This window comes from Curtobacterium sp. MCLR17_044 (genome assembly GCF_003234435.1).
Taxonomy (GTDB): domain Bacteria; phylum Actinomycetota; class Actinomycetes; order Actinomycetales; family Microbacteriaceae; genus Curtobacterium; species Curtobacterium flaccumfaciens.
Map to the genome: position 1 here is coordinate 56,960 of NZ_QKTC01000017.1, position 50,613 is coordinate 107,572.

52 protein-coding genes and 1 riboswitch (1 of these 53 running past the window's edge) are annotated in these 50,613 nt (G+C 71.9%); of the genes, 24 read left to right on the forward strand and 28 right to left on the reverse strand.

Going from position 1 to position 50,613, the window contains the following annotated elements; all coding sequences use genetic code 11:
- A protein-coding gene (locus tag DEJ04_RS13255) for an HNH endonuclease family protein (protein WP_309148019.1) crosses the window boundary here: on the reverse strand, positions 1–513 show its 5' portion. It extends 279 nt beyond the left edge of the window; the window shows 513 of its 792 coding nt (coding positions 1–513); its start codon is at positions 511–513; its stop codon lies off the left edge, out of view.
- A gap of 289 nt (positions 514–802) precedes the next feature.
- A complete protein-coding gene (locus tag DEJ04_RS13260; RefSeq protein WP_146248711.1) occupies positions 803–4,207 on the reverse strand; it encodes a DEAD/DEAH box helicase in 3,405 nt (1,134 codons plus the stop codon).
- Between the two features lie 122 nt (positions 4,208–4,329).
- Between DEJ04_RS13260 and DEJ04_RS13265 the strand changes: the two genes are divergently transcribed.
- Both DEJ04_RS13265 and DEJ04_RS13270 read left to right on the forward strand, forming a co-directional pair.
- A complete protein-coding gene (locus tag DEJ04_RS13265) occupies positions 4,330–4,527 on the forward strand; it encodes a hypothetical protein (protein WP_027465181.1) in 198 nt (65 codons plus the stop codon).
- 116 nt (positions 4,528–4,643) lie between these two features.
- On the forward strand, positions 4,644–5,645 hold the full coding sequence (locus tag DEJ04_RS13270; RefSeq protein ID WP_111047378.1) for an AraC family transcriptional regulator: 1,002 nt from the start codon (positions 4,644–4,646) through the stop codon (positions 5,643–5,645).
- A 43-nt stretch (positions 5,646–5,688) separates the two neighbouring features.
- Here the strand turns inward: DEJ04_RS13270 and DEJ04_RS13275 are convergent, their stop codons facing one another.
- On the reverse strand, positions 5,689–7,101 hold the full coding sequence (locus DEJ04_RS13275; RefSeq protein ID WP_110865115.1) for an amino acid permease: 1,413 nt from the start codon (positions 7,099–7,101) through the stop codon (positions 5,689–5,691).
- A 76-nt stretch (positions 7,102–7,177) separates the two neighbouring features.
- Between DEJ04_RS13275 and DEJ04_RS13280 the strand changes: the two genes are divergently transcribed.
- The gene (locus tag DEJ04_RS13280; RefSeq protein ID WP_111047379.1) at positions 7,178–7,678 is read left to right on the forward strand and encodes a DUF427 domain-containing protein; all 501 of its coding nucleotides are present in this window, start codon (positions 7,178–7,180) and stop codon (positions 7,676–7,678) included.
- A 122-nt stretch (positions 7,679–7,800) separates the two neighbouring features.
- Here the strand turns inward: DEJ04_RS13280 and DEJ04_RS13285 are convergent, their stop codons facing one another.
- Positions 7,801–8,133, reverse strand: coding sequence for a hypothetical protein (locus DEJ04_RS13285; RefSeq protein ID WP_146245731.1), 333 nt, complete (start codon positions 8,131–8,133; stop codon positions 7,801–7,803).
- 90 nt (positions 8,134–8,223) lie between these two features.
- On the opposite strand from DEJ04_RS13285, the gene DEJ04_RS13290 reads away from it, so the two are divergent.
- The 3 genes from DEJ04_RS13290 to DEJ04_RS13300 all read left to right on the forward strand — a co-directional run bounded on the left by DEJ04_RS13290 (position 8,224) and on the right by DEJ04_RS13300 (position 9,605).
- Positions 8,224–8,604 carry a hypothetical protein gene (locus tag DEJ04_RS13290; RefSeq protein ID WP_111047380.1) on the forward strand — a complete coding sequence of 127 codons (381 nt, stop codon included), beginning with the start codon at positions 8,224–8,226 and terminating at the stop codon, positions 8,602–8,604.
- Positions 8,604–9,074 (forward strand): DUF6264 family protein, encoded by a 471-nt coding sequence (locus tag DEJ04_RS13295; RefSeq protein WP_220035568.1) that lies wholly within the window; start codon positions 8,604–8,606, stop codon positions 9,072–9,074. Before DEJ04_RS13290 ends, DEJ04_RS13295 begins: the two co-directional genes overlap by 1 nt.
- 96 nt (positions 9,075–9,170) lie before the next feature.
- The gene (locus tag DEJ04_RS13300) at positions 9,171–9,605 is read left to right on the forward strand and encodes a hypothetical protein (protein ID WP_111047381.1); all 435 of its coding nucleotides are present in this window, start codon (positions 9,171–9,173) and stop codon (positions 9,603–9,605) included.
- A 4-nt stretch (positions 9,606–9,609) separates the two neighbouring features.
- Here DEJ04_RS13300 and DEJ04_RS13305 read toward each other — a convergent pair whose 3' ends face one another.
- Together DEJ04_RS13305 and DEJ04_RS13310 are read right to left on the reverse strand one after the other, a co-directional pair.
- Positions 9,610–10,230, reverse strand: a complete 621-nt coding sequence (locus DEJ04_RS13305) for a hypothetical protein (RefSeq protein ID WP_071404197.1) — start codon at positions 10,228–10,230, stop codon at positions 9,610–9,612.
- Positions 10,231–10,602: 372 nt separating this feature from the next.
- Positions 10,603–12,057, reverse strand: coding sequence for an APC family permease (locus DEJ04_RS13310; protein WP_071404196.1), 1,455 nt, complete (start codon positions 12,055–12,057; stop codon positions 10,603–10,605).
- 97 nt (positions 12,058–12,154) lie between these two features.
- Here DEJ04_RS13310 and DEJ04_RS13315 point away from each other — a divergent pair, with 97 nt between their 5' ends.
- On the forward strand, positions 12,155–12,583 hold the full coding sequence (locus DEJ04_RS13315; RefSeq protein ID WP_111023826.1) for a DUF6892 domain-containing protein: 429 nt from the start codon (positions 12,155–12,157) through the stop codon (positions 12,581–12,583).
- Positions 12,584–12,632: 49 nt separating this feature from the next.
- On the opposite strand, the gene DEJ04_RS13320 is transcribed toward DEJ04_RS13315, so the two are convergent.
- Positions 12,633–13,244, reverse strand: a complete 612-nt coding sequence (locus DEJ04_RS13320) for a uracil-DNA glycosylase (protein WP_111047382.1) — start codon at positions 13,242–13,244, stop codon at positions 12,633–12,635.
- Positions 13,241–14,443, reverse strand: a complete 1,203-nt coding sequence (locus DEJ04_RS13325; protein WP_111047383.1) for a glycosyltransferase — start codon at positions 14,441–14,443, stop codon at positions 13,241–13,243. The genes DEJ04_RS13320 and DEJ04_RS13325 overlap by 4 nt, the downstream gene beginning before the upstream one ends.
- Before the next feature lie 110 nt (positions 14,444–14,553).
- Here DEJ04_RS13325 and DEJ04_RS18455 point away from each other — a divergent pair, with 110 nt between their 5' ends.
- Both DEJ04_RS18455 and DEJ04_RS13330 read left to right on the forward strand, forming a co-directional pair.
- Positions 14,554–14,745 carry an antitoxin VbhA family protein gene (locus DEJ04_RS18455; protein ID WP_146245006.1) on the forward strand — a complete coding sequence of 64 codons (192 nt, stop codon included), beginning with the start codon at positions 14,554–14,556 and terminating at the stop codon, positions 14,743–14,745.
- Positions 14,742–15,341, forward strand: a complete 600-nt coding sequence (locus tag DEJ04_RS13330; protein WP_181437819.1) for a Fic family protein — start codon at positions 14,742–14,744, stop codon at positions 15,339–15,341. The genes DEJ04_RS18455 and DEJ04_RS13330 overlap by 4 nt, the downstream gene beginning before the upstream one ends.
- A gap of 14 nt (positions 15,342–15,355) precedes the next feature.
- Here the strand turns inward: DEJ04_RS13330 and DEJ04_RS13335 are convergent, their stop codons facing one another.
- On the reverse strand, positions 15,356–16,180 hold the full coding sequence (locus tag DEJ04_RS13335) for a DUF429 domain-containing protein (protein ID WP_111047385.1): 825 nt from the start codon (positions 16,178–16,180) through the stop codon (positions 15,356–15,358).
- A gap of 124 nt (positions 16,181–16,304) precedes the next feature.
- Between DEJ04_RS13335 and DEJ04_RS13340 the strand changes: the two genes are divergently transcribed.
- Both DEJ04_RS13340 and ligD read left to right on the forward strand, forming a co-directional pair.
- On the forward strand, positions 16,305–16,985 hold the full coding sequence (locus DEJ04_RS13340; protein ID WP_181437820.1) for a G5 domain-containing protein: 681 nt from the start codon (positions 16,305–16,307) through the stop codon (positions 16,983–16,985).
- A gap of 138 nt (positions 16,986–17,123) precedes the next feature.
- Positions 17,124–18,146 carry a non-homologous end-joining DNA ligase gene (ligD, locus tag DEJ04_RS13345; protein WP_111047386.1) on the forward strand — a complete coding sequence of 341 codons (1,023 nt, stop codon included), beginning with the start codon at positions 17,124–17,126 and terminating at the stop codon, positions 18,144–18,146.
- Positions 18,147–18,204: 58 nt separating this feature from the next.
- Here ligD and DEJ04_RS18460 read toward each other — a convergent pair whose 3' ends face one another.
- From DEJ04_RS18460 to DEJ04_RS13350, 3 genes are all read right to left on the reverse strand, one after another.
- Positions 18,205–18,348: a hypothetical protein gene (locus DEJ04_RS18460; RefSeq protein WP_155896788.1), complete on the reverse strand. Its 144-nt coding sequence runs from the start codon at positions 18,346–18,348 to the stop codon at positions 18,205–18,207.
- Positions 18,345–18,506 carry a hypothetical protein gene (locus DEJ04_RS18465; RefSeq protein WP_163343780.1) on the reverse strand — a complete coding sequence of 54 codons (162 nt, stop codon included), beginning with the start codon at positions 18,504–18,506 and terminating at the stop codon, positions 18,345–18,347. The genes DEJ04_RS18460 and DEJ04_RS18465 overlap by 4 nt, the downstream gene beginning before the upstream one ends.
- Positions 18,507–18,648: 142 nt before the next feature.
- Positions 18,649–19,692, reverse strand: a complete 1,044-nt coding sequence (locus DEJ04_RS13350) for an ATP-dependent DNA ligase (protein ID WP_111047387.1) — start codon at positions 19,690–19,692, stop codon at positions 18,649–18,651.
- Positions 19,693–19,849: 157 nt separating this feature from the next.
- Here DEJ04_RS13350 and DEJ04_RS13355 point away from each other — a divergent pair, with 157 nt between their 5' ends.
- Positions 19,850–20,893, forward strand: coding sequence for an MBL fold metallo-hydrolase (locus tag DEJ04_RS13355; RefSeq protein WP_181437821.1), 1,044 nt, complete (start codon positions 19,850–19,852; stop codon positions 20,891–20,893).
- 21 nt (positions 20,894–20,914) lie between these two features.
- Here DEJ04_RS13355 and DEJ04_RS13360 read toward each other — a convergent pair whose 3' ends face one another.
- The 4 genes from DEJ04_RS13360 to DEJ04_RS13375 form a co-directional block, all read right to left on the reverse strand.
- A complete protein-coding gene (locus tag DEJ04_RS13360) occupies positions 20,915–21,547 on the reverse strand; it encodes an FMN-dependent NADH-azoreductase (RefSeq protein WP_111047389.1) in 633 nt (210 codons plus the stop codon).
- Positions 21,548–21,688: 141 nt separating this feature from the next.
- On the reverse strand, positions 21,689–23,293 hold the full coding sequence (locus DEJ04_RS13365; RefSeq protein ID WP_111047390.1) for a putative Ig domain-containing protein: 1,605 nt from the start codon (positions 23,291–23,293) through the stop codon (positions 21,689–21,691).
- 253 nt (positions 23,294–23,546) lie between these two features.
- Positions 23,547–25,388 carry a hypothetical protein gene (locus tag DEJ04_RS13370; protein ID WP_111047391.1) on the reverse strand — a complete coding sequence of 614 codons (1,842 nt, stop codon included), beginning with the start codon at positions 25,386–25,388 and terminating at the stop codon, positions 23,547–23,549.
- A 178-nt stretch (positions 25,389–25,566) separates the two neighbouring features.
- On the reverse strand, positions 25,567–26,469 hold the full coding sequence (locus DEJ04_RS13375) for a LysR substrate-binding domain-containing protein (RefSeq protein WP_111047392.1): 903 nt from the start codon (positions 26,467–26,469) through the stop codon (positions 25,567–25,569).
- 105 nt (positions 26,470–26,574) lie between these two features.
- On the opposite strand from DEJ04_RS13375, the gene DEJ04_RS13380 reads away from it, so the two are divergent.
- Both DEJ04_RS13380 and DEJ04_RS13385 read left to right on the forward strand, forming a co-directional pair.
- Positions 26,575–30,057 carry a bifunctional proline dehydrogenase/L-glutamate gamma-semialdehyde dehydrogenase gene (locus DEJ04_RS13380; RefSeq protein WP_111047393.1) on the forward strand — a complete coding sequence of 1,161 codons (3,483 nt, stop codon included), beginning with the start codon at positions 26,575–26,577 and terminating at the stop codon, positions 30,055–30,057.
- Positions 30,058–30,280: 223 nt separating this feature from the next.
- The gene (locus tag DEJ04_RS13385) at positions 30,281–30,721 is read left to right on the forward strand and encodes a VOC family protein (protein WP_071405380.1); all 441 of its coding nucleotides are present in this window, start codon (positions 30,281–30,283) and stop codon (positions 30,719–30,721) included.
- A 5-nt stretch (positions 30,722–30,726) separates the two neighbouring features.
- Here the strand turns inward: DEJ04_RS13385 and DEJ04_RS13390 are convergent, their stop codons facing one another.
- Entirely contained in the window at positions 30,727–31,170 is a 444-nt protein-coding gene (locus DEJ04_RS13390) for a thioesterase family protein (protein WP_111039501.1), read from the reverse strand.
- Positions 31,167–31,775, reverse strand: a complete 609-nt coding sequence (locus DEJ04_RS13395) for a QsdR family transcriptional regulator (RefSeq protein ID WP_111047394.1) — start codon at positions 31,773–31,775, stop codon at positions 31,167–31,169. Before DEJ04_RS13395 ends, DEJ04_RS13390 begins: the two co-directional genes overlap by 4 nt.
- A 59-nt stretch (positions 31,776–31,834) precedes the next feature.
- Here DEJ04_RS13395 and DEJ04_RS13400 point away from each other — a divergent pair, with 59 nt between their 5' ends.
- Positions 31,835–33,016 carry an acyl-CoA dehydrogenase family protein gene (locus DEJ04_RS13400; RefSeq protein ID WP_111047395.1) on the forward strand — a complete coding sequence of 394 codons (1,182 nt, stop codon included), beginning with the start codon at positions 31,835–31,837 and terminating at the stop codon, positions 33,014–33,016.
- Between the two features lie 48 nt (positions 33,017–33,064).
- Here DEJ04_RS13400 and DEJ04_RS13405 read toward each other — a convergent pair whose 3' ends face one another.
- Both DEJ04_RS13405 and DEJ04_RS13410 read right to left on the reverse strand, forming a co-directional pair.
- Entirely contained in the window at positions 33,065–35,143 is a 2,079-nt protein-coding gene (locus DEJ04_RS13405) for an alpha/beta fold hydrolase (RefSeq protein WP_111047396.1), read from the reverse strand.
- The gene (locus DEJ04_RS13410) at positions 35,140–36,036 is read right to left on the reverse strand and encodes a patatin-like phospholipase family protein (protein ID WP_111047397.1); all 897 of its coding nucleotides are present in this window, start codon (positions 36,034–36,036) and stop codon (positions 35,140–35,142) included. Before DEJ04_RS13410 ends, DEJ04_RS13405 begins: the two co-directional genes overlap by 4 nt.
- A 113-nt stretch (positions 36,037–36,149) precedes the next feature.
- Here DEJ04_RS13410 and DEJ04_RS13415 point away from each other — a divergent pair, with 113 nt between their 5' ends.
- Positions 36,150–36,959 carry a GAF domain-containing protein gene (locus DEJ04_RS13415; RefSeq protein ID WP_071247251.1) on the forward strand — a complete coding sequence of 270 codons (810 nt, stop codon included), beginning with the start codon at positions 36,150–36,152 and terminating at the stop codon, positions 36,957–36,959.
- A gap of 41 nt (positions 36,960–37,000) precedes the next feature.
- Complete coding sequence (locus DEJ04_RS13420; protein ID WP_027465208.1) at positions 37,001–37,186, forward strand: hypothetical protein; 186 nt, start codon at positions 37,001–37,003, stop codon at positions 37,184–37,186.
- A gap of 109 nt (positions 37,187–37,295) precedes the next feature.
- Here DEJ04_RS13420 and DEJ04_RS13425 read toward each other — a convergent pair whose 3' ends face one another.
- Together DEJ04_RS13425 and DEJ04_RS13430 are read right to left on the reverse strand one after the other, a co-directional pair.
- Positions 37,296–38,327 carry an NADPH:quinone reductase gene (locus DEJ04_RS13425; protein ID WP_111047398.1) on the reverse strand — a complete coding sequence of 344 codons (1,032 nt, stop codon included), beginning with the start codon at positions 38,325–38,327 and terminating at the stop codon, positions 37,296–37,298.
- Between the two features lie 50 nt (positions 38,328–38,377).
- Positions 38,378–38,740: a helix-turn-helix domain-containing protein gene (locus DEJ04_RS13430; RefSeq protein ID WP_111047399.1), complete on the reverse strand. Its 363-nt coding sequence runs from the start codon at positions 38,738–38,740 to the stop codon at positions 38,378–38,380.
- A 108-nt stretch (positions 38,741–38,848) separates the two neighbouring features.
- Here DEJ04_RS13430 and DEJ04_RS13435 point away from each other — a divergent pair, with 108 nt between their 5' ends.
- A complete protein-coding gene (locus DEJ04_RS13435; protein WP_111047413.1) occupies positions 38,849–39,496 on the forward strand; it encodes an NAD(P)-dependent oxidoreductase in 648 nt (215 codons plus the stop codon).
- Positions 39,497–39,673: 177 nt separating this feature from the next.
- On the opposite strand, the gene DEJ04_RS13440 is transcribed toward DEJ04_RS13435, so the two are convergent.
- Entirely contained in the window at positions 39,674–40,996 is a 1,323-nt protein-coding gene (locus tag DEJ04_RS13440) for an MFS transporter (RefSeq protein WP_111047400.1), read from the reverse strand.
- 136 nt (positions 40,997–41,132) lie between these two features.
- Here DEJ04_RS13440 and DEJ04_RS13445 point away from each other — a divergent pair, with 136 nt between their 5' ends.
- Positions 41,133–41,990 (forward strand): LysR substrate-binding domain-containing protein, encoded by an 858-nt coding sequence (locus DEJ04_RS13445; RefSeq protein ID WP_111047401.1) that lies wholly within the window; start codon positions 41,133–41,135, stop codon positions 41,988–41,990.
- Between the two features lie 177 nt (positions 41,991–42,167).
- Here the strand turns inward: DEJ04_RS13445 and DEJ04_RS13450 are convergent, their stop codons facing one another.
- Positions 42,168–43,406 carry a hypothetical protein gene (locus DEJ04_RS13450; protein WP_146248712.1) on the reverse strand — a complete coding sequence of 413 codons (1,239 nt, stop codon included), beginning with the start codon at positions 43,404–43,406 and terminating at the stop codon, positions 42,168–42,170.
- Between the two features lie 97 nt (positions 43,407–43,503).
- Here DEJ04_RS13450 and DEJ04_RS13455 point away from each other — a divergent pair, with 97 nt between their 5' ends.
- Positions 43,504–44,472 carry an aldo/keto reductase gene (locus tag DEJ04_RS13455; protein ID WP_111047403.1) on the forward strand — a complete coding sequence of 323 codons (969 nt, stop codon included), beginning with the start codon at positions 43,504–43,506 and terminating at the stop codon, positions 44,470–44,472.
- Between the two features lie 127 nt (positions 44,473–44,599).
- Here DEJ04_RS13455 and DEJ04_RS13460 read toward each other — a convergent pair whose 3' ends face one another.
- Positions 44,600–45,235 (reverse strand): NADPH-dependent F420 reductase, encoded by a 636-nt coding sequence (locus DEJ04_RS13460; RefSeq protein ID WP_111047404.1) that lies wholly within the window; start codon positions 45,233–45,235, stop codon positions 44,600–44,602.
- Positions 45,236–45,310: 75 nt separating this feature from the next.
- Between DEJ04_RS13460 and DEJ04_RS13465 the strand changes: the two genes are divergently transcribed.
- The 4 genes from DEJ04_RS13465 to DEJ04_RS13480 all read left to right on the forward strand — a co-directional run bounded on the left by DEJ04_RS13465 (position 45,311) and on the right by DEJ04_RS13480 (position 47,150).
- Entirely contained in the window at positions 45,311–45,607 is a 297-nt protein-coding gene (locus DEJ04_RS13465; protein WP_111047405.1) for a GNAT family N-acetyltransferase, read from the forward strand.
- A gap of 21 nt (positions 45,608–45,628) precedes the next feature.
- Complete coding sequence (locus tag DEJ04_RS13470) at positions 45,629–46,090, forward strand: VOC family protein (protein WP_111047406.1); 462 nt, start codon at positions 45,629–45,631, stop codon at positions 46,088–46,090.
- A gap of 83 nt (positions 46,091–46,173) precedes the next feature.
- Positions 46,174–46,644: a MarR family winged helix-turn-helix transcriptional regulator gene (locus DEJ04_RS13475; protein WP_111047407.1), complete on the forward strand. Its 471-nt coding sequence runs from the start codon at positions 46,174–46,176 to the stop codon at positions 46,642–46,644.
- A complete protein-coding gene (locus DEJ04_RS13480) occupies positions 46,641–47,150 on the forward strand; it encodes a metallophosphoesterase (RefSeq protein ID WP_111047408.1) in 510 nt (169 codons plus the stop codon). The genes DEJ04_RS13475 and DEJ04_RS13480 overlap by 4 nt, the downstream gene beginning before the upstream one ends.
- A 103-nt stretch (positions 47,151–47,253) precedes the next feature.
- On the opposite strand, the gene thiD is transcribed toward DEJ04_RS13480, so the two are convergent.
- The 3 genes from thiD to thiM form a co-directional block, all read right to left on the reverse strand.
- The gene (gene thiD / locus DEJ04_RS13485) at positions 47,254–48,822 is read right to left on the reverse strand and encodes a bifunctional hydroxymethylpyrimidine kinase/phosphomethylpyrimidine kinase (protein WP_111047409.1); all 1,569 of its coding nucleotides are present in this window, start codon (positions 48,820–48,822) and stop codon (positions 47,254–47,256) included.
- A complete protein-coding gene (gene thiE / locus DEJ04_RS13490) occupies positions 48,819–49,568 on the reverse strand; it encodes a thiamine phosphate synthase (protein ID WP_111047410.1) in 750 nt (249 codons plus the stop codon). The genes thiD and thiE overlap by 4 nt, the downstream gene beginning before the upstream one ends.
- Positions 49,565–50,428: a hydroxyethylthiazole kinase gene (gene thiM, locus DEJ04_RS13495; RefSeq protein WP_181437822.1), complete on the reverse strand. Its 864-nt coding sequence runs from the start codon at positions 50,426–50,428 to the stop codon at positions 49,565–49,567. The genes thiE and thiM overlap by 4 nt, the downstream gene beginning before the upstream one ends.
- Positions 50,417–50,512: riboswitch (TPP riboswitch) on the reverse strand. It overlaps the preceding gene by 12 nt.
- Positions 50,513–50,613 lie beyond the last annotated feature (101 nt).

Consider the following 50,613-nt stretch of genomic DNA (forward strand, 5'->3'; position numbering starts at 1 on the left):
GATCTGCACGAGCGTCGAGGTCGTGTTGCCGCGCACGAAGTCCACCGTCGCACCGGTGTACGGCGAGACGAGGGTGCCCGTGAGGACCTTGCAGCGGCCCTCGCGGGTGATGTCGGCGAGGTCGCGGGCGAGGACGTCGTTCCGGGTGTCGCACCCGTTGCGGTCGACGTCGAGCCAAGCGCTGCCGAAGTCACCGGTGCGGTCGTAGCCGGTGCCGGCTGCCTTGCCCTTGACGGGTAGGTCGGCGAGCTGGGTGCGCGCGCGGACCGCGTCGGCGTCGGTCCCGCGACTGACGGTCGGACTGGAGGCGGGGGTCGCCCCCGACGACGCCTGCTGCGGTCCGATCGTGGTCGTCTCCCCGGCCGTGGGACCGCCCGCAGCGGTCGTGCCCGCCGCGTCGGCGTCCGGCCCGAGGACGCCGGACGCGTCGAGCGCGTAGCCACCGACAGCGAGGGCCAGGACGACGAGGACGGAGGTCAGGGTGATGCGGCTGCGGCGTCGGCGGGACGTCATGCGGTGGGACTCCAGGTGGTGCGGGGCGGAACGTGGTGCGGGTCCCGCGGTGCGGTGGGACGGGTCTGGCGAGACAGGGACGATCATCTCGTGCGTGACCGACATACCGGGACGGCGCGCGCGGCACGGTGCGGGGTTGGTCGGTGTGTGCGGTCGGGGTTGTTCGGTGCGGGGTTGTGGCGTGGCACGGGGCGGGCAATCTCGCACGGGTTGGCGGATTTCGCACGGTGCGGATCTGGCGCGGCAGCGCAGCGGCGGGCGAACAGCGGGGGAGCCGGCGGGCGGCGGGTCAGGTCAGCAGCGAGCGGATGTCGTCGGCGGTCAGGTCGTCGGCGAACAGGGCGTCGTCGTCGATCATCGTGGCGAACAGCTCGGCCTTGCGCGCGGCGAGGGCGAGGACCTTCTCCTCGATGGTGTCCTCGGCGATGAACCGTTGGACGCTGACCGACCGGGTCTGCCCGATGCGGTGCGTGCGGTCGACGGCCTGGGACTCGGCGGCGGGGTTCCACCACGGGTCGAGCACGAATACGGTGTCCGCCTCGGTCAGGGTGAGCCCGAACCCGCCGGCCTTCAACGAGATGAGGAACGCCGGAGCGGTGCCCTGCCGGAAGCGCTCGATGACCTCCGGGCGCTTGCGGGTGGAGCCGTCGAGGTACTCGTAGCCGATGCCCCGGGCGTCGAGGGCGTCCGAGACCATCCGCAGGAACGAGGTGAACTGGCTGAACACCAGGGCGCGACGGCCCTCTGCCGCGAGCTGTTCGAGTTCGTCGAGCAGCAGGTCGAGCTTGGCGGAGGGGATCGGCGTCGCCGGTGACACAGGCGAGTCCGACCCCGCCGACACCAACGCCGGCGACAGCGCGAGCATCCGCAGCAGCGTCAGCGACCGGAACACGATCATCCGGTTCTTCGACAGGTCGTCGATCAGGTCGAGGACCTTCAGACGCTCCCGGTTCAGCGTGCGCTCGTACAGCTCCCGGTGCGCCGGGTCGAGCGTGACCCGGACGACCTGTTCTTGCTTCGGCGGCAGGTCGGCCGCGACGGCTTCCTTGGTGCGGCGGAGCATGAGCGGCCGGATCCGTCGACGCAGCCGCCCGGTGAGCTCTTGCCGGGCCTCACCGCGGAGCTCGGGCGAGGCGAGGGGCTTCACGTAGTCGTCGCCGAACCGGGTCCAGGTGGACAGCAGCCCCGGCGCGACGATGTGGAACAGTGCCCACAGGTCGGTCAGGCCGTTCTCGAGCGGCGTGCCGGTGATCGCGAACTTCACCGGTGCCTGCAGCTCCGAGGCGACGCGGTGGGTCTGGGACTGCGGGTTCTTCACGAACTGGGCCTCGTCGAGCACCAGCGCCGACCACGGCAGGTCGGTCCAAGCGCGGGCGTCGAGCCGGAGCAGCGCGTACGAGGTGACGACGATGTCCGACGCAGCGGCGGTCCGGGCGACGAGCCCCGGGTCCTTCAACGACGTCGAGGTCACCGTCGCGACCCGCAACGACGGCACGAACTTGGCCGCTTCGGCCGCCCAGTTGCCGACGACCGACGTCGGTGCGACGACCAGGAACGGGGGCGCGTCGGGCTCCGCGGCACGACGGGCGGCGACCATCGCGAGCACCTGCAGCGTCTTGCCGAGCCCCATGTCGTCGGCGAGCACCCCGCCGATGCCGTGCGTCATCAGGAACGACAGCCACGCGTACCCGGCGTGCTGGTACGGCCGCAGGTCGGCGTGCACGGTGTCCGGCACGGGGACGTCACCCGGGGGAGTCGCCCCGAGCAGCCCCGAGGCGATCGCCTGCCACCGCTCGTCGTGCGAGGTCTCGTCGGCCAGCAGGTCGAACTCGGTCCACAGCCCGGCGTGCAGCGGCGTGACGGCGATCGGCTGGTCGGGTTCCCACTCGTCCAGGTCGCGGGCCTCGTCGATGAGCTCCTTGAGCCGGTCGAACGCGGGGTCGGCCAGCGACAGGTACGAGTTGTCGACGAGCTTGAGCCGTCGCTGCCGCCCCGCGAGCGCGGTGAGCAGCGGCGTGAAGGGGATCTGCTTGCCGTTGACGCTGACGATGATGCCGAGGTCGAACCAGTCGTGCTTGTCCGACGGCATCGTCGTGACGCGGATGTGCGGCCGCCCGCTCAACCGCTCGTAGTCGAGCCGCTCACCCTGCACGACCGTGCGGACGCCGAGCGACGGCAGCTCGGGCAGGAACTCGTTCGCGAACACCGCGACGTCGGCCCCGTCGATGGTGCCGTCCTGGAACCAGTCCAGTCCGCCACCGGGTCCGGCAGGGCGGACGGGAGGCCCGGCCTGCGTCGCGTCGTCGGCCGGCGTCGTCGACGTGGTCGGCTCCGCGGCCGGGTCTGCGACGGGAGTGTCGTCGGTGTCCGTCGGATCGTCGGCGGCACGGAGCCCGGACAGGTCGGGGAGCGGGCCGTGCAGGGACACCGGGTCCTTCCGGCCGTCGACGTGCCAGCGCCAGTGCAGGTGCACGCGGTCGTCGGTGCGCGGCGCTCGGGCCGGCTCGAAGGTCGCGGTGAGCACGAGCTCGGGCGGGGTGCGCTCGGGCAGCTCCACCGAGCCGTCGGAGCTGACCAGCCCGAGGGCACCGCGCAACCGGGGCGACCAGTCGGCCAGGAACTCGTCGACCTCGGCGGTCGGCACGGTGATCCGGGTGCCCTCTACGAGCATGCGGCGCTGGTCCTCGGGCACCGGCGCCGGGGTCGGGGCGACGGCCACCGTGAACTCGGGGCTCTCGCGGAACACGTAGACGCCGTGGTCGCCGATCATCCGCGCGGCTCCGGGCACCACGGGGCGGCCGTCGAGCACAGCACTCGCACCGATCACCACGGCGTCGTCGTGCCGGGCGACGTCGAGCAGCACCTGGGCCTGCGTGCCGAGCACAGCACCGCCTTCGCGCTTGCCGGTGACGAACGCGATGTCGAGCGCCCCGGCCTGCTGCAGGAGCGGCCAGAGCAGGGGGCTCCGGAAGTCGTCGAGGTGCAGCCAGTCGCTCTCACCCGGCAGGCCCGCGAGCTGCCCTGCGCGGTGCAGGGCGGCGAGCTGCAGGAACCAGGCGTGCTGCTCGGCACCGACGCCGAGCCGGTTCTGCGAGTAGGGGAGCGTGCCCCAGGTCAGCTGCCCGCGCACCCAGTTGCCGGCGTCGCTGCGGGTCACCGGCCGGACCCCGAGCCGCACGCTGCGGGACGGCGCCGGCAGGGCGCGGCCGGCGGCGCGGGCGCGCGAGGCGAGCTTGGCGGGGACCGCGTCACGCAACTCGAACTGCAGCCCCATCCGGGTGCCCTGCGGGGTGGGCGCCCGATCGTCGTCACCGGCGAGGCGGGCGAGGTCGTGCCTCCAGTCCGAAGGCGGCGGAGCCGGCGTCTCCGGGCGTGGGCCGGCGTTCGCGGCGAGGGCGCGGGCGTTGATGGTGAGGAGCGCGGCCGCGACGTGCTTGCAGTCACCGCCGAGCGGGCAGCTGCAGGTGCTGCGGACCGGGCGGACGAAGTCGCCGCGCGCCGGGGTGGTGTCGACGCGGAGTTCGTACGGGTCGTCGGCGGTGCCGGACACGACCGCGGTGACCGTGCCGTCGTCGTCGTGCCAGGTGGCGTCGTCGACCAGGCCGGCGCGGACGACGTCGCGTGCGCGGCCGAAGGTCTGCGGCCCGACGAAGCGGATGACGTCGACGGCGTCGATCATCGGGGCAGCAGGCACGAGACCATCGTGCCAGTCGCCACCGACGATCCGGGCCGCCACCCTGTGCGACGAACATCTGACAGGACTACCGTCCAACTCGGAGCGCGACGACTGCGGTCCACGGAACCGATTGGAAACGCATGCCGGACCGACTGCGGTGGGTACGCGATTCAGCCGACCACTGGAACGGGTGGATCGACGCCGAGGTCGTGTGCGACATCACCCGGACCGACACGTACACCGTCGATTCCCCGGACCACTCGTTGACCGGCGGGCACTCGTCCTTCGAGAGCGCGGCGGCTCAGGTGCACGGCTGGGTGCGCTGGACCGGCCGTTAGGCCGCGGAACGCAACCCGGTTGTACGTCCACCCGCTGCTCCCTAGCGTGAGAGGGCAGGCCGGGGACCACCCGGAGGTGACCACACCGCTCTGCTCCAGGAGAGAGAGGTGTTCCCATGACCGACACGACCGAGTCGCAGGCGCCCGCTCCGGGTTCCGATCCTGCTGCGCGCCCCGCTTCGCCGCGTTCGCTCGTCGCCGTGGCCGGTCAGGACACCGACGAGGCCATCAGCTCGCTCGCCGGCATGTACGCCGGCAAGGCCTGGTACTCCCGGGCCCTCGACCAGGAGTACTGGTTCAAGTACGTCGGTGTCGGTGACGAACGACTGAGTGTCCGCCGTTCCCAGATGCACGGCTACCTGCGCGGTGACGTCGCCACCGAGGGCGAGGTCGTCGTCCAGTGGCTCGAACGCGGCGAAGCACGCGTCGACGTCGGCCGCGACGAGGTGCGCATGCAGCCCGGCGTCCCGACGCTGTTCCCCGTCGAGCGCCGGTTCGAGATGGAGTACCAGGACTGGGACCAGCGCCTGGTGCACCTGCGCCGTGACCTGGTGCTCGACGTCGCCGCCGAGGACCACCTGGTCGACGGCACCATGGCGTTCGACACCACGACGACGCCTGACTCCGCAGCGCTGGGCCAGTGGCGGACCGCCGTGTCCGGCGCGCTCCGTGCGCTGCGCGAGGAGGGCGACGAGTCCCTCGCCTGGCACGAGGCGCAGCGTGACGTCGCCCGGGCCCTGTTCCGCATGTACCCGCTGCAGGCCGAGCGGTTCCCCGCGGGCTACGGCACCCGCAGCGACGGACGGCTCCGGGCCGCGGTCGAGTTCATCCAGGCGCACGCCCACCAACCGCTCACCGTCGCCGACATCGCGCAGGCCGCGGGACTCAGCATCCGCGGGATCCAGGAGTCGTTCCAGCGGGCGTTCGAGCGCTCGCCGATGACGTACCTGCGCGAAGTGCGGCTCGGACGGGTGCACGAGGAACTGCGGATCCTCGACCCGCAGGCGACCTCGGTGGCGGACGTCGCGCGGCGGTGGGGCTTCGCGCACATGGGGCGGTTCGCCTCGGTGTACGCGAACCGGTTCGGGGAGTACCCGCGGGAGACGTTGCGGCGCTGAGGGGCGTGGGCGTCGGCTGTGCTCGGCGCTTTGTGGCCTGTGCTCAGCGCTTCGCCGGCTCGGCGAGCTTGCTGTGCTTCCGCGAGTACCCGAAGTAGACGCCGAGCCCGATCGCGAACCAGATCGCGAACCGCACCCACGTCTCCCACTGCAGGAACGTGACGAGCCACAGCGACGCGATGACGCCGATGATCGGGATGACGGGCATGAACGGCAACCGGAACTGGCGGTCCAGGTCGGGCTGCCGGTAGCGCAGCACCACCACGGCCGAGCACACCACCACGAACGCGAGCAGGATGCCGATGTTCGTGAGCTCCGCGACGACACCGATCGGCAGCACCCCGGCCAGGATCGCCGACGCGATGCCGAGGATCCAGGTCACCCGGGTCGGCACGTGCCGCTTCGGGTCGGTCTTCGCGAACCACTTCGGCATCAGGCCGTCGCGGCTCATCGAGAACCAGACGCGCGAGGCACCGAGCATGAACGTCACGAGCACCGTGACGATGCCGACGATGGCACCGATCGCGATGACGTTGGCGACACCACCGAGTCCGACCGACGCGAACGCCGACGAGAAGCCCGAGGCGGGGTCGATGTCGGTGTACTTCTGCATCCCGGTGAGCACGAGGGTCGCCAGGACGTACAACACCATCGAGATGCCGAGGGACAGCAGGATCGCCTTCGGCATGTGCTTGCGGGCGTCGGTGGACTCCTCGGCCGCGGTGGACATGGCGTCGTAGCCGAACACGGCGAAGAACACGGTGGCGGCACCGGTCATCACGCCGCCGAAGCCGAACGGGAAGTACGGGGAGTAGTTGGCGCTGTTGATGTGGAACACGCCGAGCACGACGATGAGCACGACGAGCGCCACCTTGATGCCGACGGCGACGAACTCGAACCGGGCGGCGCTCCGGATGCCGCGCGTGAGCACGAACGCGGTGAGCAGGCACAGCGCGATCGCGAAGACGTCGATCACGTGGCCGTCACCGGTGCCCGGGGCGCCGAGCATCCACGCGGGCAGGTCGATGCCGAACTGGCCGACCAGGAACCCCACGTAGCCGGAGATGCCGATCGCGACCACCGCCACGATCGCCGTGTACTCGAGCAGCAGGTCCCAGCCGATGAACCACCCGACGATCTCGCCGAGCACCGCGTAGCCGTACGTGTACGCGCTGCCCGCCTTCGGGATGAGCCCCGCGAACTCGGCGTACGACAACGCGGCGGCTGCGCTCGCGACCCCGGCGACCAGGAAGCTGATCAGCACCGCGGGTCCGGCGACGCCGTTCGCGACGGTGCCGGCGAGGGTGAAGATGCCGGCGCCGATGATGCCGCCGATGCCGATCGCGGTGAGCTGCCACAGGCCGAGGTGCCGTTTCAGGCCGCCCTCGCCCCCGGCCTCGTCATCGATCGTGTCGATGGGCTTCCGTCGGAACAGGGTGCGTGTCGTCGTCGTCACCCGCCCATGGTGCACCCGGAGGCGATTCCGCGCACGCACGCGGCTGCACCGCAGGCACCGGGCGTACACCTGGAGCATGCGCCATCCGAAGAGGGCCGAGCCCGGCCCCGGCCAGGAGTCCGTCTGGGACTACCCCCGCCCTCCCGCCGTCGAGCGGGTCACCGCACGCGTCGTCGTCCGTCTCGGCGGTACGGTCGTCGCCGACACGACCGATGCCGTCCGCGTGCTCGAGACCTCGCACCCGCCGGTCTACTACCTGCCGATGGCCGACCTGGCCGAGGGGGCGCTGGTCAAGGCGCCGGGTTCGAGCATGTGCGAGTTCAAGGGCCTGGCGCGCTACTTCGACGTCGTGGGCGGTGACGGGACGGTCGCGAGCCGTGCCGCCTGGAACTACCCGACACCGGTCCCGGGCTACGAGTCGCTGCGGGAACGCGTCGCGATCTACCCGTCGGCGATGGACTCGTGCGAGGTCGGCGGCGAACGGGTCCAGGCGCAGGACGGCGACTTCTACGGCGGCTGGATCACGGCGGACATCGTCGGGCCGTTCAAGGGCGCGCCCGGCACGCTCGGCTGGTGACCCGGCGTCGTCAGGCGGGGCGGCCCTGACCCGGCGTCGTCAGGCGGGGCGGCCCTGACCCGGGCCGACCCGTTTCGCAAGCGACGGGGCGGACCCGACCCGGGCCTCCCGGCCGGACCGCGTCAGCGGTTGGCGTACGGCGACCAGAACGGCGGCGGGAACGCGCCCCCGGTCACGATCACGAGCACCTGCCAGACGAGCATGACGAGCCCGGCGGTGCCGATCACGATGCCGATCCACGACCACACCTGCACGGCCCGGCGACGACCGGCGATCCGGATCGCCCGCCAGCCACTGAGCACGCACACCAGCCCGAACACCGCACCGAGCAACACGTGCTGCACGGTCGACTGTGCGGGCACGATGATGCCGAGGTAGAACGCGACCGGTCCGAGCACCACCGCGAAGGTCGCCGGAGCTGCCGGCGGTTCGTGGTCTCGAGCGACTGCTCCCATGGACCGCATGTTAGCGAGTGAACCTCGCTTCGAACACGTCCGAGTCGCGCAGCGCGGGCACCCGGTCGCGGGAACGGGCACCATGGAGGCATGCGTTCCTTCTTCCGCGTCCTGCTCGGCCTGGCCCTCGTCGTCGCGGGCACGAGTCACCTCACCTTCGCGCGCAAGGAGTTCACGGCGCAGGTCCCCGAGTTCGTCCCGCTGGACGACGACACGACGGTGCTCGCATCGGGGGTCGCGGAGATCACGCTCGGCTCGGCACTCGTGCTCGCTTCGAAGCCGGCTCGCCGATTCGTCGGCTCGGTCGCGGCGCTGTTCTTCACGGTGATCTTCCCCGGCAACCTGTCGCAGTGGGTCAACCGGCGCGACGCCTTCGGTCTGGACAGCGACGAGAAGCGCTTCGTCCGCCTGTTCGGTCAGCCCGTCCTCATCGCGCTCGCCCTCTGGTCGACGCGCGGCCGGCGCTCCTGATGGGCGCGCCCGCGCGGCAGTCCGGCCCGGCCCCCGGGACGGGTCCTGGGGCGGGTCCTGCGTCGGGTCCCGATCCGCTCGGGTCCGGTCCGGCGCGCTTCGGTCGGGAGGCTCGGCACCCCCTGGCAGGACGCGCTCGCGTCGCGGACGTGGTCGCCTCCACCGCGCTGCTCGTCGTGCTCACGGTCGGTGCGTTGGCAGCGGGGTGGGGGATCAGGCTCATGTCGCTGGCGTTCGTGTCGTGCGCGGCGCCGGGGAACACCTGCAACGAGACGCTGGGGGACTCGGTCGTCGTCGTCGGACCGATCATCGTGGCGGCGGTGCTGGTCGCGACCATCGCCGTCTGCGTCCTGCGGCTCGTGCGGCGTCGGCTGACCTGGCCGGTGGTGCTCGTCGGCATGGCGGCCATCGTCGCGGTGTTCTTCGCCTCGCTGCTGCTCGTCGACAGCTCGGTCACGCACGGCATCTGAGGGACTCTTCCCTCACAGGCTGAGTTCGTGGAGCGGCTCTCCACAGAACCCGGACCGCGCCTCGGGTGGGGGCTTCTGGTTCGCCACGCTGGAGTCATGCCTGACACCGAGATGCTCGATCGCCTGATCCGTGAACCCGTCCGCACCGACGACGACGTCGTCCGACTCGTCGAAGCCGTCGTCGAACGACCGCTGCGCCGGCAGTGCTGGGTGCTGTTCCTCGACGACCGCGGGATGTCGATCCCGTTCCTGTTGCCGATCGCCGACCTGCCGTACTCCCCGGACGAACACGTCGACGACTTCGCGGCCTTGACCGCCGACATCGTGGCGCAGCTCGGGGCCGTCGACGTCGTGCTCGTGTGGGAACGCCCCGACGCCGACCGGCTCTACCCGGTGGACTGGGAGTGGGTCGACGCCTGCGCCTGTGCCCTCGACGAGCAGTCGGTCCGGCTCCGCGCCCAGGTCGTCGTGCACTCCGGGGGAGCCGCGATCGTCGAGTTCGACGAGGAGACGCAGGCGGTGGCCTCGTGAGCGATCAGCCCTGGGGAGCGGCGTCCGGCACGTCCTGGCCGGTGAGCTCCTCGACGATCGCCTTCGCCTGCGGCCACGACTTCGCGTAGTGGTCCGGGTCGGAGTTGATCTGCACCGCGTGCGCCATCTGCGTCGGGCTCATCGTCTTCCAGCCGGGGACCTTCACGAGCTTCGTGTAGAACATCGTCGCGGCCGTGTACGGGTCCATCCGCTGCTCGTACGTGCCCCACGCGCCGTTGTCGCGCTGCTGGAACAGGCCGCGGCTGTCCGGGCCCGCGGCGTCGCCGTGGTCCAGGTTCACCAGGCTCGACTCGCCGATCGCGGTCATCACCCCGACGGCCTGCGTGTGGGGGCCGATGCCGAGCGCCTGGGCGGCTTCGATCACGTGTGCGGCGTTCACCAGGCGGTCCTGGCAGAAGCCACCGACGGGGCCGGCCGGCACGACCATCCCGCCGATCGTCTTCGAGGCGACGGCCGGGCACGCGGGCGTCGGGGTGGCGGCGCTGGACTTCGCGATGCCGGCGAGCGAGTTGACCGCGATCACCACGAGGACGACCACGCCGATGCCGACCGCCACGATCCCCGCGCCGAACACCGAGGCGAGGGTGATGCCGACACGGCGCATGACGGGACCTCTCGAGGGGCTGGGCGGGTGCTGGGCGGGCGGAGCAGGAAGAGCAGCACGAGCGTACGGGCGCCTCCTGGGAAGCCTGCGGCGGCCCGCCGTGGTCGCCCGTTCGCGGTTCGCGGTTCGCGGTTCATGGTTCGCCGCCGGTTGCTCGCCGCGGGGCGGGCGCGTCCCTGACAACGAGTGACGGTTCTGGTGCACGAAGCGGGGGCTTCGCGAACCAGAACCGTCACGGGTCGTTCGTGCACCGCAGTCAGCGCTCGCGTCGACCGTCCTGTCGACCCCGACGCAGGCGCCAGCCGCCGGCGGACAGCGACAGCGCGGCGATCACCGCGATGACGACGGTCCAGATGACACTGGTCGCGTCCATCAGACGTCGCGGTGGTCGTGCGGCGGGCGCTGCACCTTCGTCGGCTCCGTCACGAGTCCGGTCGGGGCCTTCTCGGCCTGCTTCCGTCCGTGGGTGAACCAGGTCAGGATCCAGAGCAGCACGCCCAGGGCCAGCAGCGCGCCGGCGATCTGGTACTGCTGCGGGTCACGACCGGACGAGAACGGCAGGACGAGCCAGAGGCACGTGATGATGCCGATGACCGGGATGATGACGCCCGCGCGGAAGTGCTTGTGGTCGACCTTGTCGCGGCGCAGCACGAGCACGGTCACGTTCACGACGGCGAACACCGTCAGCAGCAACAGCGAGGTGGTGCCACCGAGGACGACGACGATGGGGGAGTCGGGGTCGAGCGAGACCCACCCGATGAGCAGCAGCGAGATGAGCGTGGTGAAGACGATCGCGGTCGACGGGGTGCGACGGGCGGGGGAGATGCGGGACAGGAAGCCCGGCAGCACGCCCTGCTTGCTCATCCCGTAGAGCAGACGCGACGCCATCATCATGTTGATCAGGGCGGTGTTGGCGACGGCGAACATCGAGATGAAGGGCAGCAGGTCGGCGATCGGGAAGTCCGGCGCGGCGGTCTGCACGACGGTGACGAGGGGGGTCTCGTTGCCGGCCAGTTCACCGATCGGTACGACGGCCACGGCGCAGATCGACACGAGGACGTAGATCACGGCGGTGATGCCGAGACCGGTGAGCATGATCTTCGGGAAGATGCGCGAGGGGTCCTTGGTCTCCTCGGCCATGTTGACCGAGTCCTCGAACCCGACCATCGCGAAGAACGCCAGCGACGTCGCGGTGCTGATCGACAGCAGCAGGGACTTGTCCTCCGGTGTCTCGAACATCACGACCCGCGAGAAGTCCGCGTTGCCGCCCGCGATCGCCCAGAACCCGATCAGGATCACCATGACGAGACCGGACAGCTCGACGAGCGTCAGCACGACGTTCGTCTTGACGCTCTCGCTCACCCCGCGGAAGTTGATGAACATCACCGCGAGCATGAAGCCCATCGCGATGAGCATCACCACGCCGTTCGGCAGCTCGATGCCGAACCCGGCGCCGAGGTTCGCCGCGAACGCCCGCGATGCCGTCGACGCCGACGTGATCCCGGAACACATCACGATGAACGTCACGATGAAGGTGACGAAGTGGATGCCGAACGCCTTGTGCACGTAGAGCGCGGCACCGGCGGTCTGGGGGTACTTCGTCACGAGTTCGAGGTACGAGAACGCCGTCAGCAGCGCGACCGCGAACGCGATGAGGAAGGGGAGCCACGCTGCCCCGCCGACCTCGGCCGCGACCTGGCCGGTGAGCGCGTAGACACCCGTACCGAGGATGTCGCCGACGATGAAGAGCAGCAGGAGCTTGGGACCGATGACCCGGCGGAGCTCGTGCTGCTCCTGCTGTGGGCGGTCCGTCTTGGTGGTGGCCATGCGTCACCCTTGCGCGCGGAATGCCTTCCTGTCCAGTCCCACAGGAAGGTTTCTCGCGATCGCAACACGGTCGCTCGGCGACGGATACGCTCCGGCCATGGACCAGCAGTCGAACACCACCGAGGAGCCCATCGAGTTCGCGGACTTCAACGCAAAGCTCCTGGTGCTCGACGTCCTCTGCTACGACCTCGACGTCCTGGACCCCTACGACCCGGACGCCGAGGACGAGACCGACGAGGACCTCGACGTCGACGGGCAGGACGACCGGGCGCGCGAGTACTACGACGACCTCGACCTGCTGCCGTCGCACCTGTCGCTCGTCACCGAGATCACCGTGGACTCGGACCTCGAGGTCCTGCAGGACGTCCACCCCGGCTGGGACGGCTCGGACGACCGCTTCGACCCGCAGAACTGGGACGACCTGCTCGACCTGCCGGAGCTCCGCACCGTGTACGCCGCCGCACCACTGCCCGCCCACGTCGCCGAGCGGCTCGCGACCAAGGGCATCGAGGTCCGCTCCGCCTGAGCGGGACGCGACCGGGACGCGACCTGGACGCACCGGGGCGGACGGACGGCTAGCGGTCCAGCGCCCGTAGCTGTTCGGTGAACTGCTTCGCGCCGCCCTGCGCCGGGTGCCGCACTGCGGTCGCCTCGATGCCGGCCAGGGCGAGTGCTCCCTGCGCCTTCCGACCGACGGCGACCACCCGGACCCGGTCCACGCCGCCGAGGGCCTCCAGCAGCGCGAGGGCGACGGGCGCTCCCGAGCGGACCTCGGCGGGCCGCGGCGTCCGGTTCGTCAGCCGGTCCGGTGCCACGAAGGGGTGGTGCGGGAAGATCGCCCATTCCACCGGGAGCGCACCGCGCCAGCCCTCCAGCGCGGCGTGCACGACGCGCGACGAGGCCTCCCACGGTGCCGTCGGCTCCGGCGGGACGCCGTACTCGGGTCCGAGCTCGCGCATGCTTGTGAACGGCACACCCGTGTTCGTCATGCCGCGCCACCCCGGTGCCTCGGCCACGAGCAACGTGTCGGCCCCCGGCCCGGACTGCTCCAGGTACCGCGTCAGGTTCGCCCGCCGCAGTCGTCCCTCGGGCGTTCCGACGTCGTAGAGCGCCTCGGCGTCCGACTCGACGGGCACGGCGTCGAGCGCGGCCCAGAACGCGGCGAACCGGCCACCCGTCCCGCTCACGAGCGCCCGAGCACCCGGCGGTAGACGTCCTCGAGCCCCGCGGCCGACCGCTCCCAGCTCAGGCGCTCCGCGTGCTCCCGCCCCGCAGCGGCGAGCCCGGCAGCGTACGGCGCATCCGTCAGGATCCGCTCGATCTCGTCCGCCCACTCCTGCGGGTCACGGGACTCGAGCACGACGCCCGTTTCCCCGTCGACCACGGCCTCACGCAGGCCCCCGGCAGCGGCGGCCACGACCGGCACCCCGGAAGCGGAGCCCTCGAGCGCGACGAGCCCGTACGTCTCGGAGTGGGACGGCACGAGCACGGCTGCCGCGCCGCGGAACAGGAACGCCAGGTCGGCACGCGACTGCGGCCCGATGAAGGTGACGTGGTCGGCGATGCCCCGCTCGTCGGCGAGCCGACGCAGTTCGTCCACGTAGTCGCCCGCCTCACTCGAGACGTCGCCCGCGATGACCAGGGTGGGGCGGGCCTCCAGGCTGATGTCCGCGATCGCCTCGATCGCCAGGTCCAGGCCCTTGAGCGGCTGCACGCGGGCCGCCGCGACGACGTAGGGGGTGGCGGCGCGGCGCGCACCGACCGCCGCGGGCCGGAAGACGGACCCGTCGACCCCCGGCGGCACGATCCAGATGCGGGCGTCGTCGCCGCCGAGCCGGGTGCGCACGGTCGACGCTTCGGCCTCGGAGACCACGACGACGGCGTCCGACTCGCGCGCGAGCAGTTCCTCGCCGGCGATGCGGCCAGCCGACTCGGGACGTTCGCCCTCGGACAGCGGCGTGGCCGGGTCGGCGGCGATGGAGTGGAACGACTGCACGTGGGGGATGCCGCGCTCACGGGCGACTGGCAGCGCGGCCGCGCCGGAGAACCAGTGGTGCGAGTGCAGGACGTCGAACGGCCCGAGCTGCTCCAGCTCGTGGCGGAACGGTTCGATGAACGCGTCGTGCTCGCCCTTCGGCACCGGCTCGGCCGGCCCCGCGGACAGGAACCGCAGGCACACGCCCGGCACGAGCGACACCGAGTCCGGCTGCGTCGGGGCGGACCGGCGCGTGATGATGTCCACGTGGTGGCCCAGGTCGGCCAGTGCCTCGGCCTGGTGCCGGACGACGACGTTCATGCCGCCGACCTCGCCCGAACCGGGTTCGTCTCCGGGGGAGGTGTGCAGCGACACCAGCCCGATGTGCAGGGGTTCGGTCGTCGCGCTCACCGCTCAACCCTAGCCGCGCGGCCTCCGCTGCGACGGGCGTCCGGGCGCCACCACGACGGTCCGTCCTGGCGGGTCTGGAACACGTGCGCGCCCCGGCGTAGCATTGGTGCATGCCCAAGCGAATGGTTCGGACCGTCTCCGGCTCGGAGCGCGTCAAGCGGACGCGCGCCGTCGCTGCGGTGATCCACTCCGGGCGACTCGAAGGCTTCAAGGACAACCCCGAGTGGATCCGGTACATGGACCGCTTCGCGAAGGGCGAGATCAGTCGCGAGGAGCTCCGGGCTTTCGCGCACCGTCGGTGAGTCCTCGACCCGACGGCGGGTACTACGACGACCAGTACGTCCTCCGCAACAAGTTCGGGGCCACGAGCCGTGATCAACTCGCGGAACTCGAGGTCCCCGAGGTGCAGGACCGAGAGTTGGACCTTCTGCTCGGTGAGGTTCCCGGACTCGCGGGGCTCCTGCCATCGGAACGGGTGCGCCGTATCCACGCCCATCTCTTCCAGGACGTCTACGTCTGGGCAGGTGAGTACCGGCTCGACGGCATCGCGAAGAACCCTGACGAACCGTTTCTGGTGCCTGAACTGATCCCCGCACGGATGGCCCGACTGGACGATGAGCTCGCTTCGCCCCGGATGCCGGAGCGTCCTCTGGACTTCTTGACCGAACAGTTCGCGACGCTCAACTACATCCATCCCTTCATGGAGGGCAACGGGCGAACCCAGCGGGAGTTCTGGCGCGAGTACGCGGCCGAGCGCGGTGTCGTGCTCGACTGGCGGAGGGTCACGACGAATGAGAACCATCACGCCGCCCGCCGGTCGATGCTCGGTGACTTGCAACCCCTTCGCGAACTCCTCACGAAGGTGATCTGCACGGCGGCAGCAACGGGCGAGATCTGATCCTTCTCGCGCCGTCAGCGCTGCGACGGGCGTGCGGGCGCCACCACGACGGGCCGGCGGCCCGCCTCGTCCGGCGTGTCGGTGGGGAGGGCCGGATCACCTCCCAGGATCTGCACGCGGTCGTCGCCGTGTCGCTCCCAGAACGCCGCCGTCCACGCGCACAGCGCCCCGTCGAGCAGGTCCTCGCGGTGCTTGTGCGTCGGACCGTGCAGCACCGACGGGTCGGCGAGCCGCTGCGTCAGCGGGTGTGAGTCCAGCAGCAGCGGCGGATCGAGCGGCGTCTCGCGCAGCCGCCGGACCAGCTCGTCGAACGCCTCGGCGCGACGGGCACGCGCCTCGGCGGCGGGGATCCGGAGGTCGAGTCGCTTGTACCGGGGTCGTTCGACGTCGTAGCCGAGTTCCTCCACCCCCACCAGCGTCGTGTACGGGTAGCACTCGAACATCGCCGGACCGGTCCGTGCCCGCATGGCGTCCGTGTCGGAGACGTACCCGACGCCCAGTGCGGTCAGCCGGTCGAGCAGTGCTGAGCCGGCGCTCGCCGCCGACGCCTGGTTGGTCGGGTTTGCCGCGACCTTCCACCGGCCGTAGCGCTGCCCGACCTGCCGCTCGGACTCGCGGATGCCCGTCGGGTTCGTCACGACGAGTGAGGCGTCCACGGCGATCAGGGACCGTGGCCCGAGGTGCTCGGCGATCCAGTCCGTGACGGCGTCGACCCCGCGGGCCCACCCGGCGTCGGTGATCGTGCCGTCGCGGTCCATCGCCACCAGCCCGGTCTCGTTCGCGGCCTTCCGCTCGGAGCCGAGTCCCCACGCCAGGTCGATGCCGAGGTACGCGTTCACCCGCCCATCCTGCCCGGCGGGCGGTTCATCCTCACAGCGCGGCTGCCCCGGAGTGGGGGTGCAGCGGTCGACGGAGCACGGGGCACCCTGGATCGTCGTACCGAACACGAGGGGATGTCGCAGGATGCGCTGGTCAGCACTACCGACGAAGGCGAAGGCTTCGGTCGTCGTCGCGATCGCAGCAGTGATCTGGGTCGGGGGCGTGGGCACCGCTGGTGCTGTGGTGGGCGCCGCCGTGACGAGTGCGAGCCAGGACTCTGCTTCTCCGCGAGCCGTCGCCGACGTCGCCACGACCCCCACACCCAGCGCGACGCCGACCCCGACCCCGACCCCGACGCCGACCCCGGTCGTCGAGGTGTCGGAGGTCTCGAAGGACTTCCCGATCCACTTCCGGAAGACCACCATCGACGATCCGACCCTGGCGAAGGGCCAGACGCGGCTGCAGACGGCGGGTGTCGACGGCGTGCTCACCCGCACGTACCGAGTGACCACCACCGACGGCGTCGAGACGGACCGAGTCCAGGTGTCCAGGACCGTGTCGACGGCACCGGTGCCCGAGGTGACCGCGGTCGGGTCGTACGTCGAGCCTGCTCCGGCCCCCGCGGCTCCCGCGCCTGCGCCAGCTGCTCCTGCTCCCGCGCCCGTCGAGCAGGCGCCCGCGCCGTCGCAGGACTTCATCACGCCCGGGGCGTTCTGCGCCGATGCGCAGGCCGGAGTGGTCGCCCAGGCCGCGAACGGCAACTCGTACACCTGCGGCGGCAAGGGCCCTGACGCGAACGGCCACCTGCACTGGAACGTGATGTGAAGTCTGGCCGCAAGACACCGGTGTCCGCGCGCTGAACACCGGCGTGCGCGTGTTCGACCAGGGAACACCGGTGTCTTGCGGGAACAAGAGCGGTCCCGGCTGCGGGCGGGCGGCCGGCACGCGTGTACGGTCCGCTGCATGGCGAGCGAAGCGACGACGGTGCGGGTGCCCGGGCCCGACGGTGACCGCGAGGTCCGGATCAGCAGCCCCTCGCGGGTGCTCTGGCCCGAGGCGGGCATCACGAAGCTCGACCTGGCGGAGTACCTCGTCACGGTGGGCGACGCCTTCGTCCGGGCGAACGGCGACCGGCCGATCTCGCTGCAGCGGTTCCCCGGCGGCGTCGACGGCGAGCAGTTCTTCTCGAAGAACCCGCCGAAGGGTGCCCCCGACTACGTCCGCTCGGTGACGGTGACCTACCCGAGTGCCCGGTCGCACCCGCAGCTCGTGATCGACGAGCCGGCCGTGGCGGTCTGGGCCGCACAGATGAACACGGTGGTGTTCCACCCGTGGGCTTCTCGTGCCGAGGACAGCGACCACCCGGACCAGCTCCGCATCGACCTCGACCCGCAGCCCGGCACCGACTTCGGCGACACGGTGCCGGTGGCCGAGGAGCTCCGGAAGGTCCTCGACGAGGTCGGTCTGACCACCTGGATCAAGACGAGCGGCAACCGTGGCCTGCACGTGTTCGCGCCGATCCGCCCCGAGCACGAGTTCCTCGAGGTCCGGCACGCGGTGATCGCTGCGGCGCGCGAACTCGAACGACGGATGCCCGACCGGGTCACGACGGCGTGGTGGAAGGAGGAGCGGGGGCAGCGGATCTTCGTCGACTTCAACCAGGCGAACCGCGACCGCACGATGGCCGGTGCTTACAGCCCCCGGGCCCTGGCGCACGCCTCGGTGTCGACGCCGATCGGGTGGGACGAACTGCGCGCCGCGGACCCGACAACGTTCACGATCCGCACGGTACCGGAGCGGCTGCGGACCACGGGCGACCCGTGGGAGTCGATGGGGGAGCAGCCGGGCAGCATCGCGCCGCTGCTCGAGTGGTGGGAGCGGGACCTGGCGAACGGCGAGGGTGAGCTGCCGTTCCCGCCGGACTTCCCGAAGATGCCGGGGGAGCCGCCGCGCGTGCAGCCCTCACGAGCGAAGAAGCCGAACTGAGCCCGAGCGGCCCAACGGCCGAGCAACCGGACCCAGCCGAGCCGAACCGAACCGAGCCTCAGGCTGCGGAGGAGACGTCCCGCTGACGGTCCGGGTCCTCGACGCGCGTGGTGTGCGTCGGCAGCCCGATGCTGGCGGTGTGCAGGCGGGTCAGCCGCGACCAGGTGCCGCGGTGCACGTCGGTGATGCCGTCGACGATCACGAGCCGAGTCCGACCGTGACGAGAGCGAGCGCCGTGGCGGTCACGCCGGCGATGGCGCTGATGACCGCGCTGAGCTGCAGGACGCGCTGGCGCCGTGCCTCTCGGACTTCTGTGAAGGGGCTCCGCCGAGGGTGGCGGACAAGCGTGCTGGTGCTCATGTCGACCGCTTTCGATCCGGGCGTCCGAACTGGACGCCTCGTGCTGCTGAGATCATCCTGGCACGGCTTCGCTAGTTCGGCTAACTACTTTTCCTCGAACGTGACAGAACAGCGACAAATGGACACCGCAGTGCGTTCCGCGTCAGGACAGCACGTCGTTCAGGTCGTACGCACTCGGCACCTCGAGCTGCTCGAACCCGCACGACGTCGCCTCGCGGTCGGGCCGCCACCGCTCGAACTGCACGGTGTGCCGGAACCGGTCGCCCTCCATCTGGTCGTACCGGACCTCGAGCACCAGCTCCGGCGCCAGCCGGACGAACGACGTGTCGCGACCCGACGAGAACCGCGACCGTTCCCCGTCACCGGTGACGGGCCTCCCGTCCGCATCGCGGAGCACGACGGGCTCGAGCTCGTCGATCAACGCGGCCCGGCGCTTGTCGGAGAAGGCGGAGACGCCGCCGACCTGGCGGAGCTCGCCGTCAGCGTCGTACAGCCCGACGAGCAGCGACCCGACGCCGGAGCCGCTCTTGTGCACGCGGTAGCCGATGGCGACGACGTCGGCGGTGCGGTGGTGCTTGATCTTGAGCATCGAGCGCTTGTTCGGTTCGTACGGCCGCGCTCGCGGCTTCGCGACGACGCCGTCGAGCCCGGCGCCCTCGAACGTGGTGAGCCACTCGCGCGCCTGCTCGACGTCGAGCGTGGTGCGGGTGACGAAGAGCGGGTCGGTCATCGCGTCGCCGAGCTGCTCCAGGCGCTCGCGGCGCTCGTCGAAGGGGCGGTCCACCAGCTCCTCGCCGTCCACCGCCAGCAGGTCGAAGGCCACGAACTGCGCCGGCGTCTCGACGCTGAGCTTGGCGATCCGTGAGGCCGCCGGGTGGATGCGCTGTGACAGGGCCTCCCAGTCGAGGCGCTCGGCACCGGGCTCACCGGAACGCAGGATCACCTCGCCGTCCAGGACGACCGGGTGGTCGCGGCCGCCGAACTGCGCGCGGAACGCCTCGACGAGCTCGGGGAAGTACCGGGTGAGCGGCTTGGCGCCGCGGCTCCCGATCTCGACGTCGTCACCGTCGATGGTCACGATGCCGCGGAAGCCGTCCCACTTCGGCTCGTACCGCAGCCCGCCCTTCGTGCTGTCCGGGTCGGGGACGGTGGCGACGGCCTTGGCGAGCATCGGTGCGATCTCCATGGGTCCTGTCTACTCGCGCGCGGTGGCGGGGCTGCGCACTTCGTGAGCAGGAATGGTCGGGTCCGGCTCGACGACCCGACATCTTCTGCTCACGATGCGCGGCCGGGAGGCCCGGATCACCCCGGGCAGGTCGGCCAGCGTCGGTAGGGTGGCCGGCGTGACGACCGTGCCCCCACCGGCAGCGCCGGCCCCGGAACCGATCAGCCCCGTGCAGGCCGCCGCGCTCCGCGACGGCGTCCTGCCACCCGTCGAGCAGGTCCGGCCGGGCATCTGGACCCTCGCGGTGCCGTTCCGGTTCGGGGTGCCCGACGCGACCCTCGTGTACGTCGTCGAGGGGTCGGACGGCTCGCTCGCGGTGATCGACCCCGGGTGGTCGGCCGACGGCGGCCTCGCCGAGCTACGGCACGGGCTCGCCGCGATCGGACGGGCCCTGGACGACGTGTCGCTCGTGGCCGTGACGCACCTGCACGCGGACCACCTGGGTGCCGCGGCGGCCATCCGCCGGGCGACGGGTGCCCGCGTGGCGATGCACGGCCTCGAGGTCCGTGCGCTCGAACGGGAACGCGCCGACGCCGAGCGGAACGACGCGGACATCGCGACGTGGGGGCTGCCGGAGCACCTGCGGGCCGGGGTCGTCGAGGCCTGGGGCAGCGGACGCCGGATCGGGATGGGCCGGATCGAGTCGCCGTACGCCGACGTGCTGCTCGAGGACGGCGACCTGCTGCCGATCTCCGGTCGGACGATCCGCACGCTGTGGACCCCGGGGCACACGAGCGGGCACGTGTGCTTCCTCGACGAGGCCGACGGCCTGCTGTTCTCCGGCGACCACGTGCTGCCGCGGATCAACTCCGGCATCGGACTCGGCGGCCGGACCAGGACGAACCCGCTCGGCGACTACCTGGCGTCGCTCGCGCGGCTCGACCCGTACGCCGACCTCGAGGTCTGCCCGGGGCACGAGTACCGGTTCCGGGACGTCGTCACCCGCGCGCAGACCCTGGCTCGGCACCGGGAGGAACGCTCACGCCACGTCGCCGCGGCCCTCGACGTACTGGACCGTCCGACGCTGTTCGAGGTCGCCGCCCGGGTGCCCTTCAGTGGCGGGATCGAGTCGATGACCGGGTTCCTGCTCGCGAGCGCCCTGACGCAGACGGCCTTCCACGCGGAGCTGCTCGGGCGGGCCGACGAGGTGCGGCCCGCCTGACGAACGCCGCGGCCGCAGGGGTCAGCCGAGCGTCGTCGCCAGGCGCTCGATCGTCGTCTTCGCGTCGGCGAACTCCGCGGCGGCGTGGTCGGCCAGCGGTGCGAGGTCCGGCAGTCGGTCGGCCAGGGTCGCGCTGACGGTGATCGGGTACAGCTTCATGCCGAGCGCGGTGCCGAGCACGATGTGCAGGACGGGGGAGCCGTGGTCCCAACCCTCGGTCGGGGTGCCGGCGTCGTAGGTCGCGCCGCGGCTCACCACGGTCACGACGGGGCGTCCGGCCAGGGGCTGCACGCCGCCGGTCAGGATGCCGGGCACGTGGATGCGGTCGATCCAGGCCTTCAGGGTCGACGGCACCGTGTAGTTGTACAGCGGCGCACCCACCACGACGACGTCGGCGGCCAGGAGCTCGTCGATGACCTCCTGGCGCAGGGCCTCGGCCTCGGGTGCGACGGTCTCCTCGGCGGTGCGGTCGGCGGCCGCCCAGTGCAGCGCCGAGCTCTCCAGGTGGGGGAGCTGGTCGACGTGCAGGTCCCTTCGGACGACCGTGTACTCCGGGCCGCGGGCGCGCCAAGCGTCCGCGAAGGCCGCGGTCAGTGCGCGCGAGCGGGAGTGGGACAGGTCGGCCGAGGAGTCGATGTGCAGCAGCGTGGGCATGTCGCCAACGCTACCGGCGCGGACCCGGCGGGGCGCGGATGCGAAACGGCCCCGCCTGCTCCGGTGGAGGAGCAGGCGGGGCCGTCACGGGCCTCCCGTCCACCGCGCGGGCACGCGACGGACGGGAGACGTCTCAGGGTGTCAGCGCTGGGCGCGACGACGACGCGCGAAGCGGGCGCCGATGAGGCCGGCACCGGCGACGAGCAGGCCCAGGGCCCACGGCAGTGCGTCGGTGGTGTCCGACCCGGTGTAGGCGAGCTGGCCACCGGTGTTGACCGGGGCGACCGGGGCCGCTGCCGGCGCGACCGGGGTCGGGTCGGCGATACCGGCGACCGCGGTCGGCTGGACGTCCACGGCGAACGAGGTGGCGAAGTCGCCGGCGGCGACCGTGAGGTTGTGGATCGAGGCGTGCGGGAACGTGACGCCGATGAAGCCGAACTCACCGATCTCGGGGTCTGCGGCGATGACGTCGGTCGAGACGTCCGACGTCACGGTGGGCGTGATCGACTCGTCGTCCTCGCCCAGGACCTCGTTGCCGAACCGATCGACGACCGTGCCGGTCACGATGAGCGTCCCACCCTGCTTGATCGTGGGGCGACCGCCGTCGACCTCGGTGCCGACCTGGCCACCGTCGCCGTCACCCTGCGTGATGACGGTGTAGACCTTGCCGTCCGGGTCGATGATCCACGTGGTGCGCTTCTTGGTGTCGTTCTCGTCGAAGTCGAAGGCTCCGGCGCGATCGGTCGTGTAGACGAACAGGCCGAGCGGCGCACCGGCCTCGACGTTGAGCGAAACGTACTGCGTGGTCGTCTCGGTGCCGCTGGTCGCCGTGACGGCGAAGGTCCAGTCCCACGCCTCGGTCGTGATCCCACTGAGCTCACCGGTCGACGCGTCGAAGGTCAGACCGTAGGGGAGCTGGTCCGCGGGGGACATCTCGTCCTCCGGGAACTCCTCGGCGTACTCGGCGTCGTCCTCGTCGAACCAGGCGAGGCTGTACTTCGGCTCCGGGAAGCCCTGCGCGCGGAAGGTGTGTGAGAAGGCGTCACCGGCGGCGGTGCTCAGCTCGAGCGGGCTGTCCTGCGTGGCACCGGCCTTGGTGGGCTGGCCGTCCTCACCGAGGAACGCCGGGGTCTGCGTCACGGCGGCGGTGGCCTCGGACTCGACCGTGGAGGTCTCGGTCGCGCCGGGCAGCGTGCCCGTCACGGCGACCGTGATGGTCTTGCGGACGTCGGTCGGGTCGACGACGTAGCTCGCGGCCTTCGACAGGACGTTGCCGTCCTGGTCGGTCCAGGAGTACTTGTACCCCGCCTCGTCGTCGAAGCCGGTGACGACGGCGACGAGTCGGGTGCCGACCTTGGCCGTGCCCTCGATGGTGACGGTGGCGTCGGCGGCCTTGGCCGTGACGTCCGGCTTCGGGGTCTCGGTCGGCTTCGGAGCCTCGGTGGCGGCCGGCGCGGTGGTCTCCGGCGCGGCGGGCTCGGTGGCCTCGGGGGTGGGTGCCGGGGCTTCCTCGACCGGAGCCGGGGTCTCGGGCGCGGTCTCGACGGGCGGGTCCGTCGGCGTGGGCGTCTCGTCGGAGACGACCGGAGCGGGCGTCTCGGCGGCCACGATCGGCTGCGTCGTGTCGAGCGTCTCGGCGTTGGCGGCCGTCGCGGTCATGATGCCGAGGCCGGTGGTCAGGCCGACCAGGGCGACGGTGGTGCCGACGGCGCAGGCGCGACGGACAGTGGAGGTGCTGCGGTGCACGGGATCCCCCAGGGATTCGGTCCGGGCTCATCGCCCAGATCATGTGAATTTGCCGAGAATGTCGGCGTTCTCGGATCGTAGCGGGATGACGTTGCCGGGCTGTGACGATTCACCGGAATGTGACCCGGGTTGGGGGTGCGTGCGGGAAACCGCCGGACCCCCGCACGCGCGGCGCGCCCTGTGGGCTCGGAACGACGGACGGGAGGCGCGGTGCGGGCCCGCACCGCGCCTCCCGTCCGTCGGGGGTCGCGTCTCAGGCGCGACGGCGACGCAGACGGTGGACCAGCAGACCGCCGCCGGCGGCGAGCAGGCCCAGCGCCCACGCGAGCGGCCCGGAGGCGTCGGCACCCGTGTAGGCGAGGTGCCCACCGCCGCCGGGCGTCGGGGTCGTGTCGCCGACGGTCGCGACCGACGGCCGCACGTCCACGTCGAACGTGGTCGAGACGTCACCGAGGGCGACCGTGACGGTGTGCGGCGAGGCGTGCGGGAACCCGACGCGGGGCTCCCACTCGCCGTACGGCATCGTCACTTCGTCGCTGGCCACGCTGCTCGTCACGACGGGCTGCGCGCCGTCGGACTCCTTCGTGCTGTTCCCGAACGCGTCGAGGGCCGTCACCCGGACGACCATCGTCGCCCCCTGGGCCACCGGGACGGCGTCGACCGGGATCGACTTCGGGCTCTCCGCGAAGATCTCGCGCAGGCCCTCGGCGTCGCGGAGCCACCCCTTCGGGGACCCGATCGTGCCGACGAGCAGGCTGAGTTCCTTCGTCGCGGCGGGACGGATGGACAGGTGGACGTACTGGGTGGCAGCGCGGGACCCGTTCATGGCCATGACCTGGAAGTCGTACTCGCCGGCCACCGTCGGGGCGCCGCTCAGGACCCCGCTCGTGTCACCGACGGCGAGGCCGAGCGGTGCGATCGGGTGTTCGTTGCCCGGGACGGGGAACGCCGTCGGGCCGGTCAGCAGGACGTAGTGCAGCTCCGTCGACGACCCTGTCGCGGTGAAGGTGCGCTCGAGCTGCTCGCCCGCGGTGGTCTCGATGCGGATGGGGGACTCGGGCGTCGAGGGCTCGGTGAACGTGATGGTGTCCGGGGCGGCGGGCTCGTCGGTGTCCTCGGCGCCGACCACGACCTCGAACGACGTGGAGACGCCCCCTTCGGAGACCGTCACGGTCCGGGTGCCGGTGCCGCCGAAGGTCACGGTGTTCGAGGAGTCCCCGTCGTTCCACACCGCCGAGTCGGAGTCGTCCGTGCTCGTGACCGTCGACCGGGGGTAGTCCGGGCCCGGCGTGGTCCGGTTGCCGTACGCGTCGACCGCGAGGCCGGCGAGCGTGAGCGGGGTGTCCTCGGCGACCGGGATGCTCGGCACGATGCGGACCCGGCCCTGACCGGCGGCCTGTTCCCAGATCGTGCCGTCGGTCTCGACCTGCCACAGCCCGTTGTAGTCGGGGGTGGCGACGCCGAACGTCACGCCCACGGGGTCGCCGGGTGCGACCGTCAGCTCGACGTACTGCGTGATCTCGGTCGAGCCGCTCAGGGCGACGACCTGGAACCGGAAGGTCCCGGCCTCCTTCGGGTCGCCGCTCAGGACGCCGGTGTCGACGTTGACCCAGTAGTCGGAGGACGGGGCGTCCTGGATGGCGTAGCCGACGGTGCCGTCGCCGCCGGTGGTCTCGAAGGTGCGAGTGAAGGGCGTGCCGCTGGTGGCGGTGAGCTCGATCGGGTCCTCGGCGGTCGACGGTTCCGTGAAGGCGAGGTCGCTGCCGTCGTCTGCCGCGGGTGCCGCAGGTGTCGCCGGTGCGGTGGGTGCCGTGGGCTCTGGTGCCGGCGTTTCCGGGACCGCAGTCGGCGTCGGGTCGGTGGACGGGCCTCCCGGCTGCTCGTCGGTGTCGACCGTCGTGACGGGCGCGGCGGGCGTGATTGGCGCGGCGGGCTCGGCCGGCGTACCGGGTGTCGCCGTGCTCGTGGCAGTCGTGGGCTCGGCCGCGACGGCGGTCGCGGCGCCGATGCCGAACGCCGACGACGCGGTGACGATGGCGACGGCTGCGCCGATGGCAGCGACCCGTCGTGTGGTGGAGGTGCAGGGCTGGTTCATGGGATCCCCCTCGGATGCCGGTCGGGGCACCGGGAGGTGCCCTCATCCAGGAGATGTCTGCACCGACGAGATCCTGACGGATGCACAGGTCTCGATCCGGTCACGGCGCCGTCTCGCGTGCGCGCTGGCTGGCGTGCGTGTCGGCTGGAGTGCGCCGGATGGCGTGCGCGCCGGCGGATCAGTCGCCGACGGCCGCCGCCGCACGCTCGAGCGCGTCACGGAGTGCGCGGACCGCCGGGGACGACGACCCCGCGGACCGCACCACGGTGAAGATCGTGCGTCGGGGGCCCTCCGGCAGCTCGAGCAGCCGACAGGTCGTCGTCCGACCGGTCCACATCAGGTCCGGCATCAGGCTCACCGCGTTGCCCGACTCGACCAGACGGATCTGCGTCTGCAGATCGGCGGTCTCGTACCGGACGTCGGGCTCGAAGCCCCAGCGCCGACAGACCTGCTCGGCGAAGTGCCGCGACGCGGTGCCGCGGGGTTCCATCACCCAGGGCATGGTGCGGGCGTCCTCGAGCGACGACACCGGGCGCAGGGCCGTGTCGAGCGGGGGCAGGGCGAGCCGGACGGCGTCCGTCGTCAGGTCGGAGCGGTCGAGCCCGGGCAGGTGCGGAGCGGCGTGGGCCGGGTACTGCTCGGCGATGACCATGTCGAAGTCACGAGCCCACGTCTCGTTCAGCGCGGTCTCCGGTTCCCGCTGGACCATCTCGACCCGGACGTCGGGGTGTTCCGTGGCCATCTCGTGCAGGGCGCTCGGCATCAGGGCGAGGGCCGCGGACTGGAACACCGCGACCCGCACACGCCCCTGCACGGACGACAGGGTGTCCTCGACCTGGGACTGCGCGTGCTCGAGGACGTCGAGCACCTGGCCCGCTGCGGCCACCAGCACCTCGGCCTGCGGGGTGAGCTGGAGCCGACGCCCGGCCTTGCGGAGGAGCTGCACGCCGGCCTCCCGCTCCAGGGCGCTCAGCTGCTGCGAGACCGCCGACGGGGTGAAGTTCACGGCCTCGGCGACGGCCGCGATCGTGCCGCGGATGGACAGCTCACGGAGGAGCACGAGACGGCGGACGTCGAGCATGGTCCGACGCTAGCCGGATCAGGACCGAAACGGTAGCGGAACTGAACGGTATCCATCAGGAACGCTCACTTCCGCTACCGCATCCCGGACCTCCACACTGAACCCATGACGACGCTGCACGAGGACTCCGCCATCGACCACGACGCCCTGGCGGACCAGTCCGTCGCGCTCGTCCGACAGTGGCTCGCCGAGGCCGAGACCTACCCGGTCGACGGCTCCGCGAAGCAGCTCGCCGGCGTGCTCGCCGACCCCGCCGGCCTCGACTTCGCCGTCGGGTTCGTCGACGGGGTCGTGCGACCGGAAGACCTTGCCGTCGCCGCCCGCAAACTCCGCCAGATCGCCCCCGACGCCCCCGGGTTCCTGCCCGCCGCGCTCCGCGGACTCGTCCGGCTCGGCGGCGGCATGGCCCCGGTGCTGCCGAACGTCGTGGTCCCCATCGCCCGACGCGTCCTCCGGAACATGGTCGGCCACCTGATCGTCGACGCCACCGACTCCAAGCTCGGCCCGGCCATCGCCGGCATCAAGCGCGACGGCGTCCGCCTCAACGTCAACCTGCTCGGCGAGGCCGTCCTGGGGGAGCGCGAAGCCGCCCGACGACTCGAGGGCACGCACAAGCTCCTGGCCCGCGACGACGTCGACTACGTCTCCATCAAGGTGTCCTCGACCGTGCACCCGCACTCGCCGTGGGCGTTCGGCCACGCGGTGGACGACATCGTCGAACAGCTCCGACCGCTCTTCCAGCGTGCCGCAGCCGCCACCCCGGCCAAGTTCATCAACCTCGACATGGAGGAGTACAAGGACCTCGACCTCACCATCGCGGTCTTCACGAAGCTCCTCGACGAGCCCGAGTTCCTCGGCCTCGAAGCCGGAATCGTGCTGCAGGCGTACCTGCCCGACGCGCTCGCCGCGATGCAGGAGCTGCAGGAGTGGTCCGCCGCCCGCCGTGCCCGCGGTGGTGCCGGCATCAAGGTCCGTCTGGTGAAGGGCGCGAACCTGCCGATGGAGCAGGTCGAGGCCTCGGTGCACGGTTGGCCGCTCGCCACCTGGCACACCAAGCAGGACTCGGACACCAACTACAAGCGCGTGCTCGACTGGGCGCTCACCCCATCGCGCGTCGAGAACGTCCGCGTCGGTGTCGCCGGGCACAACCTGTTCGACGTCGCGCACGCCTGGCTGCTCGCCGGTGAGCGCGGCGTGCGGGACGGCATCGAGTTCGAGATGCTGCTCGGCATGGCGCAGGGGCAGGCGTCGGCCGTGAAGAACACCGTCGGTTCGCTCCTGCTCTACACGCCGGTCGTCCACCCGGGCGAGTTCGACGTCGCGATCGCCTACCTGATCCGCCGTCTCGAAGAGGGCGCCTCGCAGGACAACTTCATGTCCGCGGTCTTCTCCCTGGTGTCCTCGCCGCCGCTGTTCGCCCGCGAAGAGGAGCGATTCCGTGCATCCCTGGTGCCGCTCGCGACACCCGAGGGCCTCGAAGCACCGGCCTCCCACCGTGTCGCCGACCGCTACGCCGCCGTCGGCCGCCCCGGCCCCGGCCACTTCGAGAACACCCCGGACAGCGACCCCTCGGTCGGCGCCGTCCGCGCCTGGGGCGACGCCATCACCGCACGGGTCGCCTCGTCGACGCTCGGTGTCCGCGCCGTCCAGGAGGCCCGGGTCGACTCCGCCACGGCGCTCGACTCCGCGCTCGGCCGCGCCAAGGCCGCCGGTGCGGTCTGGGGGACCTGGTCCGGTGGTGCGCGTGGTGCCGTGCTGCACGCCGTCGGCGACGCACTCGAGGCGAACCGCGCCGCCCTCATCGAGGTCATGGCGTCGGAGACCGGCAAGACCATCGACCAGGCCGACCCCGAGGTGTCCGAGGCGATCGACTTCGCGCACTTCTACGGCACCCTGGCGTCCTCGCTCGACGACGTCGACGGTGCGACCTTCACGCCCGCGACGCTGACCCTGGTCGCACCGCCGTGGAACTTCCCCGTCGCGATCCCCGCCGGATCGACCCTCGCTGCGCTGGCGGCCGGGTCCGCCGTCGTGCTGAAGCCCGCGCCGCCCGCCGAGCGCTCCGGCGCCGTGCTCGCCTCGATCATCGAGACCGCGCTCGACGCCCACGGGGCCCCGGCCGACGTGCTCGCGTTCCTGCAGGTGTCCGAGAACGACCTCGGGCAGCAGCTCATCGCGTCCCCGATGGTCGACCAGGTCATCCTCACCGGTGCGTACGAGACGGCCGAGCTGTTCCGCTCGTTCCGCCCCGACCTGCCGCTGCTCGCCGAGACCTCGGGCAAGAACGCCGTGATCGTCACGCCGTCGTCCGACCTCGACCTCGCCGTGAAGGACGTCGTCGCGTCAGCGTTCGGGCACGCCGGCCAGAAGTGCTCGGCCGCGTCCCTCGTCGTCATGGTCGGCTCGGTCGCGAAGTCGAAGCGCTTCCGGAACCAGCTGCTCGACGCGGTGGACTCGCTCACGGTGGGCTACCCGACCGACGCCGCGACGCAGATGGGCCCCGTCATCGAGCCGGCCTCGGGCAAGCTGCTCGACGGCCTGACGAAGCTCGGCGCGGGGGAGTCCTGGGCCGTCGAGCCGAAGCAGCTCGACGAGACCGGCAAGCTCTGGAGCCCGGGTGTCCGACAGGGCGTCCGCCGCGGCTCGGAGTTCCACCGCACCGAGTACTTCGGCCCGATCCTCGGCATGATGACCGCGGACTCGCTCGACGAGGCGATCGACATCGTGAACGAGGTCGACTACGGCCTGACCTCGGGCCTGCACTCGCTCGACCCGGCCGAGATCGGCACGTGGCTGTCGCGGATCCAGGCGGGCAACCTCTACGTCAACCGCGGCATCACGGGCGCCATCGTCCGCCGCCAGCCGTTCGGCGGGTGGAAGAAGTCGGCCGTGGGCGCCGGCACGAAGGCCGGTGGGCTGAACTACCTGCTCGGGCTCGGGTCGTGGACGCCCGCACCGGCGACCGCTGCGTCCGGTGTCGCCGTGTCGGATCCGGTCTCGGCGTTCGCCCGGGCTGCCGAGGTCGCGTCGCCGATGCTCGACCGTGCGCTCGCGTCCGACGAGCAGGCGTGGTCGACGCTGTTCGGCACCGCGACCGACGTCTCGGCGCTCTCCGCCGAGCGGAACATCGCCCGGTACCTGCCGTTCCCGGCGGTGCAGGTGCGGCTGGCCGCGGTCGCCGACTCGGACACGGACGCTGACGCCTCCGTGATCGAGCTCGTCCGCGTCGTCGCCGCAGCGCTCCGTGCCGGCACGACGATCGAGGTCTCCACGGCCGCGACGCTGCCGTCGTCCGTCGCCGCGGCGATCCGTTCGCTGCCGATCGTCCGCTCGCTGTCGCAGACAGTGTCCGACGAGGCCTTCGCGAGCTCGGTCGCCTCGGGGCCCTCGACCCGGGTGCGGCTCATCGGCGGCGACACCTCGGCGCTGTACTCGGCCGTCGGTGGTCGTCCGGACGTCGCGGTCTACGGCGGCCCCGTGACCGAGGCCGGTCGGCTCGAGATCCTGCCCTTCGTCCGCGAGCAGGCGGTGTCGATCACGGCGCACCGCTTCGGCACGCCGAACCACCTGACCGACGACCTGATCTGACCCCGGACCGCGGCGCTGGCGTTCGGGTCCAGCGCCGCTTGCACAACCGAAGTGCCCCCGAACCGCGCGATCGCCTGGTTCGGGGGCACTTCGGTTGTGCGGCGTGCGGAACGCCGTCCACGGGGCTGTCCGGTCGCCGCACGGCCTCGGGTGCTTCGGAGGGACCGAGCGTTGCCTCGGGTGCGCGTCGCAACCACGGCGCGCAACCCTGAGGAGCTCCACCATGACCGAGCCGTTTGCACGCCCGACCGCCCTGGCCCACGTCCGCGTCACCGTGACCGACATCCACCGGAGCAAGGCCTTCTACCAGCTGCTGCTCGGCACGGATCCGGCGATCGACTTCAGCGACCAGGTCGACGAGCCGGGTGTCCGCGAGGACCGCGAGCGTTTCTACGGCGGATCGGTGTTCCGGCTCGGTGACCAGGTGTTCGGACTCCGTCCGGTCGCTCCCGCGGGGCAGACGTTCGATCCGGACACCGTCGGCCTCGACCACGTGAGCTTCGTCGTGGGTTCGGTCGACGAGCTGCACGAAGCGGCCGCCCGACTCGATGCCGCGGGTGTCGAGCACGGCGAGGTCACCGACCTCGGCGACGCCGGCATGGTGATCCTGTCCGTGCAGGACCCCGACGACATCAACCTCGAGCTCGCAGCCCTCAAGGGCTGAGGTCGTCAGTCGGCGACGGCGGGCTGCTGCGCGACCATCGAGCCGGTCACGAGCTCGCGGAGCTCGGCGGGCAGCGGGATCGGTCGGCGGGCGCCCTCGCGGTCGATGATGACGTGCACGAACTCACCGGTGGCGAGCAGGGCGCCGTCGGACTGACGGAACAGACCGAACTCCCACGACAGGCTCGTGGTGCCGAGGTGCTTCGAGCGCATCCCGACCTCGATCACGTCCGGCCAGACGGCGGACTCGACGAACCGGCAGCTCGACGACACCAGCACGGCGATCCACTCCGACGAGAACGGGTCGAGCCCGGCGGCCTCGCGGAACCAGTACGTCGACGCGTTGTCCATCGCCGAGTAGTAGATCGTGTTGTTGACGTGCCCGAACATGTCGTTGTCGTTCCACCGGGTGGGGTAGGAGCGGCGGAACGGGTACTCGTCGATGGTCATCGGTCTCCGATCGGTGGTGCGGGTGTGGCGTGCACCGCGTCGGGCCGCAGGACGTACTCGAACGCCGCACGGGCCCGGTCGGGATCAGGGGTCTCACCGGAGATGAACTCGGCGTAGGTGAACGACTCGGAGATCCGGACGAGCAGCCGTGCGAGCTCCTCAGCCGACAACGGTGCCGGATCGAACGTACCGGACGACTCCTGCTGCTCGATGAGAGCGGTCACCCGGGCGACGAAGCGGCTCTGCACGTCACTGTCCGAGGTGGTGAGCAGACGCATCGCCCGAGCGGGTTCGCGCGTCAGGAACGCCCGGAAGTACGGGGCGTCGATCAGGTCGGCGGTGAACCGGTCGAGCACGACGACGAGCCGGGCTGCTCCGGTCGCCCCGATCTCGTCGGCGGCGTAGGTGGCTCCGTCGAGGGTCGGGACTGCGAGGGACCACAGGATCTCGGACAGCAACCGGTCACGGTTGCCGACCCAGCGGAACAGCGACGTGCGGTCGACGCCGAGTGCGGCAGCCAACGCCCCCATGTCGATCCGCGAGCCGGCGATGAAGGTGTGACGGGCCTCCCGGAAGGCGCGCAGCGCAGAGTCTGATGTGTACACGCGATCCTCTCTTGCAACGTTTTCGAGAATGATGCATCGTGGTTCCCATGTCAACGACGATGCCCGCGACGCCCCTGCTCGAATCGGACTTCTACGGCTTCCAGCAACAGCTCACCGAGCAGGAGCGCGCGTCGCTCGGGCAGCTCCGGCAGTACCTCGAGCGCGAGGTCGCGCCCATCGCCGACGCGTACTGGGCGCGCGCCGAGTTCCCGATGCAGGTGATCGCGCCGCTCGCCGAGCTCGGCATGTACGGGCCCGGCGTCCCGCTCGTGCGGCAGTTCGAGAACTCGGCCGTGTACCGCGGCTGGGCGGCCCTCGAACTCGGACGCGTGGACGCGAGCGTCGCCACCTTCATCGGCGTGCAGTCCGGCCTGGCGATGAACTCGATCGCGGTCGCCGGCAGCGACGAGCAGCAGCGCGAGTGGCTGCCCCGGATGGCCGCGGGTGAGATCGTCGGGGCGTTCGGGCTCACCGAGCCGTACTCCGGCAGCGACTCCGCGAAGGGACTGCGCACCACCGCCCGATGCGAGGGCGACGAGTGGGTGCTCGACGGCGAGAAGCGCTGGATCGGCAACGCCACCTTCGCCGACGTCGTCGTGATCTGGGCGAAGGACGTCGCCGACGGTCAGGTCAAGGGCTTCCTCGTCACCACCGACACCGCGGGCTTCACCGCGACGAAGATCGAGGACAAGATCGCCCTGCGCGGCGTGCAGAACGCCGACATCGTCATGCAGGACGTCCGGGTGCCCGAGTCGCGCCGGCTGCAGAACGCGACGTCGTTCCGCTCGACCGCCGAGGTGCTCCGACTGACCCGCACCGAGGTCGCCTGGCAGGCCGTCGGCATCGCGGTCGGTGCGTACGAGGCCGCGCTGGCCTACGCCCGCGAGCGGATCCAGTTCGGCAAGCCGATCGCCGCCCACCAGCTCGTGCAGGACCTGCTCGTCAAGTCGCTGTCGAACATCACGGCCTCGATCGCACTGTGCACGCAGGCCTCGGCCATGCAGGACGCCGGGGTCGGCGGCGACGAGCACTCGGCGATGGCGAAGGCGTTCGCCACCGCGAAGATGCGGGAGACCGTCGCCTGGTGCCGCGAAGTGCAGGGCGGCAACGGCATCGTGCTCGACAAGGGCGTGGCCCGGTTCTTTGCCGATGCCGAGGCGATCTACTCGTACGAGGGCACGCGCGAAGTCAACACCCTGATCGTCGGCCGGGCGATCACCGGGCAGGCCGCGTTCGTCTAGCGGCCCGCCCGGCCCGCCCGGCTCGCCCCGGTTCGCCGGACGGGTGCGCTACCCGAGCAGCGCCGGCCGCTCCCACTCCTGGTCGAGCACGTGCTGCCCGAGGAACGCGAACACCGTCTCGTACCAGACCACGGCGTGCTGCGGAGCGAGCACCCAGTGGTTCTCGTCCGGGAAGTACAGGAACCGGTGCGGCATCGAGCCGTCCGGTGCCGCGTGGTGCTCCGCGAGCTCGGACCAGAGCCGCAGCCCCTCGCCGATCGGCACCCGGTAGTCCTTGTCGCCGTGGATCACGAGCATCGGTGACGTGATGTCGGCCACGAACCGGTGCGGGTCGTTCGCCGCGATCCCCTCGGCGTCGAAGATCGACGACCAGTACTGCGACGAGTCCGTCGTGCCGTTGAACTGGTCGAGCGCCCACAGGCTCGCGTGGGTGACGATCGCCCGGAACCGGTCGGTGTGCCCGGCGACCCAGTTCGCCATGTACCCGCCGAACGACCCGCCCATGGCGGCGGTCCGGGTCGCGTCGATGTCCGCCCGCGCCTCGACCACGTCGGTGATCGCCATCAGATCGGTGTACGGCGCCTGCCCCCAGGCGTTCCAGCCGCGGTTCACGAAGTCGAGCCCGTAGCCGGTGGACAGCGCGGGGTCCGGCAGCAGCACGGCGTACCCGCGGGCTGCGAGCAGCATCGGGTTCCAGCGCCAGGACCACTGGTTCCACGAGTTGAGCGGTCCGCCGTGGATCCACAGGACGAGCGGGTGCGGCCCGTCGCCCTCGGGCACGACCAGCCAGCCGCGCACGCGGGCGCCGTCGGCTGCGGTCGTCTCGACCTCTTCCAGGTGGGCGGGCACGTCCGGCAGGGGCGCCGGCGTCGCCAACGGGGTCACCGTGCCGTCCGTCGCGATCCGCACCGGGTGCAGCGGGGCCGCCCAGGAGGCCCGGAGCGCCACGACCACGCCCGTCGCCGCCGCGACGCGCAGGCTCGAGTACGCCCAGTCGTCGTGCGTCAGCTGCTCGACGGCGCCGCCGTCGAGGGGGATGCGGAAGACCGGCGCGCGGCCGTCCTGGTCGGCGATCGCCAGGAGCGCACGGTCGCCGTGCTCGAACACGAGTTCGCTCGGCCAGCGGTCCCAGTCGGTCGCGACACGGCGGGCGTCGGAGCCGTCGATGCCGGCGACCCAGACCTCCTGCTGGTTCGCGCCGGCCGGGGTGGAGCGGACGGTGCGGACCCAGGCGATCGTCCGGCCGTCGTGGCTGAGCGCCGGCATCTCGTGGTCGACGTCGACGTCGTCGAACAGCACCGTGCGGTGGCCGTTGGACAGGTCGATGGTGACGAGCGTCGAGCGGTCCCCACGGGCCTCCCGGACGCCCACGGAGGCCAGCAGGACCGAACCGTCGGGCGTGAGCGCCCCGTCGACGTGGTCGAGCGAGCGTCCGGGGGCCGGTGTGCGGTCGACGGGCTGGACGGGCTCGGCGCTGGCGCCGACGGCGTCGCTGCCGGTGTCGCTGTCGCTGTCGGCCGTCTCGAGCGTCAGCACGTGCGTCTGGGCCGGCCCGAGGTCGTGGTCCCAGTACCGGACCGGGTAGGTCTCGTGCAGGATCGCGCGGACCTGCTTGTCCTTCCGGCTCTTCCGGAGCTCCGCGTCGGCCTCGAGCACGGTCGCGGGGTCGGAGCCGGCCCCCGGCAGCAGGTCGGCGGTCAGCGCCACGACGTCCGACGAGGCCGCGGTGGCCAGGACCCCACCGACGCCGCCGGCCAGGCGGGTGAGCGGACGTGCCTCGCCACCGTTCGCAGGCAGCACCCAGAGCTGGGCTGTCTCGAGGTCGGTGGCGTCGGCGTCGGGCCGGGCGGAGACGAAGAGCAGGTCGCCGGTGCGGGTGAAGGCGATGCCGCCCTCGCCCTTGGCGGAGCGCGTGAGGCGGACCGGGCGTGCGGCGGGTGTGCCGGCGTCGTCCGCGTCCTCGGCCTGGGCTGCTGGTACCTGCCAGATCGACCGGCGGTACCCGGTGCCGTCGGGGTCGAGGGCACTGACCGTCAGGGCGACGCGGGTGCCGTCGGGGCTGATGTCGATGCCGTCGACGCGGGGGAGCGCGACGTACTGGTCGAGGTCGGAGAACGGGGTGCTCATGCGTGCACGCTCGCCAGGTCCTCGGCCCAGAAGGCGGCGACCTGCTCGGCGACCGCGGTGCCCTGGGCGTGGCCGGCCTCGGCCGACGGTGCCTGGGTGGCGAGCGAGAGCGAGTTCGTGCCGAAGGCCTGCTGGGACGCGCTGTCCGCCACCACGACCTCGACCGACGATCCGCCGGCCCGCAGGGTCTCGACGGCGACGTCGAGCCAGGGCCCGCACGGGGACGGGCCCTCGGGGCCGCAGGCGATGACGAGCACGCGCTCGTACCCGGCGGCGGCGTCGGCGTTGGTGCCCGAGCGGACACCACCGTCGACGTACGGGCGGCCGTCGATGGTGACCGGGGTCCAGACGAAGGGCACCGAGCAGCTGGCCGCGACCGCACGGGGGAGCGGCACGCCGTCGGCTGCCGTCAGCAGGCGGAAGGTGCCGTCGGTGGCGTCGACCGCGGTGACGGCGAGCGGCTTCTCCGGCCATTCGGTGGACGGGAGCGTCTCGCCGAAGGTCGATGTCCGCTCGTCGTCGCTCTGACCACCGACGACCTGCTGAGCGGCCTGACCGAGTCGAGCCCGGGCGTCCTGCTCGCCGGTCGCACCCTGCAGTGCTGCGCCGATGTGCTGCTGCACGGCCTCGACGTCGATGGGGGCCGGCTCTTGGTAGGTGGTCGGCGCCGGGGTGTGCTGCTGGTCGTAGGCCTGCTGGACGGCACCGTTCCGGACGAACGCGCCGACGACGCTGCCGGCGCTGGTGCCGACGACGAGGTCGGCGGCGTCGAGGTCGACGCCGGCTTCCTGCAGGGCGACGAGGACGCCGACTTCCCACGCGATGCCGGCGACACCTCCGCCACCGAGGACGAGGGCTCTGGATCCGGGAACGGGCGTGCTGACGTCGGTCATGGGTCCTGCTTACCAGCTGCGTGGGACGGGCCGGTGGAGGCCGATGGATCCTGTGGAGAACCCGCCTGTGGACAACTCCGTCCGCGTCGGTGGCGTGACCTAGCGTCGTGGTCATGGGGAACCAGCGTTCAGGACGGGTCGGCACGGTCGTGTGGCCGATCGTGGTGGCTGCTGCGCCCACCGCGGCGTTCCAGCTGCCGAACCTGTTCGTCACGCCGGCGGTCCGACTGTCGCTCGTCGCGTTCGGGCTCGTCGTGCTCGTCGGCGCCGTGACCGTGCAGGTGGTCCGGACCCGGCGCAGCGACGCCGCCCGGTCGGTGGCCGAGGACAACGCCACCGCGGCGGAGCTCGAGCAGTCGACGGCGGTCCGGTACGCGTTCGGCCAGATCGCCACCCGGCTCGTCCGGTTCACCGAGCTGCCCCGGTCCGATCGCCACGGTGAACTCTCGGTCGTCGCCGACCGCGTCGCCGTGGCCCTGGCGTTCTACCTGCTGCCGAAGGTGCCCGACGTCCGCGCCAACGTGTACCAGCTGTCCACCGATCTGCGTGCGCTCGAGCCGATCGGTCACGGTGGGGCCGGCGACACCGCCGGGGTCTTCCGCGCCGGCACGCCCTACGGCGACCGCAACCTCGAGTGGGTGCTGGTCGGCGGATCACCCCGGATCGTCGGTGACCGCTCGGCCGACGTCGACGTCGACCAGGACCTGCCGGGCTTCGAGCCGCGGTACACCTCGTACGTCTCGGTGGTGATCCGGTCCGACCAGTACTCGTTCGGCATGCTCACCGTCGACTCTCCGGTCCCCGACGCCTTCACCGAACTCGACGCCAAGAACATCGCGATGATGGCGTCGTTCATGGCCGTCGCGTTCTCGCTGACCTACTCGTTCCCCGAGCGCGACCGCAATCCAAGGAAAGGCCCGTGATGCTCACACGCTCTGTCGGACGCTCGACGTACGATGCCCCCATGACGACCGTGAACCCTGCTCCGCCGTCGTTCGGGCGTGCCCGGATCTCCTCGCCGAACTGGAACGACACCACCACCGACGCCGACTACGAAGACCTCGACGTCATCGCCGCCAACATCGAACGCGAGCGCGTTGCAGCCCGGCTCCGGGTCACCGCAGCCATCGCCGCGCGTCTGGGTCGCTGACCCCTCCCGCATCGTCCACGACGAACGGCTCCCACGCGTGCGTGGGAGCCGTTCGTTTTAGCCGGAGCCGGAGCCCGAGCCCGAGCCCGAGCCGGACCTGGTGTCGCAGCTACGGCGCCTCGGTCACGTCGATGAGCACCTTGCCGACCGTGTTCTGCTCGACCGCGTCGTGCGCCTGGGCGGTCTGCCCGAGCGTGAAGCGGGTGAGCGGGAGCCCGGCGTCCTCGCCGACCGGCAGCACACCGTCGTGCAGCGCCTCGGTGACGTCCTCGGCTGCCGCGGACAGCGCCTCGTCGCCGATCGTGTAGAGCAGCAGGAACTGGTAGCGGGCGTTCACGCTCATGTTCGGGCGGATCGGCAGGCTCGCCTCGTCGCCGCCGTTGTTCGCGTAGATCGACACGACGCCGTGGTTCGCCAGCACGTCGGCGACCAGCGCGGCGTTCTGCGGGATCGACACCTCGACGACGATGTCGACACCGTCCGGCGCGATCGACCGGATGCGCTCGGCGGCGTCCTCCTCGCGGTAGTTCACGACGTGGTGGGCGCCGGCTGCCGTGGCGAGGGTTGCCTTCGCGTCCGAGCTGATCGTCGTGATGACGGTCGCTCCGGCCCGGCGGGCGAGCTGGATCGCGGCGTGCCCCACGGCACCGGCGCCGCCGGCGACGAGCACGGTGAAGCCGTCGAGGGCTCCGGGGCCCAGTCGCGCGGGGCCGTCCTCGTGGGTGGTGAGCGCTCGGTGTGCCGTCATCGCGGGGACGCCGAGCGAGGCGCCGACGTCGAACGAGACACCGTCGGGCAGCGGGACCACGCGCGACTCGGGCACGACCGTGTACTCCTGTGCCGTGCCGGTCGGCCGTGACGCCGCCGCCATGAACAGCCAGACGCGGTCACCGACGGTCAGCCCGTCGACTCCGGGGCCGACGGCGTCGACGACACCTGCGCCGTCCTGGTTCGGCGTGATCTCGGGGAAGGGCAGTCCGTCGCCGTACGTGCCGCCGGCACGGGCCTTCCAGTCGGTCGGGTTGACGCCGGAGACGACGACGCGGACGCGGACCTCACCGGCACCGGGCTCCGGGATCTCCCGCTCGACGAGTTCGAGGACGCTGCTGGCACCGGGCTTCGTGTAGACGATCGATCGCATGTCCCCAGGCAACCACTCGTCGCCGTCGGGGATTCCGAGTGCGGGGTCGCTCAGCGCCCGTCGTACCCCTCGCGCGCCTCGGCGACGTCGGGCATGTGCGAGGTGGCCCAGTCCTCCAGCGGCACGAGCACCGTGCGCAGCGATCGCCCGAGTTCGGTCAGTTCGTACTCCACGTGCGGCGGGATCTCGGGGAACACCGTCCGCGTCACCATGCCGTCGCGCTCGAGGGCCCGCAGCGTCTGGGTGAGCATCTTCTGCGAGACCCCCTGCACCCGGGCCGCCACCGCCGAGTACCGTGCGGGACCGTCGGCGAGGGCGCCGATCGTCAGCACGCTCCACCGGTCGCCGATGCGGTCGAGCAGCTGCCGACTGGGGCAGTCCGCCGCGTAGGGGCTGTACTCGAGTGCTGACATGGTGTCCTCCGCAACGCACCGCCAGGTGCCTACTTACTCAAAGAGAGTAACTCTTGTACGGTGACTGTCAACGTCACCGACGCCCAGCACGTCCACGAAGGGAACACCATGACCAACATCGTCGTCTTCGGAGGCACCGGCTACGCCGGCTCCGCCATCACCCACGAGGCACTCTCCCGCGGCATCACCGTCACCGCGGTCGCCCGCGACACGAGCAAGCTCGAGCCGGCCGAGGGTCTCACCCTGGCGCAGGGTGACGCGTTCGACGCCGACTTCGTGTCCGAGGTCACCAAGGGTGCCGACGTCGTCATCGTCTCGCTCCACGCCGTGCAGGCCGACGGCAGCGAGCTGAAGGACAAGTTCCAGCACTTCGTCGACGCCGCCGCTGCAGCCGGTGCGCGGCTCGGCATCGTCGGCGGTGCCGGCTCGATGCGCGTGTCCGAGGACGGCCCCCGCCTCTTCGACACCGACGGCTTCCCGGACGCCTTCAAGGGCGAGGCGAAGAGCCACGCGCAGATCCTCGACGCCCTCCGTGCGTCGGACACCGACGTCGACTGGTTCTACGTGAGCCCCGCCGCGGCCTTCGGCAGCTACAACCCGGGCGAGCGTCGCGGCACCTACCGCGCCTCGGACGAGGTCCTGCTCGCCGACGCCGAGGGCAACTCGGACATCTCCGGCGCCGACTACGCGATCGCGTTCGTCGACGAGATCGTCACCCCGGCGCACCACCAGACGCGGTTCGGCGTCGCCTACTGAGGCACTGCCCCTCGCGGGACACCGGTGTTCACGCAACGCACCGCGGGATCCCGCGGCGTCGAGCGTGAACACCGGTGTCTTGCGTACCGCCCGACGAGACCGACGGGCGGACGGGAGGCGCGGGACGGAGCCGCCACGGGCCTCCAGGCCGGCGGGTGGTCACCGCCGGGCCCCGCGTCAGTGCGCGACGATCGCCGGCACCGGCAGGTGGTGGCGCATCCGCACCGCCAGGTGCAGGCCGCCCCGGCGGGCGAGCACGAGCGCGATCACGGCGGCGGCCGCAGCCGGCACGCCTCCGGCGACCATCATCCCCACGTGCGCACCGAAGCGGTCGACGATCTGGCCCATCAGCGGCCCGCCGATCGCCTGTCCACCGAGCAGCACGAGGACGTAGAGCGACATCACCCGGCCGCGGATCGCCACGTTCGACGACAGCTGCACGAGCGAGTTCGACGCGGTCTGGAACAGCAGCTGCGACATCCCCACCGCCACGAGCGCGACGGTGAACGGTGCGATCGCCGGGATCGACCCCGAGACGACGAGCAGCACGCCCGTCCAGAACACCCCGCCGACGATGGTGCGGAGCCGGACGACGGCCCTCCGGGTGGAGAGCAGCGCACCGACCAGGGCGCCGATCGCCACGGCGGAGTTGAACACCCCGTAGCCGCCGGCGCCGACGTCGTACACCTGTGACGCGAAGGCGGACAGCAGCACAGGCATCGTCAGCGCGAACACCGAGAAGAACGCGACGAGGATCACCGGCACGATGATCGTCGGCTTGTGCACGGCGTAGCGGAGGCCCTCCACGAGCTGCCCCTTGCCGCGGGGCGCCGGTGGTGTGCGGTGCAGTTCGGAGACCTCCAGGAACCCGAGCGTCACGACGACGGCGACGCAGGCGATCGCGTTCACGCCGAACGACCACCCCGCGCCGACCGCGACGAGCAGGGCCCCGGACAGCGCCGGACCGATCATGCCGCCCAGCTGGAACACCGACGAGTTCACGCTGATGGCGTTCCGCAGGTGCTTGTGCCCGACGATCTCGGTGACGAACACCTGCCGTGCCGGGTTGTCGATCACGGTGACCATGCCGACCAGGAAGGCGATCACCCAGATGTGCCACGCCTCGACGACGCCGGCGAGCGTCAGGACGGCGAGCAGCGCGGACAGCACCGCGAAGGCTCCCTGGGTGATCATCATGAGCGCGCGCTTCGAGAACCGGTCGACCAGGACGCCCCCGAGCAGCCCGAACAGCAGCATCGGCGCGAACTGACAGGCGACCGTGATGCCGACCTGCGCGACCGAACCGGTCAGCTGCAGCACGAGCCAGTCCTGCGCGATCCGCTGCATCCAGCCGGCGGTCATCGCCACCAGGTTCGTCGCCGTGAACAGCCGGAAGTTCGGCACGGACAGGGCGATGAGCGTGTGGCGCCACGGCGGTCGCGTGGCCTGGATCGGGAGCGGTTCGGTGGGCGGGGGGAGGGTCGTCGGTGACGCGCTCACGGTGCGGGGTTCTCCGGACGTCGGTGTGGATCTGGTACCCCAACGAAACTACGTGGCGCCGGGCCATTCGATACCCCTATGGTGGCTATCACTCCATTGCGATGTCGAATGAGGTCGCACCGACGGAAGGCGCGACGTGCTCGATCCGGTCCTGTTGCAGACGTTCCTGGCCGTGGCGGAGAGCGGCAGCTTCACGCAGGCCGGGACCCGGCTCGGCATCAGCCAGCCGACGGTGTCCCAGCACGTCCGGCGCCTGGAGACCGCGGTGGCGCGCACCCTGGTCGCCCGGGACACCCGCGGCGTCGCCCTGACCGACAACGGGGACGCGATGGCCGGGTTCGCACGGACGATCCTCGCCGCGCACGCCACCGCCGACGCCTACTTCTCCGGCGCGGCCACCCGCGGGCGGCTGCGCTTCGGGGCGGCGGACGACCTCGCCATCACCCAGCTGCCGCGGATCCTGCGGGACTTCCGACGGCTGCACCCGCAGGTGAACCTCGAGCTCACGGTGAACCAGTCGGCCCCGCTGCTCCGCCGGGTGCACGCCGGCCAGCTCGACCTGGTGTTCATCAAGCAGACGGCGGGGGAGTCCGCCGAGGGCACCCGGGTCGCGACCGACCAGATGGTGTGGATGGCGCAGGACGGCATCGCCCTGGAACCCGGCGAACCCGTCCCGCTCATCGCGTACCAGGCGCCGAGCATCAGCCGGCAGATGGCGATCGACGCCCTCGAGGCCGCCGGCCGCACCTGGCGGATCACCTGCAACACCCGCGACGTCAACGGGGTGCTCGCCGCGGTGCGCGCGGGCATCGGCGTCGCGGTGTTCCCGCACTCGCTGATCCCGGCCGACCTGGTGAAGGTGTCGCAGCGGCTCGGGCTGCCGGACCTGCCGGCGGTGGACTACGTCCTCATCGCCAACCCGACGGTGCAGCGGGAACCGATCGACGCGCTGACGAACGCGATCCTGTCCCGCGGGGTCGTCCGCGCCGTCTGAGCGCGTGCATCGTCGGCGAGACGCCGGCGTGTTCGGGCTGGTGTCCGCAGCAAGACGCCGGCGTGTTGGCTCGACACCGCCGAGCCGCCGAGACGCCGCGACTTTCGGAGGCGTCTCGACGTCGACGCGGCGTCCTGCCGAGACGACGGCGTCTGAGCGCTCGCGGGCCGCGGTGCGCTACGGGGCGAGCGTCGGGGTCGTGCCGGTGCCGGTGACGTCCGGCAGCGTCACGCCCACGAGCGGCAGCAGCGCCGCCGCGACCGCCCACAGCAGCACGACCGTGCCGACACCGCCGAGCACCGCACCGAGCAGCGCGACCGGCCGCTGCCACGTGGCCGTCCGGTCGCGAAGCGTCACGATCGAGAGCACCAGCGCGAGCAGCCCGAGCACCACGCCGACGCCGTGCACGGTCGCGGGCGCGGTGAACCACCAGGCCGCCAGACCGATCGTCGCGATCCCGGCGACGGCACCGAGCACCGCACCGGCGGTCGCACCGAGCGCACGGCGTGGCTCCGGCACGGCGCCTGCGGCCACGGGCTGGTCGAGCAGTTCGGTCGGGAGGCCCGCCTCGCCCCCGCCGGCACCCTGCGGCACCGGGGTGGGTGCGACCAGGGCCGTGGTCGCCCGGGCTTTCGGGGTCGCGACGGCGGTGCCGCCGGGAGCGGCGGTGGTGGGCGCCGCGTGCAGCACGGCGTCGAACGACCCCGCGGCTGCGGGTGTGGGTGCTGCCGACCGTGCGGCGGCCTGCTGGTGGGCGAAGCGTCGGGGTGTCCGGTAGCCGATCGGACCGACGGGCTCGGGTTCGGTGCCCTCGACGACCACGTGTTCGAGGCCGGGCACCGAGAACCGGGGCTGTCCGGCGACGGGCACCGCGGGTGCGGCGGTCGGCGGTGCCTCCGGCGAGGGGGTGGTGAGCGGTGCGACGAGCGGTGTCGCGTCCGCCGAGGCGGGTGCGGCGGCGACCGGGGAGACCGGCACCACGAGCCCGGAGGCGGGGACGACCGACGACGGCGGCACCGCGGGGGTCTCGAACGGCACGGTGTGCACGTTCGGCGACGTCGGGGCCGGGGGCAGCAGTTCCTGCTGCGGCGGGAAGTCGGGCACGGGGGCGTCGGCCTCGACCAGTGCGGCGATCGACGCGGGCTCGGACGTCGGTGCGTGCGCGGCCGGCGCATGCGCGGCGGGTGCCTGCTCAGCCGCGGCGTTCCCCGCCGGGGCGACCGTGGTCGGTGGGACCGGCGCCGCGTGGGCGGCGCGTGACGAAGCGGGGGTGGGGCGGGCCTCCCGGCCGGAGGCGTTCACGTGACCGGCGGCGGCGACCCGCTCGGGCGCGACCTCGTCGACGGGCGGCGCGGTCACCCAGGCCGGGACGGGCCGACGGGGCCGGTCCGATTCGGGCATGCGATGCGCTGCCACTGCGGCGCTCCTTCCGTCGACTGATCCATGCTCAGTTGTAGCGGCAACCGCTGTGTGGATCGCAGCCCCAGTTCGGGGTCGCCGGTACGTTCGGGTGATGACCGGAATCGAACACCGTCCCCTGGGCCCCTCGGGGCTCGTCGTCTCCACCGTCGGCCTCGGCTGCAACAACTTCGGGCGGCGGGGAACCGCGTCCGAGTCGCAGGAGGGCACCGACGCCGTCGTCGCCGCGGCCCTGGACGCCGGGGTGACGCTCTTCGACACCGCGGACATCTACGGCGGCGTGCCGGGCATGTCCGAAGAGATGCTCGGACGCTCGATCCGCGGCCGCCGCGACGAGATCGTCCTCGCCACGAAGTTCGGCATGGACATGCAGGGCGCGAACGGGCCGGACTGGGGCGTCCGCGGGTCCCGCCGGTACGTGCGGCTCGCGGTCGAGTCGTCGCTCCGCCGCCTCGGCACGGACTGGATCGACCTGTACCAGATGCACCGGCCCGACGAGGTGACGCCGATCGAGGAGACCCTGTCGGTCCTCGACGACCTGGTCCGCGAGGGCAAGATCCGGTACGTCGGGCACTCGAACTTCGCGGGGTGGCAGATCGCCGAGGCCGAACTCACGGCGTCGATCGCCGGGACCACCGCGTTCGTGTCCGCGCAGAACGAGTACAGCCCGCTCGCCCGGGACGCCGAGGCCGAGGTCCTGCCGGCGGTGCGGGCGTACGCGCTCGGGTTCCTGCCGTTCTTCCCGCTCTACAACGGGCTGCTCACCGGCAAGTACACGAAGGCGGGCGGTCCGGTCGACGGGCGGTTGACGACCTCAAAGCCGCAGGTGCTCGAGGACGCCCCGTGGGACGTGCTCGACGACTACCAGCGGTTCTGCGACGACCGGGGTGTGACGATGCTGCAGGCGACGTTCGCGTGGCTCCTGGCGCAGCCGGGGCTGTCGAGCGTCATCGCGGGGGCGACGAAGCCGGAGCAGATCACGCAGAACGTCGAGGCCGGCACCACCTGGGCGCCGACCGAGGACGACATCGCCGACATGACGACGATCTTCGACCGGGCCTGAGCGGGCTTTCGCGCCGGGTCGGCTCGTTTCGCGCCCGGTTGTTTCGCGCTGAGCGACAGGTCACGGGCTGCGGAGCTCGTGAGGTGTCGCTCAGCGCGAAACGGCGGCGGTGCGGCGGTGCGGCGGACTAGCGCGTCGCGGCGGCCAGGGCGTCGCGCAGCTCGGCGGCGGTCATCCGCGGGCCGTAGCCGGGGGTGTCCCGCTGGATGCGCCAGCCCTCGGCGAGCGGCCCGGCGTCGACGACGTCGAAGCCGAACGCGTCGATGAGCTCGGCGACGGTCTGCTTGGCGGAGCCGTCGTCGCCGGCGATGACGAGGGCACGACGGTCGGGGGTGCCGGCGGGCGTCGCGTGGCCGGTCAGGTCGTCGGCGCCGATGTGGTTGAACGCCTTCACGACACGGGCGCCGGGCAGATGGTCCTGCAGCATCTCGGCCGTGGTCGTGGACTGGTCGTCGAGGGCGGCGATGTGGCCGTCGCGCTCCCAGTAGTAGTTGTTGGTGTCGATGACGACCTTGCCGACGAGGGGCTCGACGGGGATCGTCTCGATCGCGGCGAGCGGCACCGTCACGACGACGATCTCGCCCGCTGCGGCTGCCTCGTCGCGGGTCGCTGCGCGTGCGCCGTCGCCGAGTTCCGTGACCAGGTCGGTCAGGGTCTCCGGGCCGCGGGAGTTCGCGATGACGACCTGGTGGCCGTTCCGTACCGCGAGTCGAGCGAGCTGGGATCCGATGTTGCCGGCGCCGATGATTCCGATGGTTGTCATGGTGTCCCTGCAACGCTGCCCGCCGTCGTGCATTCCCCGGGGGCGCGAACGCCCCGCCGGGAGCATGATGGCGGCATGGACCCCGACTTCCGCGACGAGACCGACCAGGACCGCTACGCGATGTACGTCGGCGGCGAGCTCGTGAGCGTGCTCGACTACCGGGTGAACGGTGACGCGGTGGCGTTCCCGCACACGTACACGGTCCCGAAGCACCGCGGCCACGGCTACGCGGCGCAACTCGTCGAGTACGCCGTCGCCGACGTCGAGTCGTCGACCACGAAACGCATCGTCCCGATGTGCTGGTTCGTCGGCAAGTGGTTCGACGAACACCCCGAGAAAGCCGACCTGCTCAGCCGCAGCGCCGCGGACTGAGCACCGAACGAAGGGGCTCCCGTGCCCACCATCACCCCGTTCCTCTGGTTCGACGACCAGGCCGAGCAAGCGGCCGAGTACTACGTCGGACTGTTCCCCGACAGCCGCGTCGACAGCGTCAGCCGGATGCCCGACGGCCGTGCCCTCGTCGTGGAGTTCACGTTGCTCGGTGCCCCGTACCGCGCGATGAACGGCGGCCCCGGGCACCCGCACACCGACGCGGTCTCGTTCCAGATCGACGTGGACACGCAGGACGAGCTCGACCGGCTGTGGGACGCGCTGCTCGCCGACGGCGGGAGCCCGATGGCGTGCGGCTGGTTGACCGACCGCTGGGGTCTGGCGTGGCAGGTGACCCCGTCGATGCTGGGTGAGCTGATGAGCGGATCGGGTGATCCGGAGGCCAACGCCCGCGTGTTCGAGGCCATGATGCAGATGGTCAAGTTGGACATCCCCGCACTGCAGGCCGCGGCCTCCGGTCACTGACCCCACTCTGCGCCGACCCGCCGGTAGTGTGACCGGACCAGGAGACCGCCGGCCGGCGCCGGCACAGACAGGCTGGAGCCACCATGGACCACCCGAGTTCGAGGGTCCGCAACAGCGACATCAGCCGGGCGTACACCGAGCTCGCCCGCATCACCCGTCGGGCGAGCATCCGGGCCCGGGGCTCGGACCAGGTGTTGAGCGTCGTCGACCAGTCCCTCGTCGACTTCGTCGTCCAGCACCCGGGCTGCATGGCCATCGACATCGCCCGCTACCTGCGCCTGAACCGTTCGACGATCTCGCGGCAGCTGTCCGGGCTCCTCGCGACCGGACTGGTGCGGACGACCGACGGCGGCAGCGGCAACGCGAAGCCGCTCGAGGCGACCGACGCCGGCCGCGCCGCGCTCGAGCGGTCGGTGCTGCTGCACCGGGACGCGCTCGACGAACGGCTCGCCGACTGGTCGGACGACGACATCGCACTGCTCGCCGGGCTGCTGGAGCGCCTCGGCGCCTCGGACGAGGCCGGGCTCCCGATGCCGGCACCCACCGAGTCGTGACGACGTCGTTCGTCCTGCTGTCCGACACGCACCTGCCGAAGCGCGCGAAGGACCTGCCGCCCGGACTGTGGCACGACGTCGACGCGGCCGACCTCGTGGTGCACGCGGGGGACTGGGTCGACCTGGCCACCCTCGACGCCGTGCAGGCGCGGTCCAGCCGGTTCGAGGGCGTGCGGGGCAACAACGACGGTCCGGAGTTCGACGACCGGCTGCCGCTCGTCGCCCGGTTCGGTGTCGAGGACCTTCGCTTCGCCCTGGTGCACGAGACCGGGGCGTCGACCGGTCGGGAGCGCCGGATGGACGCCGAGTACCGGGACACCGACGTTCTCGTCTTCGGCCACTCGCACATCCCGTGGGACACCGTGGCGTCGTCGGGGATGCGCCTGCTGAACCCCGGTTCGCCGACCGACCGCCGTCGCCAGCCCGACCACACGTGGATGCGCGGCACGGTCAACGGCACCGAGCTCTCCGTCGAACTGGTGCGGCTGCCCCCGGTCGCCGGCTAGCCCCGGTCGCGTGCCTGCGTCGGCGCGCCCCGTTCCCGAAAGCGACAGATCCCCGCGGAACTTCTCCGGACATCTGTCGCTTTCGCGGGGTGTTCGACGGCCGTCAGCGCAGCAGTGTCGCTTCGGCGGCACCGACCGCGCCGCCCGCAGCCGCGGTGGCCTCGGCACCAGCAGCCCCTGCCAGCGGCATCCGGAAGAACGCGAGCTCCCACTCCGTCGAACGCCGGAACGCCCGCGCCATCCTCCCGCGCTCGTCGGGCGTCGCCGCACGGGCTGCCTCCTCGACGAGCTGGGTCGCCTCGGCGCTCGACGCCGCGAACCCCGGGTCCCCGTACGCCGTGATCCAGTCCGCGAAGGCGTGCCCGTCCGGAGCGACCCCGAGCTGCGACCCGACCCAGGCGTAGACCCGGAAGCACGGCAGCACCGCGGCGGCGAGCACCGCACGGGAGCCGGAGTCGGCGGCCTCCTGCAGGTGTGCGAGGTACCCGGCGCACGTGGGGTGCACGGGATCGTCGGCGTGCGAGCCGGCCAGCCGACGGTGGTGCAGGTCACGGGCCTCGTCGGCACACCCCTGCGCAGCCGCCGCCCAGAACGCAGCAGCATCGCCAGCAGCACCGCCATCGCCAGCACCATCGCCAGCACCAGCACCAGCACCAGCAGCAGCCGCAGCACCAGCACCGACCCCGAGTGCCGCCAGGTGCCGCTCGTACGCCCGCAGGTAGTGGACGTCCTGCGCCAGGTAGCCCGCGAACACCTCCGGCTCGAGGGTCCCGTCCCGGAGCCCCACCAGGAACGCGCAGTCGATCGTCTCCTGCAGCACCGATGCCGCATCCGCCCACCACACGTCCGTGTACGACGGCGTCGGCAGGGCTGCCCGCGCTTGCGCCCCGTGGTCGACCGGGCCGTTGCCGCTCCCGACCGTCAGGGCGTCGGCCCCGCGCAGCGCCGCCGTCAGCCACTCCTTCGCCACCCCGACCGCGAGCTCCCAGTCGCCGTGCCGCGCGGCGAGCGTCGCGATCGCACTGGAGAGCGAGCACCCGGTGCCGTGCGTGTTCGTCGTCGCGACCCGGGGACCGGTGAACACCCGCACGGTGCCGTCCGGTGCCACGAGCACGTCGTCCGAGGTCGGCCCCTCGTCGTGCCCGCCCTTCGCCAGCACCAGGACGTCCCACCGCGCCGCCACGGCACGCGCGGCATCCAGCGACGAAGCCGACGACAACACCCCGGCCAGCTCCGCCAGTACCACGAGCTCGGCCCGGTTCGGCGTCACCAGGTCGGCGAGCGCGAACAGCGCCCCCATGGCTGCGGCCGCGTCCTCATCGAGCAGCCGGTCCCCGCTCGTCGCCACCATCACCGGGTCGACGACGACCACCGGCGGCCGGTGCTCCCGCAGCCAGTCCGTCACGACCCGCACGACGTCGGCGGTACCGAGCATCCCGATCTTCACCGCGTCGACCACGACGTCGTCCGACACCGCGTCGAGCTGCTCCCGCAGGAACCCGACGTCCGGCACGTGCACCGACCGCACCCCGTGCGTGTTCTGCGCGACGAGCGCCGTCACGACCCCCATCCCGTACCCGTCGTGCGCGGCGATCGCCTTGAGGTCCGCCTGCATCCCGGCCCCGCCCGTCGGGTCGGTCCCGGCGATGCTCAGCACCCGTGGGACGCTCATGCGTCCGCCCCGTGGTGCGTGACGTCGGCCTGGAGGGACGGATCGCCAGCACCTGACGGCCCCGCCTCCGCCCCGTGGCCGGGTCCAGGGCCCCACGCGGCCACGTACGCCGCCGCGGCGGATCCGGGGTCGCCCGCGGCACAGATGCCCGAGACGATCGCGACCCCCGCGGCACCGGCATCCCGGAGCGGCACGACGTCGTCGAGGGTCACCCCGCCGATCGCCACGCACGGCACGTCGGTCGCGGCGGCCAGCCGGGCGAACCCGTCGTGGCCCAGCGCCGGCGGGTGGTCGGCCTTCGTCGCCGTGGGGTGCACGACCCCGACGCCGAGCAGGTCCACGGTGCCGCGGGGGAGTCGCTCGACGGCAGCCAGGTGCGCGAGTGTGTTCGCGGTGAGGCCGACGTGGGCGTCCGCTCCGAGCAGGGCGCGGGCCGCGGTGACGGGGACGTCGGACTGGCCGAGGTGCACGCCCGCCACCCGGTGTCCCGCGTGCCGTGCGGCGAGGGCGACGTCGAGCCGGTCGTCGACCACCACCGTCGCACGGTCCCCGACGGCGTCGGCGACGGCCGCGGTGAGTGCCAGCAGGTCACGCGCCGAGGCGTCCTTGTCCCGCACCTGCACGACCCGGACGCCGGCGTGCACGGCGGCGCGGACGACCCCGAGCACCCCGATGCCGTGCCGGTCGGCCAGGGCACCGTCGGTCACCAGGTAGACGCCGAACCCGGCGGACTGCAGGGCGCTCATGCCGACACCGCCCGGGCACCGACAGGAGCGGTCTCGACCGTGATCCGGGCCTCGCGGACGACGTCCTCCGGGGTCAGCGACGCCAACCGGTCGAGGAACAGCGGCTGGAAGGTCCCCGGCCCACCGGCATCCCGCGCCGCGAGCTCCGCGGCGATCGTGTGCACGGCGGTGGCGGCGACGGCAGCGGCACCCGCGTCCTCCGGCGCGACCGACGTGAACGCGGCGACGACCGCGCCGAGCGCACATCCACCACCGGTGATGCGTGTCAGCAGGTCGGTCCCGTTCGCCACCCGGACCACACCGATGCCCGGCGCGACCAGCAGGTCGACCGCACCCGACACGGCCACCGCGGCCACGAGCCTCCCGTCCGAAGCGGCGACGGACGCGACCCGGGCGTCCTCCGTGCCCACGGTGCTGTCGACCCCGCGGCCACCGGCCGAGTCGCCGAGCAGGGCGAGCACCTCGGACGCGTTGCCCCGCAGCACCGTCGGGTGCAGCGCGAGCAGGTCGCGCGCCAGGGCGGTGCGCACCGGCAGCGAGCCGACCGCCACCGGGTCGAGGACCCACGGGGTCCCGGCGGCACGGGCGGCGTGCACGGCCTCGAGCGCGGCGACCCGCGGCTCGGCGTGCGGGGTACCGGTGTTCACCAGCAGGGCATCGGCGACGCGGGCGAACGGCCCCGCCTCGGTCGGCACGTCGACCATCGCGGGCGAGGCCCCGAGTGCGAGCAGCACGTTCGCCGTGACGTTCTGCACGACGGTGTTCGTGATGCACTGCACCAGCGGCGCCCGGGCACGCACGGCCTCGAGCAGTTCGGCGGTTCGGTGGGCCCAGGCAGGGGAGGGCGCAGCGGTTTCCATGGACGATCCCTTCGCGAGTACGAGCTCGAGCAGGTTCGACGGGTGTGATCTCAGCCGCTGGATGCGGCACCCCGTGTCTCGAGCGACACCGTACACGACGCCCGGTGACCACTTCGAGGCCCGCTCCGGGCACCGTGTGCCAGGGTTGGACCGTGCCAGATGCAACGCCCCCCGGGCCCCCACCC

What these genes read in the sequence shown, in the direction of transcription:
- DEJ04_RS13340 (WP_181437820.1), top strand. Translation starts at nt 16,305, where the DNA reads ATGCGCTGGTCAGCACTACCGACGAAGGCGAAGGCTTCGGTCGTCGTC.
- DEJ04_RS13280 (WP_111047379.1), top strand. Translation starts at nt 7,178, where the DNA reads ATGCGCCATCCGAAGAGGGCCGAGCCCGGCCCCGGCCAGGAGTCCGTC.
- DEJ04_RS13310 (WP_071404196.1), bottom strand. Translation starts at nt 12,057, where the DNA reads ATGGCCACCACCAAGACGGACCGCCCACAGCAGGAGCAGCACGAGCTC.
- DEJ04_RS18465 (WP_163343780.1), bottom strand. Translation starts at nt 18,506, where the DNA reads ATGAGCACCAGCACGCTTGTCCGCCACCCTCGGCGGAGCCCCTTCACA.
- DEJ04_RS13455 (WP_111047403.1), top strand. Translation starts at nt 43,504, where the DNA reads ATGACCGGAATCGAACACCGTCCCCTGGGCCCCTCGGGGCTCGTCGTC.
- DEJ04_RS18455 (WP_146245006.1), top strand. Translation starts at nt 14,554, where the DNA reads ATGCCCAAGCGAATGGTTCGGACCGTCTCCGGCTCGGAGCGCGTCAAG.
- DEJ04_RS13430 (WP_111047399.1), bottom strand. Translation starts at nt 38,740, where the DNA reads ATGTCAGCACTCGAGTACAGCCCCTACGCGGCGGACTGCCCCAGTCGG.
- DEJ04_RS13425 (WP_111047398.1), bottom strand. Translation starts at nt 38,327, where the DNA reads ATGCGATCGATCGTCTACACGAAGCCCGGTGCCAGCAGCGTCCTCGAA.
- DEJ04_RS13295 (WP_220035568.1), top strand. Translation starts at nt 8,604, where the DNA reads ATGGGCGCGCCCGCGCGGCAGTCCGGCCCGGCCCCCGGGACGGGTCCT.
- DEJ04_RS13350 (WP_111047387.1), bottom strand. Translation starts at nt 19,692, where the DNA reads ATGGAGATCGCACCGATGCTCGCCAAGGCCGTCGCCACCGTCCCCGAC.
- DEJ04_RS13415 (WP_071247251.1), top strand. Translation starts at nt 36,150, where the DNA reads ATGGGGAACCAGCGTTCAGGACGGGTCGGCACGGTCGTGTGGCCGATC.
- thiM (WP_181437822.1), bottom strand. Translation starts at nt 50,428, where the DNA reads ATGGAAACCGCTGCGCCCTCCCCTGCCTGGGCCCACCGAACCGCCGAA.
- thiD (WP_111047409.1), bottom strand. Translation starts at nt 48,822, where the DNA reads ATGAGCGTCCCACGGGTGCTGAGCATCGCCGGGACCGACCCGACGGGC.
- ligD (WP_111047386.1), top strand. Translation starts at nt 17,124, where the DNA reads ATGGCGAGCGAAGCGACGACGGTGCGGGTGCCCGGGCCCGACGGTGAC.
- DEJ04_RS13290 (WP_111047380.1), top strand. Translation starts at nt 8,224, where the DNA reads ATGCGTTCCTTCTTCCGCGTCCTGCTCGGCCTGGCCCTCGTCGTCGCG.
- DEJ04_RS13385 (WP_071405380.1), top strand. Translation starts at nt 30,281, where the DNA reads ATGACCGAGCCGTTTGCACGCCCGACCGCCCTGGCCCACGTCCGCGTC.
- DEJ04_RS13435 (WP_111047413.1), top strand. Translation starts at nt 38,849, where the DNA reads ATGACCAACATCGTCGTCTTCGGAGGCACCGGCTACGCCGGCTCCGCC.
- DEJ04_RS13465 (WP_111047405.1), top strand. Translation starts at nt 45,311, where the DNA reads ATGGACCCCGACTTCCGCGACGAGACCGACCAGGACCGCTACGCGATG.
- DEJ04_RS13420 (WP_027465208.1), top strand. Translation starts at nt 37,001, where the DNA reads ATGACGACCGTGAACCCTGCTCCGCCGTCGTTCGGGCGTGCCCGGATC.
- DEJ04_RS13370 (WP_111047391.1), bottom strand. Translation starts at nt 25,388, where the DNA reads ATGAACCAGCCCTGCACCTCCACCACACGACGGGTCGCTGCCATCGGC.
- thiE (WP_111047410.1), bottom strand. Translation starts at nt 49,568, where the DNA reads ATGAGCGCCCTGCAGTCCGCCGGGTTCGGCGTCTACCTGGTGACCGAC.
- DEJ04_RS13300 (WP_111047381.1), top strand. Translation starts at nt 9,171, where the DNA reads ATGCCTGACACCGAGATGCTCGATCGCCTGATCCGTGAACCCGTCCGC.
- DEJ04_RS13410 (WP_111047397.1), bottom strand. Translation starts at nt 36,036, where the DNA reads ATGACCGACGTCAGCACGCCCGTTCCCGGATCCAGAGCCCTCGTCCTC.
- DEJ04_RS13380 (WP_111047393.1), top strand. Translation starts at nt 26,575, where the DNA reads ATGACGACGCTGCACGAGGACTCCGCCATCGACCACGACGCCCTGGCG.
- DEJ04_RS13270 (WP_111047378.1), top strand. Translation starts at nt 4,644, where the DNA reads ATGACCGACACGACCGAGTCGCAGGCGCCCGCTCCGGGTTCCGATCCT.
- DEJ04_RS13315 (WP_111023826.1), top strand. Translation starts at nt 12,155, where the DNA reads ATGGACCAGCAGTCGAACACCACCGAGGAGCCCATCGAGTTCGCGGAC.
- DEJ04_RS13305 (WP_071404197.1), bottom strand. Translation starts at nt 10,230, where the DNA reads ATGCGCCGTGTCGGCATCACCCTCGCCTCGGTGTTCGGCGCGGGGATC.
- DEJ04_RS13285 (WP_146245731.1), bottom strand. Translation starts at nt 8,133, where the DNA reads ATGGGAGCAGTCGCTCGAGACCACGAACCGCCGGCAGCTCCGGCGACC.
- DEJ04_RS13265 (WP_027465181.1), top strand. Translation starts at nt 4,330, where the DNA reads ATGCCGGACCGACTGCGGTGGGTACGCGATTCAGCCGACCACTGGAAC.
- DEJ04_RS13360 (WP_111047389.1), bottom strand. Translation starts at nt 21,547, where the DNA reads ATGCCCACGCTGCTGCACATCGACTCCTCGGCCGACCTGTCCCACTCC.
- DEJ04_RS13475 (WP_111047407.1), top strand. Translation starts at nt 46,174, where the DNA reads ATGGACCACCCGAGTTCGAGGGTCCGCAACAGCGACATCAGCCGGGCG.
- DEJ04_RS13375 (WP_111047392.1), bottom strand. Translation starts at nt 26,469, where the DNA reads ATGCTCGACGTCCGCCGTCTCGTGCTCCTCCGTGAGCTGTCCATCCGC.
- DEJ04_RS13460 (WP_111047404.1), bottom strand. Translation starts at nt 45,235, where the DNA reads ATGACAACCATCGGAATCATCGGCGCCGGCAACATCGGATCCCAGCTC.
- DEJ04_RS13405 (WP_111047396.1), bottom strand. Translation starts at nt 35,143, where the DNA reads ATGAGCACCCCGTTCTCCGACCTCGACCAGTACGTCGCGCTCCCCCGC.
- DEJ04_RS13390 (WP_111039501.1), bottom strand. Translation starts at nt 31,170, where the DNA reads ATGACCATCGACGAGTACCCGTTCCGCCGCTCCTACCCCACCCGGTGG.
- DEJ04_RS13400 (WP_111047395.1), top strand. Translation starts at nt 31,835, where the DNA reads ATGCCCGCGACGCCCCTGCTCGAATCGGACTTCTACGGCTTCCAGCAA.